Here is a 57,671-nt window from a genome sequence, read left to right as displayed (position 1 = left end):
CAAAGCCTCGCTCTATCCCGAACAGCTTTCCGGCGGACAACAACAGCGTGTCGGCATCGCCCGCGCCCTTGCCCTACAGCCCGAGCTGATGCTGTTTGACGAACCCACCTCCGCCCTCGACCCCGAATTGGTGCAAGACGTACTCAAAACCATGAAAGACTTGGCAAACGAAGGACGCACCATGCTGGTGGTTACCCACGAAATCCAATTTGCTTTGGACGTTGCCGATGTGGTGGTGGTGATGGACGAAGGCAAAATCGTGGAAAAAGGCTTTCCCGATGATTTGTTCCGCGAACCCAAACACGAGCGCACCCGTGCGTTTTTAAGCCGCATCGCCCTGTAGGACGCGTCATTATTATTTCAATTTCACACTGAAAAACCATCATGATGCAAAACACCGTCATTCCCGCGAATGACGGTGCAAAGACCTTTTGAAGCACTTGATGACACCCCCCAACCGCGTCCGTCCGTCTTGCCGTCAGGCGGAAACGGACGGCATGCAAACGGGCGTGCCGTTGTCTCTTGAAATCGCGTTTTCCGCCCCCATTTGCCCTTTCTGTTTTTTCCGCGAGACTGTTTTCATGTCCACACATTTTGACGAAAGCGCCGTATTGCCCACGCTGCCCCTGCGCGATATGGTGGTGTATCCGCACATGGTTTTGCCCCTGTTTGTCGGGCGTGCCAAATCCATCGCCGCGCTGCACGCTGCCGGCGAACGCGATGTGCCGGTGTTTTTGCTGGCACAACAGGACGGCGACACCGAAGACCCCGCGCCCGCCGATTTGCACCAAACCGGCACGGTTGCCAAAATCCTGCAAATCATGCCCCTGCCCGACAACACCGTCAAAGTGCTGATGGAAGGCATCGCCCGCGCCCAAGCCGTGCAGATTTGGGACAACGGCGAATTTTTTGAAAGCGAAGCGGTGGCGGTGGCGGAAGAAAACGGCAACCCTGTCGGGCGCGAAGCCCTACGCCGCGCCCTGTGCGAGCGTTTCGAGCAGTTTGCCAAGCTGAACAAAAAAATCTCCGACGACGTGCTGGCGTCCATTTTGGATTTGGACGACCACAGCCGTTTAGCCGACACCATCGCCGCGCATTTGCAGCTCAAATTGGCGCAACGCCAGCAGTTGCTGGAATTGCACCATGTTGCCGAACGCATGGAATACCTGCTGTTGCAGCTCGAGTCGGAGTTGGACATCATGCAGGTGGAAAAGCGCATTCGCGGCAAAGTCAAACGCCAAATGGAAAAAAACCAGCGCGATTACTATTTGAACGAGCAAATCAAAGTCATTCAGAAAGAATTGGGCGAGGAAGACGAGCGCGGCGAACTGGAAGCCTTGGAGAAAAAAATTCAGGCAGCCGGCATGAGTGCGGAAGCCAAAGAAAAAGCCCTGTCCGAATGGCGCAAACTGAAAATGATGCCCGCCATGTCGTCCGAAGCCACGGTGGTACGCAACTACATTGAAACGCTGCTGGAATTGCCGTGGAAAAAGAAAACCCGCGTCAGCAAAGACATTGCCAAAGCCGATTTGGTGCTGAACGCCGACCATTACGGTTTGGAAAAAGTCAAAGAGCGGATTTTGGAATATTTGGCGGTGCAAAAACGCACCGACAAGCTCAAAGGCCCGATTTTGTGCTTGGTCGGCCCGCCCGGCGTCGGCAAAACCTCGTTGGGCGAGTCCATCGCCAAAGCCACAGGGCGCAAATACGTGCGCATGGCATTGGGCGGCGTGAAGGACGAAAGCGAAATTCGCGGCCACCGCCGCACCTACATCGGCTCGATGCCCGGCAAAATCATGCAGAGCATGATTAAAGCGGGCGTAAAAAACCCCTTGTTTTTGCTGGACGAAATTGACAAACTCGGCAACGATTTCCGTGGCGACCCCGCCTCCGCGCTGCTGGAGGTGCTCGACCCCGAACAAAACGGCGCGTTTGCCGACCATTTTGTGGAAGTGGATTTTGATTTGAGCGATGTGATGTTTATCGCCACCTCCAACAGCTTCAACATTCCGCCCGCCCTGCTCGACCGCATGGAGATTATCCGTTTGTCGGGCTACACCGAAGACGAGAAAATCAACATCGCCATGCAATATCTCGTTCCGAAACAGATGCGGCGCAACGGCGTGAAAGACGGCGAACTGGCGGTGGACGAAAGCGCGGTGCGCGACATCGTGCGCTATTACACCCGCGAAGCGGGCGTGCGCTCGCTCGACCGCGAAATTGCCAAAATCTGCCGCAAAGCGGTGATGCAGAGCGAGCGTTCAGGTAGCCGCACCAAAACGCGCAAAGCGAAAAAAATCACCGTAAACAGCGAAAATTTAAACGATTTTCTCGGCGTGCGCCGCTACGATTACGGCGTGTCGGCGGGCGAAAACCGCATCGGGCAGGTAACGGGTTTGGCGTGGACGGAAGTCGGCGGCGAATTGCTGACCATTGAAGCCGTTGCTTTAAAAGGCAAAGGCAATATCGTCCGCACCGGCAAACTGGGCGACGTGATGCAGGAATCCATCGCCGCCGCGTGGAGCGTGGTGCGTTCCCGCGCCGACAGCTTGGGCATCGCCTCTGATTTTTATGAGAAAAACGATATGCACGTTCACGTTCCCGAAGGCGCAACGCCCAAAGACGGGCCCAGCGCGGGCATTGCCATGACTTTGGCGATGGTGTCGGCGCTGACGGGCATTCCCGTGCGCGCGGACGTGGCGATGACCGGCGAAATCACCTTGCGCGGCGAAGTGCTGCCGATTGGCGGTTTGAAAGAAAAACTGTTGGCGGCGTTGCGCGGCGGCATCAAGCATGTGTTGATTCCCAAAGACAATGTGAAGGATTTGGAAGAAATTCCGCAAAACGTGAAAGACGGTTTGCAGATTCACGCGGTGCAGTGGATTGACGAGGTGTTTGAGCGCGGTTTGGAACGGCTGCCCGTGCCGGCCGCTTTGGACGATGCGCCCGCCCCGCCCGCCGAAACCCCGCGCAAACGCAGCCCCAAAGCACAGGCGCACTGATTTGTGTTGTAAACGGGGCGGTGCGGTCAAAAAATGCCGCACCGCCCCGTGATAGTGCTTGACACGGCTTTTTCCCGCTTGATATAAAGCGAAACGGCCGCATCATGTGCCGTTGCGCTTGACGCACCCGTTTGACGGACGCGCCGCGTGCCGCAACACCCGCGCAAACCGCAAACATCCTCCACCCATTTTACCCAAACAGAAAGGGAAAACATTATGAACAAATCAGAACTGATTGACGCCATCGCCCAAGAATCGGGCTTGAGCAAAGCCGATGCGGGCAAAGCCTTGGACGCGTTTACCAACGTGGTCAAAGACACCTTGCAAAAAGGCGACATGATTACACTGGTGGGCTTTGGTTCGTTCAGCGTGGCAGAACGCGCCGAACGACAAGGTCTGAACCCCAAAACCAAAGAGCCGATTACCATTCCCGCCGCACGCGTGCCAAAATTCAAGCCCGGAAAAACCTTGAAAGACGCCCTTGTGCCGGCAGCCAAACCCGCCAAAAAATCATCAAAAAAATAATCATACCGACACGCCGTCCGGCGCAACTGCACCGCTTGGCGGGCGCTTGCGCCGAACGGTATCTTTTTCCTTTTGTACGGACAACAAACAATGTCGATTAAAGAAGAATTTAAATCGTTTATCCTGCGCGGCAACGTGATTGATTTGGCGGTGGGCATGGTGGTGGGCGCATCCTTTTCCAACATCGTCAAATCCTTGGTGGACGATGTGATTATGCCCCCCATCGGTCTGATTTTGGGCGGCGTGGACTTTTCCAACCTGTTCATCACCCTCAAAGACGGCGCCAATCCGCCCGCAGACGGCTACGCAACTTTGGCAGCCGCCAAAGCCGGCGGCGCGGTAACGCTGAACATCGGTTTGTTTATGAACACCGTGGTCAGCTTTTTGATTGTCGCCACCGCGATTTTCTTTGTGGTCAAGCTGATTAACAAGCTCAAAGACGCCGCCCTGAAAAACGCCGAAGAAGCCGCCGCCGAAGAAGCACCGCCGCCGACCAGCGAAGAAGTGCTGCTGCTGCGCGAAATCCGCGACGCACTGGCGAAAAAACAAGCCTAAGGCGTGTCATCATTTAAACTTTTACATTGAAAATCAGTTTGATATAAAAACACACCGTCATGCCCGCGAGTGCAGGAAGCCACCGCCCGATGAACTGCCAACCATGTTTCATCAAGGCTTGTTCAATTTATTTTGGATTCCCGCCCACGCGGGCATGACGGCACGGGGTTTTTCAGTCGATTGATGACACACCCAACGGCACGGCAAACACACCGTGCCGTTTTGCCTACCAAAACTCGGCAAACTGCGCCGTATCGGTGTTTTTCGCTTGGTCAATCACAACGGGCGAAGTGCCGACCATCATCAGCCCAATGATTTTTTCCTTGTCGGTGCAAGCAAACGCCTGCCGCAACAGGGGCGAATGCACCCACATTCCCGAAATCCACACGCTGTCAAAGCCCTGCGCTTTGGCGGCAAGCTGAAGCGCATACGCGGCGCAACCCGCGCTCAAATTCTGCTCCCATTCCGGCTTGCCCGCTTTCGGGCTGTAAATCACCGCCGCTACATTCGGGCCCATTTTGCCGACCCGCTCCGCTTTCGCCACCACTTCTTCGCCAAACGGCGACTGCACGGCGGTGTCGTGCAAAATCTGCTGAAAACGCGCCATGCCCGCCGCGCTGTGTATCACCACAAAACGCCAAGGCGTGAGATGCCCGTGGTCGGGAACCTGCGTGGCTGCCTGCAAAATCGTGTCCCACTGCAATTCATCGGGCGCGGGCGCGGTCAGCGTTTTGGTGGAACGGCGGGTGGTGAGAAGCTCCAAAGTATCCATTTGTGAAATCTGTGTGTGCAAAAACGGGCGCAAGTGTAGCCTTAATCCTGCCCGTTGGAAAGGGAAAAATCATGCCCGCAAAGGAAGCCGCCGCGACATTTCAGGCTGCCTGAAAACGGTTTTTCCCGTTTCAGTCAGCTTTTTGCTTGAATGCGGCTTTATGCCGCGTCAAAATATTGTTTTTCAAAAGGATAAACAATCATCTATGTTTCAAGACATGAAAAGCCTATGCCGTTATTTGCGCCGACCGGTAGCGCGCTATTCGGCAGGCATTCATCTTTTCGTTTGGCTTGTTTCCGTTCTGTGCCTGATACTGCTTGGAATTATGTCATTAGCCCACCAGCCGTTTTTATGCTGCGTTCCCGCCAAAACGGTTTCCCTTGCCGACAATACCGAATACCGCTTAACGCCCGGCCATCGGGGCGGCAAAATATTACAGTTTTCGCATCAAGGGATTATTCACAAAGCTGGTTTAAGAACAACGGACGATATCTACATACATGAAAGTATCCGTGCGAACCCGACATTTACCGCCACCGGTGCGCATTTTGTGCCGGTAGAGGCTTCTTACGGATTCATGGTTCACAACAAACGTTTTTCTTGGGGCATTTACGAAATCAGGGGCTTGATGGTTTCCGGACGTTTCGTCCAAAGCAAAAGCGGCAGCGAATACGCGCTTCACGCCACGCCGGAAGAGATAGCAAGCTGTCTGCGCCGTTCTTGGTGGTTTCCTGCTGCAATACTGGTTTTCACGCTGCTGGCAACGGTGTGTTTTGTCAAATCGGCGGCGGGATTTTGGCGGCAAAACCGTTATGAAAATAAAAAACTTGCCCGAAAATATCGAGCTTTGCGCGAAAAGCAGGCGGATAAACCGTAAACCGCCTTGCCCTTTTTTCAGGCTGCCTGAAAAATCCCGCCGTCATTCCCGCGCAGGCGGGAATCCAAGTCCGCACAAACGCAAATTCCGATAAAACAAAGATTTGTGAAAATCCAATTTGGATTCCCGCATTCGCGGGAATGACGGACACGGAGCGGCTTTCAGGCTGCCTGAACACTTTCACAAACACCCGAATTCCCGCAACAGCGTTTCCTGCAAACCCTGTGCCTGCTCCCCATCGGCGGGCGCGATGCGGCGGTAGTTGCCGTCCCCGTCCATCTGCCACGCTTTCACATTGTCCGCCAACGCCAAATGCAAACCCTCGCCCATCACGCGGGCTTTGAGCGCAGGGTCGCGCACGGGCGTGGCGGTTTCAATGCGGCTGAAAAAATTGCGTCCCATCCAGTCCGCGCTGGAAATCAACACGTCTTCCTTACCGCCGTTCAAAAAATAATACACGCGCGAATGTTCCAGCAAACGCCCGATAATCGAGCGCACGCGGATGTTTTCAGACAGTCCAGCCACTTGCGGACGCAAAGCGCAAGTACCGCGCACAATCAAATCAATGTCCACGCCCGCCGCGCTGGCGCGATACAAAGCCTGAATCACCTGCGGTTCAACCAGCGAATTCATTTTGGCGATGATTTTGGCGGGTTTGCCCGCTTGCGCGTGGGCGATTTCGCCGTCAATGCCGTCCAACACGCGCTTGTGCAGGGTAAACGGGCTTTGATACAGCGTTTTCAAGCGCGTGGCCTGACCCAAACCTGTGATTTCCATAAACAAAGCGTTCACATCGCGGGTGATGTCCGCATCGGCGGTCAGCAAACCGAAATCGGTATAAATTTTGGACGTGCCCTGATGATAATTGCCCGTACCCAAATGCGCGTATTGCTTGAGTTTGCCGTCTTCGCGGCGCACCACCAACGCCATTTTCGCGTGGACTTTGTAGCCGTAAACGCCGTAAACCACGTGTGCGCCCGCTTCTTCCAAACGTTCCGCCCAACCGACATTATTGGCTTCGTCAAAACGCGCCATCAGTTCCACCACCACGGTAACTTGTTTGCCCGCGCGCGCCGCCGCCATCAAGGCCTTTGCCAATTCCGAATGCGTGCCGGTGCGGTAAATCGTCATTTTGATGGCCACCACATCGGGGTCGTGTGCGGCATCGCGGATAAAACGGACAATCGGTTCAAACGATTGGTAGGGGTGGTGCAGCAACACGTCTTCGCGGGCAATGTGTTGGAACAAATCGGTATTTTTATGCCATTCGGGCGCAAGTTGCGGCACAAACGGCGGAAATTTCAGTTCGGGGCGTTCCACCATATCGGGAACGGCGTTCAGGCGCACCAGATTGACGGGGCCGTTCACGCGGTAAAGCGCGGCACGATTCAAACGGAATTGCTCCAGCAAAAAATTGCTGATGGTTTCGGGACAAGATTGCGCCACTTCCAAACGCACGCCGTCTCCATAGTCGCGGTCGTGCAATTCGTTTTGAATGGCGGTACGCAGATTGCTCAAATCGTCTTCGTCCACCATCAAGGCGCTGTCGCGGGTGAGACGGAATTGGTGGCAACCTTTGACTTTCATGCCCGGAAAAAGTTTATGCACAAATTCGTGCAACACGGACGACAAAAATACGAATACGTCTGCGCCGCCGCTTAAATGTTCAGGCAGCCTGACGATGCGCGGCAAAATGCGCGGGGCTTGCACGATGGCTTTGTCGGAAGCGCGTCCGAAAGCGTCTTTGCCTTCCAATTCCACCACGAAATTCAAGGATTTGTTGAGCGGACGCGGAAAAGGGTGCGCCACGTCCAAACCGATGGGCGTGAGCACCGGCAACAATTCGCGGTTGAAATAATGTTCCACCCAACGGCGTTGCGCCGCCGTCCAGTCGCTGCGGCGCAGGAAAACGATGTTTTCGCGTTCCAATTCGGGAATCAGCACTTCGTTGAACAGGCGGTATTGTTCGCGGATTAAATCGCGGGCTTGTTCGCACACGCGGGCAAGGGTTTCGGCGGGCGTTTGTCCGCAATCCAGCAGCACATCGGGACGTTGGCGCAGTTCGCGTTTCAGATACGCCACGCGCACTTCAAAAAATTCATCGAGATTGGACGAAACAATGCACAAAAAACGCAGCCGTTCCAAAAGCGGAACGTTCGGGTCTTCGGCTTGGGCGAGTACGCGGCGGTTGAAAGCCAACAAACCGGCTTCGCGGCAGAGTAAATCGGGGGTATCGGCGGCAGACATGGTGGGATTCCTTGTGTGTTGTCGTTTGTTGTGATTATAGCCGAAGCGGGGCTGTTAGGGTTTTTACACCCAATTTTCCGTCCGCAAACCGTCCACCCGCACAAATTCGCGCAAATTGTTGCTGACCAATACCAAACCTTCGCTGCGGGCATGGGCGGCGATGTGCATATCGTTTTCGCTGATGATGCAGCCGCGCCGCGACAAATCGGCGGCAATATTGCCAAAATGCGCTGCTGCTTTCATGCCGTAGGGCAACACTTGCAAACGCGACAAAAAATCTTCCGCCACGCGCAGATTTTGGTCTGGAAACGCGCTTTTTTCTGCGCCGTAAAACAGTTCCGCCGCCGTAATGCTGCTGACACACAAACGGTTTTCGTGGCGGTTGAATTTGTCCAACACCGATAAGGGACGGCGTTTCATCACATAAATCACGATGTTGGTATCCAAAAGATAATTCAACATTACCAAGTCTCACGTTCAGATGGCGGAAACGCATCGCGTTCTGCCATAAAATCTTCACTAACACTTTCGCCGGACAGAAAAAAACTGTCCCAAGAATGCCCTACCGGACTTAAAACGCGCTCACGTCCCACTGCCCGAATATTGACTTTTTTGACTTCGGCATCAAAACGTACTTCGGCAGGCAGGCGCACGGCTTGGCTTTGGTTGTTTTTAAACAAGGTGGCTTGCGGCATGATGGTTTTCCTTTAGTATATACACGGTGGTTATGCTAACCGTTCTGCCCTGTGTCGGCAAGGCAAAATGGCGATTAAATGCAATGTTCAAGCAGCTTGAAAACGTTTTTGGCGTATAATCGCGCCCACTTCCCACTTTCTAACGAGTAGTCAGATGTCTGTTTTGTTGTCTTTGCGCGGTGCGCCCGCGCTTTCTCTGTTCCGCATTGAAAAATTATGGCAAAAAGCCCGCGCCGCCGGGCTGCCTGAAAACGGCTTGCACAGCGAATTTTGGTATTTTGCGGAATGCGAAAACGAACTTTCCGCCGCCGATGCTGACAAACTCCGCGCCCTACTCGCCGCCGACAGCGTGTCCGCGCCCGCCACGCCTGCGGATAAAACTTTGTTTCTCATCACCCCGCGCATCGGCACGATTTCGCCGTGGGCGTCCAAAGCCACCGACATCGCCCGCAACTGCGGTTTGCACGGCATCACACGCATCGAGCGCGGCACGGCGGTTTACCTTTCAGGCAGCCTGAACGCCGGGCAAAAACAACAATGGGCAGCGCTGCTGCACGACCGCATGACCGAATCCGTGCTGCCCGATTTCGCCGCCGCCACGCAACTGTTCGCCCACCCCACCGCGCAAACCTTTGCCACCGTGGACATTTTAAACGGCGGCAGAAACGCGCTGGAAACCGCCAACCGCGAATTGGGCTTGGCATTGTCGCCCGATGAAATGGACTATCTGCTGGAAAATTATCAAGCCTTGCAGCGCAACCCCTCCGATGTGGAACTGATGATGTTCGCCCAAGCCAACAGCGAACATTGCCGCCACAAAATTTTCAACGCCGATTTTATTTTGGACGGCGAAGCCCAGCCCAAATCCCTGTTCCGCATGATACGCGACACCCACGAAGCCGCACCGCACGGCACGGTGGTCGCCTACAAAGACAACGCTTCCGTCATCGAGGGCGCGAACATCGGACGTTTCTACCCCGATGCCGACCGCAACTACCGTTTCCACCAAGAAGACACCCACATCATCATGAAAGTGGAAACCCACAACCACCCCACCGCCATCGCCCCGTTTGCGGGCGCGGCAACGGGCGCGGGCGGCGAAATCCGCGATGAAGGCGCAACGGGGCGCGGTTCGCGTCCGAAAGCGGGCTTGACCGGTTTTACCGTGTCCAATCTGAACCTGCCCGAGCTGCCCCAACCTTGGGAACAACCCTACGGCAAACCCGAACACATCGCCAGCCCGCTTGACATCATGATTGACGGGCCCATCGGCGGCGCGGCGTTCAACAACGAATTTGGTCGTCCGAATTTACTCGGCTACTTCCGCACCTTTGAAGCCGAACACGAAGGCGCGGTGCGCGGCTACCACAAACCGATTATGATTGCCGGCGGCTTGGGCAATATCCACGCCGCGCAAACCCACAAACACGAAATTCCCGCCGGTGCGCTGCTGGTGCAACTGGGCGGGCCCGGCATGCTGATTGGTTTGGGCGGCGGCGCGGCATCGTCTATGGACACCGGCAGCAACAGCGCCGATTTGGACTTCAACTCCGTGCAGCGCGGCAACCCCGAAATCGAACGCCGCGCCCAAGAAGTGATTGACCGTTGCTGGCAGCTCGGTGCGGAACGCAATCCCATTGTTTCCATTCACGATGTCGGCGCGGGCGGTTTGTCCAACGCCTTTCCCGAACTGGTCAATGACGCCGGTCGCGGCGCGGTGTTCCAACTGCGCGATGTGCCGCTTGAAGAACACGGTTTGAGTCCGATGCAAATCTGGTGCAACGAAGCGCAGGAACGCTATGTGTTGGCGGTGCTGCCTGAAAACTTGGACACCTTCCGCCAAATTTGCGAACGCGAACGTTGCCCGTTTGCCGTGGTCGGCACCGCCACCGATGACGGGCATTTGCAGGTGCGTGATGATTTGTTTGCCAACAATCCCGTTGATTTGCCATTAAATATCCTGCTCGGCAAACCGCCCAAAACCACCCGCCGCGACAGCCGCAGGCTGCCTGAAAAACGCGAATTCAACGCGGGCAAATACGACCTGCGCGAATCCGCCTACCGCGTGTTGTCGCTGCCCGCCGTGGCTGCCAAACACTTCCTGATTACCATCGGCGACCGCAGCGTGGGCGGCATGACGCACCGCGACCAAATGGTCGGTGCCTACCAAACCCCCGTAGCCGACTGCGCCGTTACCCTGATGGGCTTTGACACCCATCGCGGCGAAGCCATGAGCATGGGCGAAAAACCCGCGCTCGCCCTGCACAACGCCCCCGCTTCGGGGCGCATGGCAATCGGCGAAGCCATCACCAACCTTGCCGCCACCCCCATCGGCGACATCGGCAACATCAAACTTTCCGCCAACTGGATGGCAGCCTGCGGCGTGGCGGGCGAAGACGAAAAACTCTACCGCACCGTAGCAGCCGTTTCCCAAACTTGTCAGGAGCTTGGCATCAGCATTCCCGTTGGCAAAGACAGCCTGTCGATGAAAACCGTGTGGCAGGAAAACGGCGCACAAAAATCCGTAACCGCGCCTTTGAGCCTGATTGTTTCCGCCTTTGCGCCCGTGCAGGACGTGCGTAAAACCGTTACCCCCGAATTGAAAAACGTTGCCGACAGCGTATTGTTGGCGGTGGATTTGGGCTTCGGCAAAGCGCGTATGGGCGGTTCGGCATTAAGCCAAGTGTGGAACGATTTGAGCGGCGAAAGCCCCGATATTGACGCAGACTGCCTGAAAGCCTTTTATCAAGTGATTCAAAAACTGGTTTCCGAAGATAAATTATTGGCGTATCACGACCGTTCCGATGGCGGCTTATTTGCAACGTTGGCAGAAATGTCGTTTGCGGGGCAAAGTGGATTAAATGTTGATTTAGGCGAGGTATTAAAAAAATATTTACCTATCCATCACCCTGAATTTAAAAACTATGCTGATTTTATTGAACAATGCAACGAACGGGAATTAAGCGACGAATTTATTGAAGGGATTGCCGCTAATATTTTGTTTAATGAAGAATTGGGGGCGGTAATACAAGTCGAGCGTTCTAATTTGGCATATGTTAAACAGGTATTTTCCCAGTACGGTTTAGGCGATGTTACTTTTGAAATCGGCACACCCAATCCTACCGACCCCGAATTTAATCTGTATAGCGGACGATATGTATTCTGTGAGAACTATCCCAGTGTGCAACGTGTATGGCAACAAACTTCTTACCAAATCCAAAAACTGCGCGACAACCCCGCTTGCGCCGACAGCGAATTTGCCCTGATTGGCGATGAAAAAGCCCGTTTGTTCGCCAAACTGCCCTTTGATGTGAAAGAAGATATTGCCGCGCCGTTTATCAGCGCGGGCGCGAAACCCAATATCGCCGTTTTGCGCGAACAAGGCGTAAACGGACATTTGGAAATGGCGGCGGCGTTTACCCGCGCCGGCTTCAACGCGGTGGATGTGCATATGTCCGACCTGATGGCAGGGCGCATCAAACTTGCCGATATGCAGATGCTCGCCGCTTGCGGCGGTTTCAGCTACGGCGATGTGCTGGGCGCAGGCGAAGGTTGGGCGAAATCCATCTTGTTCCACGCCAAATTGCGCGATGAATTTGCCGAATTTTTCGCCCGTCCCGACACACTCACGCTGGGCGTGTGCAACGGCTGCCAAATGGTCAGCAATCTGGCGGAAATCATTCCGGGCGCGGCGGCGTTTCCGCGTTTCCGCCGCAACGAAAGCGAGCAGTTTGAAGCGCGTTTGAGCATGGTGCGCGTGCCGAAGTCGCACAGCCTGATTTTGGCGGAAATGACGGGGGCGATGCTGCCTGTGGTGGTCAGCCATGGCGAGGGTCGCGCCGATTTTGCCGCGCACGGCGATTTGGCAAAGGTGGACATTGCTTTGCAATATATTGACGGCACGGGAGAAATTACCCAAACCTATCCGCTCAATCCCAACGGTTCGCCGCAGGGCATTGCGGGCGTGTGCAGCGCGGACGGGCGCGTTACCATTATGATGCCGCATCCGGAGCGCGTGTTCCGCAGCGCACAAATGAGCTGGTGTCCCGATGAGTGGCAGGGCAGCGAGTTGGGCGGCTGGTACCGTTTGTTTGCGGGGGCGCGTAAGGCGTTGGCGTAAATTTCGGGCTGCCTGAAAGCGGGGAAAACCGTTTTTCAGGCAGCCTGAATCACACAACACAAGGAACAATCATGAAAACTTTTGATTTCCGACTTTGGTTTGCATTTTTGCTGATTAGCCTGATTCCCGCCACACTCAACCTTATCCGCTTGCATTTCATCGGCAATATGCCCAACGAATGGGGCTTTAATATTGCCAGCCAAATCCAATGGTTGAACATCGGCTACGAAGTCATTCAAGAAGCTTTTCTGATTCCCCTGTTCTTTATGCTTGCCAACGCGCAAAAACACGGCGAAACACATTTTCACCGCAACGCCGCACAAGGCTTCACCCTTATAAGCGGCGTTTATTTATTATTATCGGTATTGATATTTGTTTTTGCAGAGCATTTATTGGCGCATCTCAAACAAACGCCACATCTGATTGCCGACACCGGCGTTTATATCCGTTTGGAATCGGTTGCCATCATGTGTTCCATCGCAACGGAATATTTAATCGTCTATTTGGCAGTAAACCGCAATTATAAAGACATCATTTTATTTTCAATCATCAAAACCGCATTATTGCTTGTTTCGGACTGTCTGCTGGTTGCCGATAACCGTTTTTCCCTGCAAATGGGCGTCAATGGCATTGCCGTTTCCAATATTTTGATTAACGGCTTATTGACCCTGTTTTTAATCTTCAAAACCAATATGTTCCCATTTTTTCAACGGAATAATTGGATTTGGGACAAAGCGTGGTTCAAACAATGGTTTCACTTGGGCGCATTTTCGGGCTTGGAATCGTTTGTCCGCAATGCCGTATTTGCCCTGATGATTTTACGCATGGTAAACGAAGTAGGCGAACAAGGTGCCTATTGGATTGCCAACAGCATTATTTGGGGCTTTTTACTGGCACCCGCTTTAGCATTGTCGGAAGTGGTTAAGCGGGACGTTGCCGCCGATGTCAATCATATCCGCACACACACATCGTTCTATTTGAAATTGACCGCTTTATTTTGTGCCGTTTGGCTGTTATCCATGCCTTTTTGGGCGTGGTTCGTCCAATATGCCGTCCAAACAGACCAATCACAAACTGTTGTCAAAATTATGTTTTTACAAACGGTATTTTATTTGAGCTTTATGTTCAACTACAGCGTTTTTGACGCAACCTTAAAAGGCTTGGGCTTAACCCGTTATATGTTGTACCAATCCATTTGGATTAATATTGTGTATTATGGACTGGTGTTTGCTTTATATTATTTTGACACCATTAAAATCAACTTAATCAGCATTTCCTTGATTTTCGGCATCGGCATGCTGTTGGACATGATACCCACATGGTATTTGTATCAACGTGCTTTGCACTCACACGGTTTGAAATTCGCAGATTGTTTCCGCACAAAACCATGAACGACATACATGCCGCCACATTCGGTTTTCCAACTATCCTTGTAGAAGGTGCAAAACATGAAGTACATCACATCTTTCCTTTTCGCCAGCGCCGTTTTGCTGTGCCACGCCGCGCAAGCCGATACGGGCGTAACAGACTTTCAGGGCTTCCACACCCAGAACCACACGGTTAGTTGTGTGGGCTACCGCCAAAGTGCCGAAAATCCGTCTTTTGTCGGTTGCAGCGTAAACGGCGAATTTGTCAAACACAAATACAAACGGGACAAAGATTGCGAACTGGATTGGGGTTCCAATTTCAGTGTCCGCAAAAAGGGGAAAGCGGAAATTGATTGCGCGGGCGACACTTATGCCATAGGCGATGAGAGCCGTCTGTTAAAAACGGGGCAAACCGTCAGGGGAGACGGCTGGACGTGTACCGCCGTCAAAGATAACGGCATCAAATGCCTGAATACGCAAGGCAACGGCTTTGTTTTAAGCAAGAAAAAACAAATGCTGATTCATCGGAAACGCTAAAGGTACATCTGTATGAGATTGATTTATCTGCACGGCTTGAACAGTGATGCCAACAGCAAAAAAGGGCAATTGCTGCACGACTATTGCATCCGCAACCACCCCGAGGTGCGTGTGTTGCGCCCCGACTTGAATCTGCCGCCGCCGCAGGTGATGGATTTGTTGGACAGTTTGCTGGCAGAACCCGAGCCGACTGCCGTTGTCGGAATGTCTTTGGGCGGATTTTTCGCCCTGAAAATGCACGAACGCCACGCTTGCCCGATGGTGCTGCTCAACCCCAGCATCCGCCCCGACCAATCGCTCACGCGCTTTTTCCCGTGCAAAAATCCGCACGCGGACACGGTGGGACACACCACCGAAGGCGGTTGGCAGCTCAAATGGGCGGATATTGAATGGTTTGCCGCCAACCCCGCGCCGCCGCCGCAACGCCCCGAACGCTGTCTGCTGCTGGTGCAAACGGGAGACGAACTGCTGGATTACCGCAAGGCGGTGGCGCACTGCGCCGGTGCACGGCACATTATCGAGGCGGGCGGCGACCACCGCATCAGCGATTTTCACACCAAGCCGGCGCAGATTGTGCCGTTTCTGCTCTCCGGTGCGTGAAGCCGCGATGCCTGTTTATGTCTGTTGTGCGGCGGCGATGTTGTCGCGCATGGTTTGAATCACGGCGGCGTAGTCTTGCTGCCCGAAAATCGCCGAACCTGCCACAAAGGTGTCCGCACCCGCTTGGGCGGCGGCGGCGATGTTGGCGGGGGTGATGCCGCCGTCCACTTCCAATGCGATGCGCCGTCCGCTTTGGGCGTGGTGGCGGTCGAGCATTTGCCGCACTTGGCGGATTTTGTTCAGGCTGGAGGGCAGGAAACTCTGTCCGCCAAAGCCCGGATTCACCGACATCAGCAAGACCATGTCCAGTTGTTCCAACACGTTTTCCAACAGGCAAACGGGGCTAGCGGGGTTCAGCACCAAGCCTGCCTGCAAGCCTGCGCTTTTAATCAGCGACAGGCTGCGGTGGACGTGGCGGCTGGCTTCGGGGTGGAAGGTGATGATGTCCGCGCCCGCTTTGATAAAGGCTTGAATCATGTCATCAACCGGCTCAACCATCAAATGCACGTCCATCGGGACGGCAGCGTGGGGCTTGATGGCTTGGCACACCATCGGCCCGAAGCTCAAATTCGGCACATAATGGTTGTCCATCACGTCAAAATGAATCAAATCGGCACCTGCGGCAACCACGTTTGATACTTCTTCGCCCAAGCGGGCAAAATCCGCCGCCAAAATGCTGGGGGCGATGCGGTAGTCCATAAAACGGCTTTCTTTTTGAGTTTTACAAAGGTTTGACTTACAATCATTGTGCGGGGTGCATCTGCCGATTATAGCGTCTATGCCTTGGCACTGCCATACGCCGTGACGGCGGGTGTGCCTGATTTTTCAAGCAAGGCAGGACAAGCCCGCATGATGCGTGCCGCCGCACCAACCTTTGACGGAAACACAGCCATATGATTTTTCTCCGGACACGGCACGGGTGTGCCGCTTTGACGGCATTGTGCCTGTCGGCAATCATGCCCTCTGCCGCCGCTTTCGACATCCGCCCCAACTGCGATTTGCGTATGCTGGAGCTGAACGCCAAACAGCGCGAACGGCTGCAACTGCGCCGTCAGCAATACAAGGACCAAATGCGCCAAATCCAAGCCGACAACCGCCGCCGCAAAGACGTGGGCTTGCACGCCCTGCTCGCCAAACCGCCGTTCGACCGCCACCAAGCGGGCAAAATCGCCCAAGAACGCTACACGGACGACATCAAACTCACGGTGGCGGAGCTGAATTTTTACCACGATTTGTTTCAAATGCTCGACCAACGCCAACGGGAGCTGTGGCTGGACAAATGTGTCGGCGACACAGACGGACGGCGGTAAGCAAATGTTCTAAAATCGTGCAAAAAACACCGTTATCGCGTATCATGCCGCCTGAATGCCGATTGCGCCCGCACACAAATTCCGTTTTGCGTGCGGGCAAATGGATAAGGTTTCAACACACGGGGCGGCACATCAAACACCGCATGGCTTGCCCCGCTTCGGACGGGCTTGCGCCCCGCCCGGACAAAAGCTGATTTTACCGCCATCAACGGCGGGGTTTCAAACCGAAAGGAATTTTGATGAAGCCCGTATTTTTGGATTTTGAGCAACCGATTGCCGAGCTGACAAAAAAAATTGAAGAACTGCGCTTTGTGCAGGGCGATTCGGCGGTGGACATTTCGGACGAAATCGACCGTTTGCAGAAAAAAAGCCGCGATTTGGCGAAGTCCATTTTTGCCAAACTCACGCCCGCGCAGGTGTCGCAGGTGTCGCGCCACCCGCAACGCCCCTACACGCTGGACTACATCGCCGCCTTGTGCAGCGATTTTCAGGAATTGCACGGCGACCGCCATTTTGCCGATGACGATGCCATCGTGGGCGGGCTGGCGCGGTTTAACGGCGAAAGCGTGGTGGTCATCGGGCATCAGAAAGGGCGCGACACCAAAGAAAAAATCCGCCGTAATTTCGGTATGCCGCGCCCCGAAGGTTACCGCAAAGCCTTGCGCCTGATGCACACCGCCGAGAAATTCGGGCTGCCTGTTCTCACTTTTGTGGACACGCCGGGCGCGTATCCGGGCATCGGCGCGGAAGAGCGCAACCAGTCCGAAGCCATCGGCAAAAATCTCTACGAACTCACGCGCTTGCGCGTGCCGGTGTTGTGTACGATTATCGGCGAGGGCGGTTCGGGCGGCGCCTTGGCGGTGGCGGTGGGCGATTATGTGAACATGCTGCAATACGCCACTTATTCGGTGATTTCGCCGGAAGGCTGCGCGTCTATTTTGTGGAAAACCGCCGAAAAAGCCGCCGATGCCGCCGCCGCTTTGGGCATCACCGCCGACCGTTTGCACAAACTCGGTTTGGTGGACGAGGTGATTGAAGAGCCTTTGGGCGGGGCGCACCGCGACCATGCCGAAACCGCCGTGCGCGTGAAAGCAGTGTTGGAAAAACAGCTTGCCGAAGCGCGGGCGATGCCGCTTGATGCGCTGCTGGCGCGACGTTTTGAGCGGATTATGGCGTACGGGCAGTTTGCCGAGAAATAATTTCAGGCTGCCTGAAAACGGTTTTTTCCAATCTAATCTTCATCTTTCAAAAACAACGGGGCTTCATGAAAATCTTTTTTCCGTTTGAAACCCCGTCATTGATAGCGGATAATAAATAGGGAGAGGTCATGCCTCTCCCTATTTCAGGTGCAACATATAGGGTATGCTTTATGTGTCGCCCTGTGAGTTGAAACATAATGTTGCCCTGTTTTTTTGTTTTCAGGCAGCCTGAAAATCCAACCCTTTTTCCCGATACGCACACCATGACCGACCAAACCCGTTTCACCCCGCCGCCCTTTGCCAACCACAGCCCCTTAACGTGGTATCAGGCAGCCGCCCAACAACCCGCCTTTATCCGCGATGCCGCCCAACAACGCGCCATCGAGCATCTCGACCGCCTGTGGACGGAACTGATGATGTTCAAACGCAAACGCAACCGCTTTCTCGGACGCAGCCTGCGCTCCCCGCAAGTACCGACCGGACTGTATTTTTACGGCGGCGTGGGGCGCGGCAAAAGCTTCCTGATGGACGCGTTTTTCGGCTGCCTGCCCTACCGCCGCAAACGGCGCGTGCATTTTCACGCCTTTATGGCGGAAGTCCACAAACGCATGCGCGACAAACGCGGCGAAACCGACCCGCTTAAAGCCGTTGCCAAAAACATCGCTGAAGAAACCCGTGTCTTGTGTTTTGACGAATTCCACGTCAGCGACATCGCCGATGCCATGATTTTGGGGCGTTTGCTGGAACACCTGTTTGCCGAAGGCGTGGTGCTGGTGGCGACTTCCAACTACGCCCCCGCCGAACTCTACCCGCAAGGGCAAAACCGCAGCAGCTTCCTGCCCACCATCGCCCTGCTGGAAAAAAAACTCACCGTGCTGAACGTGGACAGTGGCGAAGACTACCGCATGCGCACGCTCACCCCCGCCGATGTGTTTTACATTCCCAACCACGATGCCAACGAAGCCAAACTCGCCGCCCTGTTCGCGCAACTCACCGGCTCGCCCGCCAAAGCCGAAACCGTCAGCATTCACGGGCGCGACATTCCCTGCAAAGGGCGGGCGGGCAAAGTGATGTGGTTTGACTTCCGCGCCCTGTGCTTCGGGCCGCGCTCGCAAGCCGACTACCTGTGGCTGGCGGAACATTGCACCCATATCCTGATTTCCGGCATCGAGAAAATGTCGCCCAACGAAAAAAACGAAGCCCGCCGCCTGACCCTGCTGGTGGACGTGTTTTATGACTACCGCGTGAAACTGTGCGCCACCGCGCAAGTGCCGATGGACGAACTTTATACCGAAGGCGATTTCGCCCATGAATTTGTGCGTACGGTAAGCCGTTTGGTGGAAATGCAGTCGGCGGATTATTTGGGACTGGCGCATTTGAGTTTGAAATAATTTTCAGGCTGCCTGAAAAATCGTAGCTTGGGATAACAACATCAACCTAACCATTTTTATGAATGGCTCATCTTGATTTATCCCAATCTACTGTTAAGACAAGGAAGATTTATTGATGGAATCTCAAGATAAAAAAACTGAAGACAGAAAAGCTGATTTGGGAGCTTTGACAATATGGATTCCCATTTTATGGGCAGCAGGTAGTATAGGTGTTTTTGTAACAACTGAATGTAGATGGTTGAATATAGAACAGTTTAAGTTTTGGATTTGGTTTTGTGGAGGAGGTTTTATAGGAAGTACCCTGCCTTGGTCAAAACAATTGTTAATAAAATTATTTCAGGGACATGCAAAATGGGGGGAATGTGGCATCTTGATTGTCTTTGTTTTGATTCAGGGGTTTGTATTTATTATGATAGCATACCCAAGCATTATATCGGATCGCATCAAAATTACACCAATATCATTTTTAATGTTGTTGGGGTCTTGGTTCTTGATAGAAACGTTAATGCAGGCGAAAGATGGTTTAGAATATGATGATTTAAAAAGGATAATTAAAAGTAGGCGGTAGTTTTCCTGATGATTTAATTTCATAATTTATTTGTTTTATGAGCTTATGCTGTTATTCACCCAATCCCCCGAAACCCTGCCCGAATATGCCCTCTCCCCCGCTTTGCACATCACGTCCACGCTGCCTGAAAACGGTGTGTACCTGCACCACGATGCGGACGGCATCGCCCTGTGCCAAGCCGGACAAAAAGGGCGGGTGCGCGTGGATTTTGTCGGTGGCGCGGCGAACCACCGGCGCACCCAAGGCGGCGGCGAACTGATTGCCAAAGCGGTCAAACACAGCGTCCACGCCACCGTTTGGGACGCTACGGGCGGTTTGGGGCGCGATGCTTTTGTGTTGGCGGGCTTGGGTTTGCGCGTGCGCGTGTTTGAACGCCACCCCGCCGTGTTCTGCCTGTTGGCGGACGGTTTGGCACGCGCCGCCGCGTGTGCGGACACGGCGGAAATTGTCAAAAATATTTCGCTGCATCAGGGTGATGCCGCCGAGTTGTTGCCCGAATACGCGGCACGCTACGACCGTCCCGATGTGGTGTACCTCGACCCGATGTATCCGCAACGGCAAAAGTCCGCCGCCGTGAAAAAAGAAATGGCGTATTTTCACGCGCTGGTGGGGCAAGACGGCAACGATGCCGCGCTGTTTGCCGCCGCCCGTGCCTGCGCCGTCAAGCGCGTGGTGGTGAAACGTCCGCGTTTGGGGGCATTTTTGTGCGGGGAAGTTCCGTCTTATCAATATGTTGGCAAATCCACGCGCTTTGATGCTTATTTGCCGTTTCAGGCAGCCTGAACAATGAAAATCATCAGCAAATACAAAGATTTTTATGATTATCTGGTCGGCATGTACGGGCAAGACCCCGTGCTGGTGTACGACCGCCGCGATGGCAGCGATGCCGCCGCGCTCACGCCGCCCGCGCCCGAACAAGAAGCGCGTTCGGGCGCGTGCGTGCGCCATGCGCTGCTGTGTGTCGGCGATGAATGCGTGCATTTGTTCGTTGGGCGCAATCAGGTGTTCAGCCATTGGAATTTGCTTGATGCGGAAGACTTTTTTGAACTCGGGAAACTGTATCATTATTGTGTCGGCATGGGCGAGCCGCTTGAGCCTTTGGCGTTTCAAAATGGCGAACGCTATGTTTTGCTGTCCGATTTACATGAAAGTTGGCAGAATTTGCGCGGAGAAAACGTGCGGGCTGCGCCCGAGTTCGCCCGTTTGTTCGGTGCGGAAAACGCCGATGTGCCGGTTTTGCTGTGGCAGGGCGAAGCGGTGCGGCGCGGACGCTACGCCAACGAAGTCGCGGCAACGGTGTGGTGCAATCCGTGTTTGCAGCGTTTGGGCGTGTATTTGGACGCGGATTGGGTGTGGCGGACGTTGTCGCAATTTTTGTCGGACGTGCGCGCCCGCAGCGAAATGCGCCACGAAGCCCCCGACCGCGACAAAATCGTCAATAAGGGTTTTGATGAACGGGTTTCGTTCCGCCCGAAAATGCGGAAATAGCTTTCAGGCAGCCTGAAAACGTTTTTTCGCATTATAATGCACCCCCGAACACCAGCCGTTTTCCAAACCAAAAATATGCCGCAAATCACCATTTCCCCCAGCCAAACTGTTTTTACCGCCGAATCCGGCGAAACCATACTCGCCGCCGCGCTGCGCAACGGACACAACCTCCCCCACGCCTGTCAAAGCGGCGTGTGCGGTTCGTGTCGGGCACGGCTGGTGTCGGGAAAAGTCCTGCCCAACGGCGAATATGACGACTATGTGCTGACGCCGGACGAACACGCCGCCGGCATGGTTTTGCTCTGCTGCAACCGCGCGGACGGCGACGTGGAAGTGGACATGCCCGCCTACGCGGGCGCGAAAGCCGTTACCGTGCGCACCGTTCCCGCCCGCGTGTTGTCGGTGGACGTGCGCGGCGCGGACATTGCCGTGTTGAAAGTCGCCCTGCCCAAAGCCCCGCCGTTCAAATTCTACGCGGGTCAATACATGGACGTGCTGCTCAAAGACGGCAGCCGCAGCTATTCCGTTGCCAACGCCCCCGCGCAAACCGATGTGTTGGAATTCCATATCCGCCGCCACGACAAAGGTTTGTTCTCGCCGATGCTGTTTGACGGGCGCGTGAAAACGGGGACGATTTTGCGCCTGCGCGGGCCTTTGGGCGGTTTTACCCTGAACGGGGAAAGCAGCCGTCCGATGATTTTTCTCGGCACGGGAACGGGCTTCGCCCCGCTCAAAAGCCTGCTCGCGCATCTGGCGGACACCGCGCCCTACCGTCCCGTGCATCTGTATCACGGCGTGCGCCATGCCGATGAACTGTATGACGAGTCCGAATTGAACAACCTGCTGTCGCGCCTGTACGGAGCGCGTTACACGCCCGTTTTGTCGCGCCCCGATGCCGCGTGGACGGGCGCAACGGGCTATGTGCAGCAGCAGCTTGAGCGCGATTATCCCGATTTGACCGGCTGCGAAGCCTATGCCTGCGGCTCGCCCGCGATGATTGCGGCGGCGCGGAGCGTGTGTCTGGCGCGCGGGCTGGACGATGCGGCGTTTTACAGCGATGCGTTTGTCAGCAATTAAGCAACAACCGTTCTTTCAATTCACGGATTTGGTCGCGCAACACCGCCGCCTCTTCAAACTGCAAATCCCGCGCCGCCTGCTGCATCGCCTTTTCCAAACGGGCGATTTCTTTCAAAGCATCGGCTTCGTTCAGCGCGGGCGTGTTCGGACTGCCTGAAGCTTTATCGTCCGCATGGTACACGCCGTCAATCAAATCCTTAATTTGTTTGCTGATTTGCTGCGGAACGATGCCGTGTTCTTGGTTAAACGCGATTTGTTTTTGGCGGCGGCGCTCGGTTTCGTCCATCGCCGCACGCATGCTGTCGGTGATTTTGTCGGCGTACAAAACCGCCACGCCGTTCACATTCCGCGCCGCCCGTCCGATGGTTTGAATCAGGCTGCGGTGCGAACGCAAAAAGCCTTCCTTATCCGCGTCCAACACCGCCACCAGCGACACTTCGGGAATGTCCAAACCTTCGCGCAGCAGATTGATGCCCACCAGCACGTCAAACACGCCCAACCGCAAATCCCGAATGATTTCAACCCGTTCCACCGTATCAATATCGCTGTGCAGATAGCGCACCTTGATGCCCAAATCGCCGTAATAAGCAGTAAGCTGTTCCGCCATGCGCTTGGTGAGCGTGGTTACCAGCACGCGCTCGCCCGCCGTGCTGCGTTTGCGGATTTCCGCCAGCAAATCATCAACCTGCGTGGCAACGGGACGGACGATGATTTGCGGGTCAATCAGCCCGGTGGGGCGGACGAGCTGTTCCACCGTTTGTCCCGAATGTTCGGCTTCGTACTGCGCGGGCGTGGCGGACACAAACACGGTTTGCGGCATCACGCGCTCAAATTCGGCAAAGGTCAAAGGGCGGTTGTCGCGGGCGGACGGCAGGCGGAAGCCGTAGTCCACCAGATTTTGTTTGCGGGCAGCATCGCCTTTGTACATCGCGCCGATTTGCGGCACGGTAACGTGGCTTTCGTCAATAAACAGCAAAGCGTCCGGCGGCAGATAATCCAACAGCGTGGGCGGCGGTTCGCCCGCCGCTTTGCCGGAAAAATGGCGCGAGTAGTTTTCAATGCCTTTGCAAAAGCCCATTTCATAAAGCATTTCCAAGTCAAAACGGGTGCGCTGCTCAATGCGCTGCTGCTCTACGGGACGGTTTTCTTTGGCAAAAAAATCAATTCGTTCGCGCAATTCCGCCTTGATGCCCTCACAGGCGCGCAGCACGGTTTCGCGCGGGGTAACGTAGTGGCTGGACGGAAACACGGTGTAACGTCCCACGCGCTGTTGCAGGCTGCCTGAAAGCGGGTCAAACACGTCCAAACGCTCGATTTCATCGTCAAACAGGCTGATTCGCAGAGCAATATCGGCACTCTCGGCGGGATAAACGTCAATCACGTCGCCGCGCACGCGGAAGCTGCCGCGTTTGAAATCCACATCGCCGCGCTCGTACTGCATCGCCGCCAGAATTTTCACAATTTCATCGCGCCCCAAAATCTCGCCTTCTTTCACCGACAAAATCATTTGCTGGTATTCGCGCGGGTCGCCGATGCCGTAAATGGCGGACACGGTGGCGACAATCACGGTGTCGCGGCGGGTCATCAGGTTTTTGGTGGCGGACAGGCGCATTTGCTCGATGTGTTCGTTGATGGCGGAATCTTTTTCAATAAACAGGTCGCGGCTGGGGACGTAGGCTTCGGGCTGGTAATAATCGTAATAGGAAACAAAGTATTCCACCGCATTTTCGGGGAAAAAGCCGCGCATTTCGGCGTAAAGCTGGGCGGCAAGGGTTTTGTTGTGCGCCATAATGATGGCGGGACGGCCGCTTCGGGCGATGACGTTGGCGATGGTGTAGGTTTTGCCCGAACCGGTTACGCCCAGCAGGGTTTGCGCGGACAAACCGTCATGCAGACCGTCCAACAGCGCGGCGATGGCGGCGGGCTGGTCGCCGGCGGGGGGAAAGGGTTGGTGCAGGACAAAGGGGGAATGGGGGAAGTTGATGATTTGCATGGCAGGGGAAAATGCGGGGAAAGCGCGGATTATAACGTCAGCAAAGCTGCCCGAATGATTTTTCAGGCAGCCTGAAAACTAACCACGCAGCATCTGCCGAATTTGTTTTGCCGCATCAGCCATTTCCTGCCGCAATGATGCGATTTCGGACGGTTTCAGATGTCGTGCGGGCATGGATGATGAATCTTGCTTCCCATTCGGTAAGTTTGTCAAAGCCGTAGCCGAAGTGTTGATGCCACCATTGTTCCAAGTCGCCATGTTGTTGCCTTAATTGATGAAGTGTATTGAAATCCAGTCGCAATTGTACCGAATATTGCTTGCCGGTCAAAGCGTATGCACCAATCACACAAGCACCCTGCCGTTCAAGATGACCTTTCAGCGCGGCAAACGTTCCGCCTTGCGTTTGGGTGTCGTCCACCAGAAAATAATGTTTGCCGCTTGCCGCGATGCCGTCAAATTTCGGCGGATTCGCCAAGCGGTGCCAGCCATCGCTGCCCGTGCGGGAAACGCGAGTGCTTTGCACCACATCGGTCGCCACCGGCAAATGCAAACGGCTGCCGATGATTTCGGCAACGGCAAGCGGAATTTTGTTGCGCCCTGCACTTTCTTCTGCCAAAACGGGCAACAAAACCGCTTGCCTGTTGCCGATAAGCGGTTTGAGTGCGGTAATGCCCTCGTCCGATACCAAGTCCTGTGCCAAACGCAGAGCGGCAAGGGCATCACCTGCTTTGGCGGCAGCGTAATCGGTGTGTGTGGTGGCATCGCTCAATTTGCGGTCAATCACCGTATCGGGAAAATCGTTTTGCCAAGCACTGCGCATCATCGTGTTGCCGTTTTGAAAAGAAAAGGGGTGATTATAGTCAAATTGCCGTACTGCTGCCGTTTGTAAAAATCTGATAGAATAATCCGTTTTTCTTTTCCGCCCCTCGCCCGATGGACGAACCGCCGTCTTGTCTTTACCCCTAAAACCCTGCCGTTCCGCCCCGCGCCACACGGCAGGCGGAGCCGACCATGTCCCAAGAACCCCGTTACCACGAAGCCGAACGCCTTGCCGCCGACCTTGAACGCATTCACGAGTTGGCGGAAGCCCTGTTGCCGCACCTGCCGGACGAACACGCCCCCGTTCCCCCCGCGCTGCCCGAAGCCGCCGACCGCCTGAACACGCTCACCGCCATCTTGCACGAGCTGCACCCTGCGGATGTCGCCACCGTTTTGGAACACCTGCCGCAAAAAGAACGCGCTTTGGTGTGGCGTTTGGCAAACCCCGAAGAAGACGGCGACGTGCTGCTGGAAGTGTCCGAAGCCGTGCGCGAAAGCCTGATTGAGGACATGGACGATGCCGAGCTGGTGGCGGCGGTGGAAGACATGGAAGCGGACGAGTTGGCGGAGCTTGCCGACAGCCTGCCGCAGCAAGTCGTTGCCGAAGTACTGAAAGACTGGGACGATGAAGAACGCGCCCAAGTTCAGGCAGCCATGTCCTACCGCGACGACCAAGTCGGCGCGATTATGGATTTTGAAACCGTCAGCGTGCGTGCCGATGTCAGTTGCGAAGTGGTGCTGCGCTACCTGCGCCGTTTTGACAGCCTGCCCGACCACACCGACAAAATTTTCGTGGTGGACGACCACGATATTTTGCAGGGCGTATTGCCCATTCGCAAACTGCTGGTATCCGACCCCGATGATTTGGTGGAAAACGTGATGGCGCGGGACGTGGTGCGTTTCCGTCCCGAAGACGATGCCGAAGAAGCCGCCGCCGCGTTTGAGCGTTACGACTTGGTAACCGCGCCCGTTACCGACCACAACCACAAACTGATTGGGCGTTTGACGGTGGACGAAATGGTGGACGTGATTCGCGAAGAGGGCGAAACCGATATGTTGAACATGGCGGGTTTGCAGGAAGAGGAAGACCTGTTCGCGCCCGTGTTGCGCTCGGTGCAGAACCGTTGGTTTTGGCTGGCAGTGAATTTGTTTACCGCCTTTGTCGCCAGCCGCGTCATCAACCATTTTGAACACACCATCGCGCAAATTGTCGCTTTGGCGGCGTTGATGCCGATTGTGGCGGGCATCGGCGGCAATTCCGGCAACCAAACCATCACCATGATTGTGCGGGCGATGGCGATGGGGCAGCTTTCCGGCATTCAGGCGATGCACCTGCTGAAAAAGGAAATCGGCGTGGCTTTGGTCAACGGCGTGTTGTGGGGCAGCGTGATGGGGGTGATTTCCTATCTGCTCTACCACAACACGGGCATCGCGCTGGTGATGGTGGCGGCGATGACGCTGAATTTGCTGTTGGCGGCGGTGTTGGGCGTGATGATTCCGGTTACGATGGAAAAATTCGGCAAAGACCCGGCGTTGGGCAGCTCGGTGCTGATTACGGCGGTAACGGATTCGGGCGGGTTTTTGATTTTCTTGGGGTTGGCAACGGTGTTTTTGATTTGATACGGCAACACGCGCACCTTGTCGGCACGGTGCGCGTGTTGCGTTTCAGGGCTTGGGCTTGTTGCCCAAAATATTGATGACTTTGCGTTTTTCCGAAAACACATCGGGCGGGGTTTCGCGGTCAAACGCGGTATCGCCGCCGTACGGCAGGGCTTGCCCGCGCTGCAATCCCGCAAAATCAAACAATTGCGTGTCCGCCAAATGCGAAGGCACCACGTTTTGCAGCGCGGCGAACATGCTTTCAATCCGACCCGGAAAACGCCTGTCCCAATCGGCGAGCAGGTCTTTGATGATTTGGCGTTGCAGATTCGGCTGCGAGCCGCACAAATTGCAGGGAATAATCGGAAATTGCTTCAGCTCGGCATAACGCGCCAAGTCTTTTTCTTTGCAATATGCCAAAGGACGAATCACGATGTGTTCGCCGTTGTCGGAAACCAGCTTGGGCGGCATGGCTTTCAGTTTTCCGCCGTAAAACATATTTAAAAACAAGGTTTCCAAAATGTCTTCGCGGTGATGCCCGAGCGCGATTTTGCTACAGCCGTTTTCCTTTGCCACGCGGTACAGTACGCCGCGCCGCAAGCGGCTGCACAGCGAACAGGTGGTTTTGCCCTCGGGTATCACGCGCTTGACCACCGAATAAGTGTCTTCTTCCACAATCAGATACGGCACGCCGATGCCGTGCAGGTAATCGGGCAGGACGTGTTCGGGAAAACCGGGTTGTTTTTGGTCGAGATTGACGGCAAGCAATTCAAATTCAACGGGCGCGGAAGCCTGCAAATGGCGCAGAATGTCCAGCAGCGCGTAGCTGTCTTTGCCGCCCGACAGGCACACCATGATTTTGTCGCCGTGTTCTATCATGTTGAAATCATTGATGGCATCGCCAACGGCATGGCGCAGGCGTTTGTGCAGCTTATTGTTTTCCAGTTCGGTTTTGCTTTTTTGGGACATGGCTTCGGGCGGGAAAAATTAAAAGGCTGCCAAAAACAGGGCGACAACCGCCAGCAGGTTCGCGCCGAAACACAGGCTGCGCCGTGCGGGTTGGTCTTTGATGTAGCTGTAAATAAAGGCGATGCGCCCCAGCACGAACACCAATGCCCAAAAGTTGATGGTCAATTGTGCGGCTGCGCCCGTAGCGTGGGCGATGATGACGGCGGCGGCAAAGGCGGGAAAAATTTCGTAGCAGTTTTGCTGGGCGGCGTTGGCACGGGCGGCCGCGCCTTCGGTTTTGGCAAGAAACTCACGCGGATTGCGGTTGTCGGCAACGGTAAATCCACCCGCTTTTTTGGCATACACGGCGCAAAAAAGCGGCATCAGCACGGCAAGCAAAACGCAAAAATAGGCAAAAGTCATTCATTATGCTCCTGAAAAGACAAACACGCCGGTGCGGCGGACGTTCGGCACACGGCGCATTATAACGGATATTGCGCCGATAAATCCGATAAAACGGGAAAGATTTGGTATAATTTGGCAGATGTGCGTTTCCGATGCGTTCGGAAACAAAAGAGGTTTGTTATGGAAAAATTCCGATATTGTTTATTTTTCGGGGCGTTGTCGCTGCTGTTGGCGGCGTGCGGCGGTCAGCCCGAGCGCAAGGAACACGGCAGCGCCGCCCCGCCCGCACCCACTGCGGTTGCCGACAAAGACAAATATTTGACTTCGGACAGCTTTCCGTTCGATTGGCAAGAGCAGATACAGGCGCAGATGCAAATGGCTTCGGAAGTCGGCGGGCAGCAGACGCGCCGCGTTCCCACCATTGCCCAAGCCGATTTGGTGTTCGTAACCAACGACGTACGCACCGCATCACGCGATATTGCCAATCTCACCCAACAATATCGCGGCCACCTTTCCAAAAACAATGTATTCCACATCCCCGACCCCGCCCAGCGTTACACGCAGGCAGACGGCAGCGTGGTGGTGCTCACCCGCTACAGCTACGGGGCGGAAATGGAAATGCAGATTCCGCACGAGCAGTTGCAAAACTTTTTGGCGGCATTGTCCCAATACACCACCGTGCTGAGCAGTCAGGTGCAAACCGAAAACCGCATCAGCGATTTGCGCCTGCAAGCCCTGTACGAGCAATACCAACAACACCGGCAAAACGCTTCCGCCCAGCCGGCAGGACACGTTGCGCCCGCACAAAGCGCACCCGACACCGCCGCTTCGTCCGAAGCCGCCGCATCGGCAGCCGCTTCCGCACCTGCGCCGTCCGCCCCCGTGCCGGTGAAAAAAAGCCATTGGGCGCATCAAAACGAGTTTGAGCTGCTCCAACGCCTGTATTGGCAAAAACAAACCGAATCGGCAACCATCCGCCTGAAATTCACCCAGCCCGTTCAAACCGACAGGAAAGGCGAAGACAGCATGCAGGTTCTGGTCGAACAAAGCCGTCCGGCTTTCGGCAGCATGCTGGCGCCGATGTTCCGCCAAGGCTGGAGCGGATTTTTGGGCGTGGTGCTGTTTTTCATCGGCATTTGGCCCGTTGCCTTGGGCGTGCCCCTGCTGTGGCTGGGCTGGAAACGCTGGCGTCAGTCTGCCAATGCGGAAAACCCCGTTTTGGACGAAGCCTTCCGCACGGACGACCCCGCTCCGCCGCCCTATCGCGAACCCCACCGCCGCCAACCGCGCCAACGCCCGCAGCAGCGCAATTATTTTGACGACGACGACGATGATTTTTAAGGACGCACGCCATGACGGAAACCGAATTTTTACAGCATTCCGACCACCTGTTTGCCCACATTGAAGACACGCTTGACGCGGGCGGGTGGGATTTCGATTGCCGCTTCAGTGGCAATGTTTTGACCATCGAAGCGGCGGACGGCACGCAAATCATCGTGAACCGCCACACGCCCAATCGGGAGTTGTGGATTGCCGCCAAAAGCGGCGGCTACCACTTTGCGTGGCGCAACGGCCAATGGCTGTCGGCGCGGGACGGCAGCGAATTTTTCGCCGTACTCGGCACGGCATTGGGCGATGCGTGCGGCGAAACGGTGGCGATTGCCGCGCCCTGAAGTTGCGCCGTCATGCCCGTGCATGACGGCATTTCCATCGTTGTTCCGATGACGGCACCCGATTGCGCATGCCGTCATTTTGTTGCTGCGCCGCTCTGCCGCGTTTGCATGGCAAAGCGGGGGCATTGGCGATATAATCCGCCGCTTTGCCAACGCGCCCGATATTGCCATGCTGCTCAGTCTTTCCCTACACAATTTTGTTCTGGTCGAACAGCTTCATCTCAATTTCCAACAAGGCTTTACCGTGCTGACGGGCGAGACGGGCGCGGGCAAGTCGCTGACTTTGGACGCGCTGGCACTGCTGTTGGGCGGCAAGGCGGATTTCGGACAAATCCGGCACGGCGCAAAGGAAGCACAGTTGGCGGCATTGTTCGACCTCGACGGCGCAGACACTTTAAAAGCGCAGTTGCGCGAACAGGGTTTGCTCGATGAAGACGGCACGCAGGTGTCGTTGCGGCGCATCATCGATGCCAAAGGCAAAAGCCGCAGCTTCATCAACAACCACGCCGCCACGCTTGCCCAGTTGAAGCAGGTGGGGCAGCATCTGATTGACGTGCACGGGCAAAATGCCCATCATTCGCTCAACCGCGAAGCGGCGCAACGCCAGTTGTTGGACGCATTTGCGGGCAACGGGGCGTTGGCGGACGAAACGCGCCGCCGTTATCAGGCGTGGCAGGATTGTTCCCGACAGTTGCAGCAGGCACACGACCGTGCCGAAAGCCTTGCCCTCGAGCGCGAGCGTTTGGAATGGCAGGCGGGCGAGCTGGAAAAGCTGGCAACGTATGCGGGCGAGTGGGAAAGCATCAATTTGAGTCATGACCGTTTGGCACACGCGGCGGCTTTGTTGCAGGCGGCGGCGGAAGCGGAAGCGCACATTGGCGGCGAGCAGGGTTTGCAGCACACGGTGGCGCGGTGCATGAAAATTTTGTCGCCGCTCGCGCACATCGAGCCGCGTTTTGCCGAATGTTTGGACATGCTGGCGGCGGTGGAGGCGGAAGCGGGCGAAATTGTCAGCAATTTGGGCGCGGTGGCGGCGCAGGTGGAGCTGAACCCCGCAGAATTGGCGGCGCAGGAAGAACGCATCGCGCAATTGATGTCTGCCGCCCGCAAATACCGCACCGGGCCGGAGCATTTGCCCGCCAAGCTGGACGAAATCCGCACGGCATTGGCAAATTTGGAAGCCGCCGCCGACGTGGACGCGCTGCAACGCCAATGCCGCGATGCCGAAGCCGCCTACCGCAAAACGGCAGGGCAGTTGTCGCAACGCCGCCGCGAAGCGGCAGAACGCCTGAGCGCGCAAACCCTTGCCGTCATGCGCGAACTGGCGATGGGCGGGGCGCGGTTTCAGATTGAGCTGCCCCCGTCCGAACCTGCCGCACACGGCTTGGAGCAGATACGGTTTCAAATTGCCGCCAATCAGGGTGCGCCCCTGCGCCCGCTCAACAAAGCCGCATCGGGCGGCGAATTGGCGCGCATCAGCTTGGCACTGCAAACGGCAGTGGGGCAATTCGCCCGCATTCCCACCCTGATTTTTGACGAAGTGGACACAGGCATCGGCGGCGGCACCGCCGAAACGGTCGGACGGCTGCTGCGCGACATCGGCACGCGCCACCAAGTGCTGGCGGTAACCCACCTGCCGCAGGTGGCGGCGTACGGCGAACACCACTGGCGCGTGTCCAAACACAGCCGCAACGGACAAACCTTCAGCCGCATCGACCTGCTGGACACAGACGGGCGCACCGCCGAACTCGCCCGCATGCTCGGCGGCGAAATCCTGACTGACACCACCCGCCGCCACGCCGCCGAAATGCTCGCCGCCGCACAAAACCACATGGTATAATTTGCCCATTTTTCCGCGAAAATGCCCGCCATGTCCCGCCCCGACGACTCCGCCGTTGCCGCGCACACCCGCCTTTGGTTGGAAAAAGCGGTTATCGGTTTGAACCTTTGCCCGTTTGCCAAAGCCCCCTACGCCAAAGGACGGGTACGCATCACCGTTTCCCGCGCCACACATCTGGACGGCGTGCTGACCGCTTTGGACGATGAGCTGCACACCCTGCTCGCCACCCCCGCCGAACAGGTGGAAACCACCCTGCTGGTGCTGCCCGATGCCTATGCCGACTTTTTGGCGTTCAACGACATGCTCGATGCCGCCGATGCCGCGCTTGCCGACCACGGCGCCGAAGGCGTGATTCAAATCGCCCCGTTCCACCCCGATTTTTATTTTGACGGCACCGCGCCCGACCACATCACCAACCACACCAACCGTTCGCCCTACCCCACTTTGCACCTGATTCGCGAAAGCAGCATCGACAAAGCCGTTGCCGCCTTTCCCGATGCCGAAGCGGTGTTCGGGCGCAACATCCGCCTGCTGGAGCAAATGGGACACGCGGGCTGGCAGGCACTGGGCTTGCCCGATACACGGGGCGGCAGCCATGGATAAGGCGTTTTTCGTGCAACACGCGTGGTGGCTGCTGGGCGGGCTGCTCGGGCTGCCCCTGATATTGGCACTGCTGCTGCCGCAAAGCCGTTTGCGCCGCGCCATTGTCAACGGCTTGCTGTGGGTGTGCGGCGGAGTGTCGCTGCTGCTGGGCATCATCGGGGCGTTTTTGCCGGTGCTGCCGACCGTGCCGTTCATTCTGCTGACGGCGGCATGTTGGGGACGGGCATCACCGCGCTTTCATGCTTGGCTGCACCGCCACCCGTATTTCGGCCCGATGGTGCGCAATTGGGAACAACGCCGCGCCATTCCCCGCCGTGCCAAATATTTGGCATGGTCGATGATGACGCTTTCGTGCGCGATGCTGTTTTACCGGCTGCCGCATTATTGGTGGGTGGGCGCGGGCGTGTCGGCAGTGTGTCTGACGGTGGGGCTGTGGATGGCGCGTTTGCCCGATGCCTGAAGCAAATTCCCCACACCCGCGCCGCCAATGCCGCACGGCGGCGGGGTTTTTTGTTGCCGCCCGTTCAGTTTCCCCCCGAAACACGGTAGAATAAGCGGCATTTTCCATCTTATCGTTCATGTGCTTCAGCAAAACATGAACCCCATCATTCGGGGCGCAAACCGCCAAGTGTTGCGCCCCCGATAATGTCCCCCATCGGAACGCGACCGCCCGGAGCTTGTTTGTTATTATGTGGATTTTTTTTCTGATGATTCTGATTTCGGCAGTGGTGTTTGCCGTGCTGTGGTGGTTGTACGTCCGGCAGGAATACGACTGGCAGCAGGAATTGGCCGCCTATCGCGGTCAAGACCGCCGCGCTGCGCCCGCAGCAGCACCCGCCCCGCCCGATGTGCCGGAAGCCGAAACCGCCGACCAAGCCGCCGCAGCCGACCCGTTGCAGTCGCCGCGCCGCCCCGTGCGCCTGCCCCTGCCCAAGCCGGTTTCCGAAGCACAGGCGCGTCAGGCGGCACAACAGCAAAAATCATCTCCCGCCCAAGCCGTTCCCGAGTGGGAAAAAAATCTGAACGCGCTGCAAAGCCATGCCGAGCGCCTGCCCCGCTACACCAACCGCAAACCCGCCCCCAAGCCTTTGGAGCATCTGCACCAGCAAAGCGTGTCCGCCCCCGCCGACACGCCCGAAGCCGCGTCCGACAACCCGATTCCCTTCCAACTGGTCGAGCCTGCCGAGCAGGAAAAGCCCGAAATCATCACACTGGAAGAAGCCACGCGCAATCTGCAGCCCTATTTGGGCGAAGACAAACCCGCCGAAACCGCCTTGCCCCCGCCCGCGCCCTTGACCAAGCCCGATTTGGAAGTGATTACGCTGGAAGAAGCCACGCGCACGCTCAAAGAGCCCGCCAACGTGCCGCCCCCGCCGCCGCCCGCCCCGCTTGAAGGCGAAGAAATCGGCATGGACGACATCATGGATTCCGTGCGCGAACGCACCCTGTCGGCAACGCCCGCCCCCGCCGTCCGCACGCAACCTGCCGCCGACATGGAAACCATCGGCATGGACGAAATCCGCGCCAGCCTCGAGCGGCAACGCCAAGCACGGGTGCGCCAGCAAATGGCGGCTGCGCCCGCCACCGACTCCTTGAGCGTGATTGGCGAAGACGAAGTGTTTGCCAACCTTGCCCACACCGATTCGCCCGTAAACCGCCGCCGCAAAAACCGTCCTGCCGGCGATGCCGCGCCCGCCCAAGCACCCGCCTTCCGCCGCAGCGATGCCAAACCCGCCGCCGCGAAAAAAAATCCCGCCGCCGCACGCAACGGCGGCAGCAGCCGCACCGCCGCGCCCGACACCCCGCCCGCCGCCGGCACGGGCAACGATGCCCCCCCCGCACCAGACGACCCCGCGCCTGCCGTCCCCGCCGTTTCCCCCGCGCCCGCACCGCCCGCCGAACCCGCCCACCGCCGGTTTGAAGGGCGCAGCGCCGCCGTTGCCGCCGGCATTGCCGCCCCGCCGATTGTCGAACAGCCGATGAACTTTCCCGAACCCCTGCTGCCCGACTTCGATTTTTCCAACAACACCGTATTGGATTGGTCGGCACTTTCCGGCCCCGTGCGCGACATCGTTCCCGTTGCCCCCGCCGCGCCCAACCCCGCCGACCACAGCGCAGACGACCCAATCATCTGTACCGACACAGACGAAGACGCCCTCCTGCCCCCGCTCGAACTGCTGCTGCCCGCGCAATACGACATTGACGCGGTGCAAACGGACGAACAGCTTTTGGAAAACGGCATTACCATTGAAGAGAAACTCGCCGAATTCCGCGTCAAAGTCAAAGTCATCGACGCGGTGGCCGGCCCTGTGATTACCCGCTACGAAATTGAGCCGGACGTGGGCGTGCGCGGCAGCTCGGTGATGAATTTGGAAAAAGACTTGGCGCGTTCGTTGGGCATGGCGTCCATTCGCGTGCTGGAAACCATTCCGGGCAAAAATTGCATGGGCATCGAGCTGCCGAACCCGAAACGGCAAATGATTCGCTTGAGCGAGATTTTCAATTCGTCCGAATTTTCAGGCAGCCGCTCAAAATTGACACTCGCGCTGGGACAAGACATTACCGGTGCGCCCGTGGTAACCGATTTGGCGTCCGCACCGCATCTTTTGGTTGCGGGAACAACGGGTTCGGGCAAATCGGTGGGCATCAACAGCATGATTTTGTCCATGCTGTTCAAAGCCCCGCCCGAAGACGTGCGCCTGATTATGATAGACCCGAAAATGCTGGAACTTTCTGTTTACGAAGGCATTCCGCATCTGCTCGCGCCGGTGGTTACCGATATGAAGCTCGCCGCCAACGCGCTGAATTGGTGCGTGGGCGAGATGGAAAAACGCTACCGCCTGATGTCGCATTTGGGCGTGCGCAATTTGTCGGGCTACAACGCCGCGCTTGCCGAAGCCGCCGCGCGTGGCGAGAAAATCGCCAATCCGTTCAGCCTCAATCCCGAAGACCCCGAACCGCTTGAAAAATTGCCGTTTATTGTCGTTGTCGTGGACGAGTTCGCCGACCTGATGATGACGGCGGGCAAGAAAATTGAAGAACTGATTGCGCGTTTGGCGCAAAAAGCGCGGGCGGCGGGCATTCACCTGATTTTGGCAACGCAACGCCCCAGCGTGGACGTGATTACCGGCTTGATTAAAGCCAATATTCCCACCCGCATCGCCTTCCAAGTGCCGAGCAAAACCGACAGCCGTACCATTCTCGACCAAATGGGCGCGGAAAACCTGCTCGGTCAGGGCGACATGCTGTTTTTACGTGCGGGCAACGCCCATCTCCAGCGCGTGCACGGCGCATTCGTTGCCGACAGCGAAGTGCATCATGTCGTTGAATATTTGAAACAAACGGGCGAACCCGATTATATTGATTTGATTCCCGAAAGCAGCGATGAATTGAACTTCGGCGGCGCGGGCGGCGGCGAGCGCGACCCTTTGTTTGACAAGGCGGTGGAAACCGTGTTGCGGACGCAAAAGCCCACGATTTCGTCCCTGCAACGCCATTTGCGCATCGGTTACAACAAAGCCGCCACGCTGGTGGACCAAATGGAAGCGGAGGGGATTTTGTCCGCCGCCGACCACACCGGCAAACGCACGATTTTGGCGCGGACGGGCGAATAAGTTTCAGGCAGCCTGAAAAATACTTAAGGAACAAACATGAGCAACAAAACTTGGTCGGGACGTTTTGACGAACCCGTGTCCGAGCTGGTGAAACAGTACACCGGCTCGATTGATTTTGACAAACGCTTGGCGCAGGCCGATATTCAAGGCTCGCTGGCGCACGCGCAGATGCTGCACGAAGCGGGCATTTTGTCGGCGCAGGATTGGGCGGACATTCGGCGCGGCATGGCGGAAATTCAGGACGACATCGCTTCAGGCAGCCTGCAATGGTCGCTGGATTTGGAAGACGTGCATATGAACATCGAGCGCCGTCTTACCGACAAAATCGGCGATGCGGGCAAACGCCTGCACACGGGGCGCAGCCGCAACGACCAAGTGGCTACGGATATCCGTTTGTGGTTGCGCGGCGAAATTGACTTAATCCGCAACTTAATCCGCGACTTGCAAACTGCCTTGGCGGAACTGGCGGCACAACACGCCGATGCGGTGATGCCGGGCTTTACCCATTTGCAGGTGGCGCAGCCCGTCAGCTTCGGGCATCACCTGCTGGCGTATGTGGAAATGCTGGGGCGTGATGACGAGCGCATGGCGGATTGCCGCAAACGCGTAAACCGTATGCCGCTCGGCGCGGCTGCCTTGGCGGGCACGACTTTCCCGATTCAACGCGAAACCACTGCCAAGCTCTTGGATTTTGAACAAATCTGCCAAAATTCTCTGGACGCGGTGTCCGACCGCGATTTCGCCATTGAGTTTACCGCCGCCGCTTCGCTGCTGATGATTCACTTGAGCCGCCTTTCCGAAGAACTGATTGTGTGGATGAGTCCGCGCTTCGGCTTTATCGACCTTGCCGACCGTTTCTGCACCGGCTCGTCCATCATGCCGCAGAAAAAAAATCCCGATGTGCCGGAGTTGGTGCGCGGCAAATCGGGGCGCGTCATCGGGCATCTCACCGGCTTGCTGGTGTTGATGAAATCGCAGCCGCTCGCTTACAACAAAGACAATCAGGAAGACAAAGAGCCTTTGTTTGACACGGTGGACACCGTGCGCGACACCCTGCGCATTTACGCCGACATGATGCGCGGTGTTACCGTGAAACGCGAAAACATGCGCGCTGCCGTGTTGCAGGGCTTTGCCACCGCCACCGATTTGGCAGATTATCTGGTGAAAAAGGGGCTGCCCTTCCGCGACAGTCATGAAGTCGTTGCCCGCGCCGTGCGCCATGCCGAGCAGCAGGGTTGCGATTTGGCGGATTTGGCTTTGGAAACTTTGCAAAGTTTTAGCGATTTGATTGCGGAAGACGTGTTTGCCGTACTCACGCCCGAAGGCAGCCTGAACGCGCGTAACCATTTGGGCGGCACCGCGCCCGAACAGGTGCGGGCGCAGGCGGCGCGGTGGTTGGCACAACTGGCATAACCCACCCTGCGGCAAACTTGCCCGCCACCCGCACCGCCGCTATAATCCGCGCCGTTGCCGTTTTGCCCGATGTTGCCATGTTTGCCGCACCCCATGCCCCTTTTACTGCTGCCGCCACCCGTGCGGCAGCCCTGCCGTTTTGCCACAAGCCCGTTTCACAACGGGCTTTTTTGCCGTTTTTCTCCCGATAAGGAACGTCCATGCCCAACCCGCTTTACCGACAACACCTGATTTCCGTTTCCGACCTGAGCAGCGAACAACTGCACACCCTGCTCGACACCGCCCTGCAACTCAAACGCCAACCGCGCCACGACCTTTTGGCGGGCAAACTGATTGCCTCCTGCTTTTACGAACCCTCCACCCGCACACGGCTGTCGTTTGAAACCGCCGTACAGCGTTTGGGCGGACAAATCATCGGCTTTTCGGACGGCGCCAACACCAGCGCCAAAAAAGGCGAAACCCTTGCCGATGCCTCCCGCATCATCTCCGGCTACGCCGATGCCATCATCCAGCGCCACCCCAAAGACGGCGCGGCACGCATTGCCGCCGAATTTTCCGCCGTTCCCGTCATCAACGCCGGCGACGGCACCAACCAACACCCCAGCCAAACCCTGCTCGACCTGCTCACCATCTACGAAACACAAGGCACATTGGACAAACTGAACATCGCCATGTGCGGCGACCTGAAATACGGGCGCACCGTCCATTCGCTCGCCCAAGCCCTGAAAAACTTCGGCTGCCGTTTCGCCTTCGTCTCCCCGCCCAGCCTTGCCATGCCCGACTACATCACCGCAGAGCTGGACGAAACCGGCTGCGACTGGCAGATTTTCGACAACTTGGAAAACGCAGTGGCATGGGCAGACATCTTATACATGACCCGCGTGCAGCGCGAACGCTTCGATGCCGAAGAATTTGCCAAAATCCAAGGCAAATTCAACCTGCACGCCGCCATGCTGGCGGGCGCGAAAAACAATTTGCGCGTGCTGCACCCCCTGCCCCGCGTGGACGAAATCCACCCCGACGTGGACACCACCCCCCACGCCCATTACTTTGAACAGGCACAAAACGGCGTGTATGCGCGAATGGCGATTTTATCCCTGATTTTAAACGAAAAAGTATAGGAAAATAGGAAAACGCGATGGAACAAAAAAAACTCAGCGTGGAAGCCATCGAGCACGGCACCGTCATCGACCACATTCCCGCCGGATTAGGCTTAAGCATCTTGCGCCAATTCAAGCTCCTGCACTACGGCAACGCGGTAACGGTGGGCTTCAACCTGCCCAGCCGCACACAAGGCAGCAAAGACATCATCAAAATCAAAAACGTCTTGTTTTCCGAACAAGATGCCAACCGTTTGGCACTGTTTGCGCCCGAAGCGGTGGTGAACCAAATCCGCGATTTCAACGTGGTCGGCAAAATGCGTTTGCGTCTGCCCGACACCATCAGCGAAGTGTTTCGCTGCCCGAACACCAATTGCGCCAGCCACGGCGAACCCGTATCGAGCCGTTTTTACGTGCGCGTGCAGGGCAGGCAAACCAAGCTCAAATGCCATTATTGCGAAAAAACCTTCGCCCGCGAAGCGGTGGCGGAAGCGTAAAACGCATTATGATTTAGGGCGCGTCATTATTTAGATTATTTCATTAAAAATTAATTAATTATAAAAAATGCCGTTATGCCCGCACGGGTGGAAATCCACTGCCCGATACTTGGCAAGCCATGTCTTTTTCAAGGTTTGTCGTGCTTCGATGTGGATTCCCGCACAGGTGCAGGTTGGGTTGGCGCGAAGCGCAAACCCAACAAAATCCATAAATTTTCGGAAAAATATTGGGTTTTCACTTCGTTTCAACCCAAGCTACGCTTGCTTCACAAACATCAGGCAGTGGATTCCCTCCTGCGCGGGAATGACGGCATTTTGGCATTATACTGATTTATATTAGAAAAATTTAAATGATGACACACCCTAGCGGCAAAACCACAGCATCGTCCGGGCGGATTGTGCGGGCATGACGGTGCTGTTTTTGCACGGGCGCGGGACAAAGATAAAATCCTGTTTCGTTGCCGAAACAGGATTTTATCTCAACCAGAAAGGAAATCATCATGAAAAGTGGTAGCGAGCCCGTCCTCCGGCACTGACTTTCCCAAGTGGGCTGCTGGCTTCCGCCCCTGACCCGTTGCCTGAAATCATCATGCGGAGAGACCCGCTACTGGATTCGCATTATACTGGCACGGCACAAAAGCGCAAGCGTTTTTTGACACAATTTTTCGCTTTTTTACCGCAGCCAACATTTTTCATTTCTTTACCTTTTTAAAACAAATGTTTTTTCAATCGGGATTATAATTATTTTTTTACAACATTGGATATGCCAAATCATGATGCAACCGGATTCGCGGCAACGCTACGGCAGCGTGAGCCGCTTTTTACATTGGACGATGGCGGTTTTGTTCGGCTTTATGCTGTTTACGGCAGCCGCGTGGAATTACGATGAAGATTATTTCAGCTTGGTGGGCTATCACAAAAGTGCGGGCTTTGTGTTGATGGTGCTGGCACTGCTGCGGGTGGCGTGGGCGTTGGGCAACCGCACGCGCCGTCCGCGCAGCCATGTGGGGGCGCACATCGGACACGGTGTGCTGTATGTGCTGATGTTGGCAGTGCCGGCGGTGGCGTTGATGCGCCAATACGGTTCGGCACGCGGCAGCTTGGAGGTGTTCGGCATCACGGTGCTGCCCGCCGCGCCGGAACGGATTGGCTGGCTGGTGAAGGCGGGCGGCTGGCACGGCAGTTTGGCATGGCTGTTGTTTGCTTTGGCGGCGGGACATATTTTGTTTGCCGTTGTTCATCAGATTCGCGGTGGGAAAATCATCAACCGCATGGCGGGACGGACGGAAACAGACGGTCAAAGCCGTTGATTTGCCGCACGCGCAGGGGCGGGACGGGGACGATGTGTTATCATCGCGCCTTGTCCTGCCCCGATGTGTTTTTATGTTGTACGAACGCCTGCAAGAACGGCTGCGCCGCGCCGAACCGTTGCCGCAAACGGGAAATACGGCAGACGCGCTGTTGTCGGCACAAGCCAACGGCGCGGGCGCCGATGTGCTGTGGCTGGACTTGGAAATGTGTCCGCAAAGCGGCGATTTGCTGGAAGGGGCGTTTTTGGCATACGGCTGTGCGTGGCGTTTTGATGCGGACGATTTGCACACGCAGGGCGACACGGTGCGGCAGCTTTTGGCATCGGCGCGTTGGCTGGGCGGACACAATATTTTTGAATTCGACCTGCCGCATCTGGCACGTTTGCTGCACTGCGGCGACGACGTGCTGGCACAATGGCGGCAGAAATGCGCCGACACGCTGTATCTTGCCACCCTGCTCATTCCCCACCAGCCCCGCTACGCGCTCGCCAAACTCTACCGTTGCCAAAGCGGGCGCAACGACCCGCTTGCCGATTGTGCGGAAAGCCGCGCCTTGTGGGATTTGTGCCGCGACATTTGGGCGCAATTGGATTTTGCAACGGCGCGGCTGTTTTGCGGCTTACTGCCCGTGTCGGATTTGTTTGGCGCACCGCAGCCGTCTGCCGCAAAATCGCGCAGCCTGTTGTCGCTGCTGCCCGAAGGCAACCGCACCGCGCTGATTAAGCACATCCGCACCGCCCTGTCGGCACCCCCGCACGAAGCGCATTCTTCGTGGCAATGGCTCGGCTTGGCGGTGTTTGTGCATTGGTTGTACCATTTCGACAAGCCGCAGGCACGGCGTCCGACTTGGCTGCTCAAACACGCCGCACACGGGCGCGTGTTCCAAGCGGCAGAACGCACGTTTTGGCAGGTCGAACCCACCGATGCCGACACACTCAATCGCGAATGCCGCAGCCTGTTGCGCATTCCCGATTTTCAAGGCTTGCGCGAAGGGCAACTTTCGGTTGCCCGTACCGTTTTGGCACGCGAAGGCATCGCGCTGGGTTTGCTGCCCACCGGCGGCGGCAAAAGCTTGGCATTCCAACTGCCCGCACTGATTTTAAGCAAATACCGCCGCAGCCTGACGGTGGTGGTGTCGCCGCTCAAAGCCCTGATGGAAGACCAAGTCATCAATTTGCAGGCACAAGCCCCCGCCTATGCCGAACGCATCGCCTGTCTGATTTCGGGACAGGGCGAAGCCGTGCAAAAGGACATTCTCAACGGCGTGTGGCAGGGCAATATCGACATACTGTATTTGAGTCCCGAGCGTTTGGGCAGCCATTCGGTGCGCCAACTGCTGAAAAACCGTCCGCCCGAATTGTGGGTATTGGACGAAGCGCACACCTTAAGCCAATGGGGAACGGATTTCCGCCCCGATTTTCTGCGCATTGCCGACCACATCAATGCCTGCTACGGCATCACGGACGGCGCAAGTGTCGGAACGGATTTGTTTGACGCGCCCGAACACAACTTTGTCCGTCCGCCCGCATTCGCCCTGCTCACCGCCACCGCTTCGCCGCGTGTGCGCGAAGACCTGCAACGCGAATTTGCCGACAAACTCGTCCGTTTGACCGGCGGCAAAAGCCTGATTCCCTGCGGCATCGCTGCCGAAGATTGGCAGGTTTCCCGTGCCGAAATCACCACGTTCGTCCACCGGCTGCCCGCCGCACACCGCTTCGCCCCCGTCAGCAAACTGCTGCACGACAATCACCGCACCTACGTCCAAGCCCACCCCGAACACCCCGAATGCGCCACCGCGCTGGTGTATGTACGCAGCCGCAAACGTTGCGAAAGCTACGCCCGCGATTTGCAAGCATCGGGTCTGGCGTGTGCCGCCTACCATGCCAAGCTGCCCGAAAGCCAAAAAAAAGACATTTTGCGCCGCTTTAAAAATCACGAATGGGACGTGGTGGTCTGCACCAATGCTTTCGGCATGGGCATCGACAAAAAAGGCATTCACACCGTTGTCCACTACGAACCGCCCGCCCATTTGGAATCGTATGTGCAGGAAATCGGACGCGCCGCCCGCAAACACGGCGAACGGGCGCAAGCCCATCTGTTCTGGTCGGCAGAAGACACCGAAGCCCTGTTCCGCCAAGAACGCCGCAGCCGCATTCCCAACAGCAAAACCTTAAACGACTGTTGGTCGCAAATGCGCTCCGTGTTGGCACGTCCGCCAAGCGGGCAATGGTTCGGCAGCCACACCCTTGCCGCGATTTTGCCGCACGAAGACGGCGGCGAAGATTTGGACACGCAAATCCGCGTTGCCCTGCTGGCATTGGAACGCTACGGGCTGCTGGTCGAACACGCCCGTCTGCCCGCTTGGATACGCATCGGGCTGGCAGACCCGCCCGACACCGCCGTCAATGAACACACGCTTGCTTTTTACCGGCGTTTGCACGCATTGTTGCCGCACACACGCACCTGCCAAGCGTTTTACCTGCCCGAATTGGCACTGCTGCTCGACTGTTCCGTCAAAGCCCTGCTCAACAAGCTGCAAGAACTGGTGCGGGCGCAACTGGCACACTGGCAGGCAGAAGTGCACATCCGCCGCGTGCGGCGCAACCATGAAGCGTGGTTCCGCCGCCAAAGCAAAATCTTGGCAACCGTTTGCCAATACGGCGGCGATGCGCCCGCAGACGAAAGCGGTGCGCTGCGCGTGTACCTGCCCGCCTTGTCCAACCTGCTCGCCCAACGGCAATGCCCCTGCCGCGACCTGCGTCAAGAGCTGCTCGCGCCGCTTCGGGCAATGGGCATCATCGGCTACCGCAGCCGCAATGCGGCGGAAGTGCTGGTTTCCCCCGCACCGGAGATTGACGGCACTTGGCAAAACTGGCTGGCACGCGCACAACAATGCCTGTCCGAACTCTACGGGCTGTGCCGGTATCTGTATGCCCGTTTGCCCGACCACGCCGACAACGGCACCGGCTTCGCACTCGAACAGTTGGCACACGAACGCCGGCAAGCCCCCGACACACTGTTGGCACAATTGGAAACCCTGCAAAAACTCGGGCTGATTGACATGAGCCGCATGGACGAACAGTGCGGCAGCCTGTTTTTCATCGGCAACCCCACCGGCAAGCACGCCCGCAACCGCTATCACGCCAATGCCTACGCCTATCTCGACCGCCACTACCGCGAACGCTGCCAACGCCTGCACATACTCTGCCGTTGGCTGGACAGCGACACGCCCGAACAACGCCGTGAAATTTTGGAAGACTATTTCCGCTACGGTTTGGCGGAAGTCGTACAACGGTATTTCGTACAAACCGAGCCGACCCTGCACCCCTACCCGCTCCGCCCCGACACGGCTGCGGAAACGCCCGCATTCAGTGCCGTGCAAAACGCCGTCATCAACGAAGCCGGACGCGCCGCTTTGGTTCTGGCGGGGCCCGGTTCGGGCAAAACCACCGTCATCGTCCACCGCATCGTCCGGCTCATCACCCGCGAACACATCATGCCGGAAAAGATTTTGGTGCTGGCATACGGCAGTACGGCGGCTGCCGAGTTGCGCCAACGTTTGCGGCGTTTGCTCGGGCGCGATGCCGACGCCGTTACCGTCAGCACCTTTCACGGCTTGGCACGGCAAATCGGCGCATGCAGCGAAAAAGACGCGCCCGCCGCCGCCCTTGCCGACATTCAACGCCGCTTCCCCCGCCTGCGCGGCAACGACAAAGAATCCCGCTACCACTGGCTGATGGAAAACGCCGTCGCCATCTTGGAAAGCCAAGAAGAAAAACCGTATTACCAATACATTATGGTAGACGAGTTTCAAGACATCGATGCCGTCCAATTCCGCATGATTGAGCTGCTGGCGGCGATGGACACCGATGCGGGCGACCCCGAACAGCAAGGCTATCTGATGGCAGTGGGCGACGATGACCAAAACCTGTACGCCTTTCGCGGCGCCAGCATCGAATTTATCCGCCGTTTTGCCGGACACTACCGCATTGACGAATCCAAACAATACGTTTTAAACGAAAACTACCGCAGCCGCGCCAATCTGGTTGCCCTGTCCAACCGCTACATCGCCGCCGCCCTGCCGCCCGAACACCGGCTCAAATCGGCACAACACGCCATCCGCGCCCACCGCCAAGATACCGCCCAAGCCATACGTTACACCCTGTTCCGCCACGAACGCCGCGCCGACATGGGCGCGTGGCTGGCACAAGACATCGCCCGCACCATGCGCGAACAACCGAACGCCCGCATCGCCGTACTCTGCCGCGAATGGCAGGGCTTTGACGTGGTGCAGCACTATCTCGAACAAAACGGCATTTGCGCCCGCCGCCACCACCAAACCGACCTGCAACCCGCAGAAAGCGTGGTCGGACAAGCCCTGCTCGACCACCTGCTCGAACAACCGCTTGCCCCGATAAACGGCGAGGCGGGCGAATATCTGGAAAACTGGCGCCGACAAAACGGCTTCAACACGCTCGACCACGCTTGGGCGGCGATTCGCGCTGCCTTTGCCGGCGAACACGACATCAGCCGCAGCCGCGCCGCCGAAATCTTGTCACAAGCCGTCCACCAAGCCGAACCGAAATTGTCGCTGTTGAGTTTCCACCGTGCCAAAGGCATGGAGTTTGACCATGTTTATCTGATTGACCAATTCGGATACCGGCAATGCCCGAATGCAGACACCGTCCGCGCCCTGTATGTTGCGCTCACCCGCGCCAAAACAGGCTTGACCGTGTTGCAGTGCGAACACGCTTGCGACACGGTTTTGCAGCAGGTTTTACGGCAGCAGCACGATGCCCGCGCCTTTGAATTGCCCGCCGTTGCCGCGCCCGAACAATTGGTTTTCCACCGTTTTTTGCAGTTGGACGAAATTTGGCTGACCCCGCCCGAGCTGGTTACGGAAGCGGGACGCGCTTTGCTGGAACACACCATTTGTCGGGAAGGCGCATGGTGTGCGGAGCGCACTTCGCTGGCGGGCATGACCGAATGCGGCGACAAAACCGTGCCGCACCGTTGCACGGGATTTGTCGGGCGCAAAAACCAAACCATGTTGGCGTGTTTTTCCAAAAACTTTCAGCAGGAGCGGTGCAAACAACATTTTGATGTAACCATGCTCGGTTTTACCACCGTGCGGGTTTGGCAGCACGATTTGAGCTGGTATGCCAAATACGGCTATCAGGGCAAGCGTGGGGAACATTTTCTGCTGGTGCCGTATGTGCGTTTTTGCAAGCCGTATGTTTCAACGCACAGCACGGCACCGGCCTGATGCCACTGCACTGATTTTCATGGTTTGATACCCAAAAGGAATATTGATGAATATTGAAGAAGTATGCGCCGATGTGCCGGTGATTGACGCCATCACACCGGAAGGTTTGCACATCGGCGGGCAATGCTACCGCGCCGTGATTTTGGGCGGCGGCGCAGTGTCCGCGCCCGCCGAAGCCGCGTGGACGGATTTGACCGCCGACAGCTTCCGCGCCGCCCGCGAAGCGGGAGCGGAAGTGGTGCTGCTCGGCACAGGCGCAAAACAGCATTTTCTGCCCGCGCAAATCATCGCCGCACTCGCCGCGCAGGGCATCGGCATCGAGTGCATGAACACCGCCGCCGCCGCCCGCACCTTTACTTTACTGCAAAGCGAAGGGCGCAAGGTGTGGGCGTGGCTGTGGTTGTAATTTTTGTTTTGCAAAATCCGAAACTTTCAGGCAGCCTGAAAAAAAATCGCCGCCTTGCGCTTGAATTCGTCCGCCGCAGCCCTATTTAGCGGGCTGTATGGATTTCGGCGCAACCGCGCCGCCCAATAAACCCAACTTTGGAGAAAACACACATGACAATCCGTCCCCTGCACGACCGCGTGGTTGTGAAACGCCTTGAAGCCGAAGAAAAAACCGCCTCCGGCATCATTCTGCCCGGTTCCGCCGCCGAGAAACCCGACATGGGCGAAATCATCGCCGTGGGCGCGGGCAAAGTGAACAAAGACGGCTCGCGCCGCACTTTGGACGTTAAAGTCGGCGACAAAATCCTGTTCGGCAAATACAGTGGTCAAACCGTCAAAGTGGACGGCGAAGAACTGCTGGTGATGCGCGAAGAAGACATTTTCGGCATCGTAGAATAAGTTTCAGGCAGCCTGAAAATACAACATTATTTATTGAAATCAACAATTATCGGAGCTAATCCCAGATGGCAGCTAAAGACGTACAATTCGGCGCGGACGTGCGCCAAAAAATGGTAAACGGCGTAAACGTATTGGCGAATGCCGTGCGCGTTACTTTGGGCCCGAAAGGCCGCAACGTGGTGCTTGACCGTTCATTCGGCGGCCCGCACATCACCAAAGACGGCGTGTCCGTAGCCAAAGAAATCGAGCTGAAAGACAAATTTGAAAACATGGGCGCACAAATGGTAAAAGAAGTCGCGTCCAAAACCAACGACGTGGCGGGCGATGGCACCACCACCGCCACCGTTCTGGCGCAAGCCATTGTTGCCGAAGGCATGAAATACGTTACCGCCGGCATGAACCCCACCGACCTGAAACGCGGCATCGACAAAGCCGTTGCCGCCTTGGTGGACGAACTGGCCAACATCGCCAAGCCCTGCGAAACCTACGAGCAAATCGCCCAAGTGGGTTCCATTTCCGCCAACTCCGATGAATCGGTCGGCAAAATCATCGCCGATGCCATGCAGGAAGTGGGCAAGGAAGGTGTGATTACCGTAGAAGACGGCAAATCGCTGGAAAACGAATTGGAAGTCGTGAAAGGCATGCAGTTTGACCGTGGCTACCTGTCGCCCTACTTCGTGAACGATGTGGACAAGCAAATCGCCGGTTTGGACAGCCCGTTTGTGTTGCTGTTTGATAAAAAAATCAGCAATATCCGCGACCTGCTGCCCGTGTTGGAGCAAGTTGCCAAAACCAGTCGCCCCCTGCTGATTATCGCCGAAGACGTGGAAGGCGAAGCGCTGGCGACTTTGGTGGTGAACAATATTCGCGGCATTCTGAAAACCGTTGCCGTGAAAGCGCCCGGCTTCGGCGACCGCCGCAAAGCCATGTTGCAAGACATCGCCATTCTCACCGGCGGCACCGTGATTGCCGAAGAAGTGGGCTTGTCTTTGGAACAGGCCACGCTCGACCACTTGGGTCAGGCCAAACGCATTGAAATCGGTAAGGAAAACACCACCATTATTGACGGTGCGGGCGACAAGGCCGCCGTTGAAGCGCGTGTGGGCGAAATCCGCAAGCAGATTGAAACCGCCACCAGCGACTACGACAAAGAGAAGCTGCAAGAGCGCGTTGCCAAACTGGCGGGTGGCGTGGCCGTGATTAAAGTGGGCGCGGCCACCGAAGTGGAAATGAAAGAGAAAAAAGACCGTGTGGACGATGCCCTGCACGCCACCCGCGCTGCGGTGGAAGAAGGCGTGGTGGCAGGCGGCGGCGTGGCTCTGCTGCGCGCGCGTGCGGCTTTGAGCAAAGTCAATGCCGACAATGCCGACCAAGAAGCGGGCGTGAAAATCGTGCTGCGTGCGGTGGAATCGCCCCTGCGCCAAATCGTTGCCAATGCGGGCGGCGAAGCATCCGTAGTCGTGAACAAAGTGTTGGAAGGCGAAGGCAATTTCGGTTACAACGCGGGCAACGACACCTACGGCGACATGATTGGCATGGGCGTACTCGACCCCGCCAAAGTAACCCGTTACGCGCTGCAACACGCCGCGTCCATCGCCGGTTTGATGCTCACCACCGAGTGCATGATTGCCGAGCTGCCTGAAGACAAAGCCGCCGCACCGGATATGTCCGGCATGGGTGGAATGGGCGGTATGGGCGGCATGGGCATGATGTAATCCCCCACCCCGCACAACAAACAACGGGCTGTCTGCCGGCTGCTTTTGCGGTCGGACGGGCAGCCCGTTTTTCATGCCCGCCAAGCACAACCCGCACAAGCAATTGAATAATCAAAAATTATCCCGCCAGCCCGCCCAAAGCACACCGCAGCACACACGCCTTTCGCTTGCCAAATACCGACATCGCGTTTAAAATCAACACAGGGCTACCCCCAAACACTGGCAAGGCTGAACGCACCCCCGCCGCCCCACCGGAAAAGCAGTAGCCGTGCAGGACGGCGCCTTGGCGTCTTCTCCTATATCCCAAACTTCAACAAGAGCATTAAGTTCATGAAAAACAAAATCTTATCAGTCATATCGGCGCTCTTTCTGGCACTGGGCGCCACCGGCGCGCAAGCCGAAATGATTACCGATGCACACGGCAACGTCGGCTACGACACCGCCGCCGAATGCGATGCCGCCGTCAGCAACGGCACCGCCCGCTTTTACACCCCCTTCACCCACAAACCGCCCCTGCTGCGGCGTGGCGAAAAAGGGGTGCAGCAAGCCAAACTGAGCGATTTGGGTGAAGACTACAAAATGGGCGCGTGCGACTTGGGTGTCGGACACAAAGACGGACGGGACGGCGTTTCCGTTGCCCTGCAAGGCAAATACGTCCCCTACAGCCCCGACATGCCCATCAATGCCTACACCGACAAAGAAGGCACAGTGGTGCGCGTGAGCATGGGTCAGTGCGACAACTGGTTCAGCGACAACGCCCCGCGCCCCGTCCGCTTCGTCAAAGAGCCCGAGCCGGTTGCGGTTGAAGAACCCGCTCCCGCACCCGTTGAAGAGCCCGCCCCCGTTGCCGAACCCGCACCGAAAATGAGCGCGGCACGCGTTGCCCCCTATGTGTTTGCCACCATGGGCGCACTGCACAACGGCGTAACCATCAGCGACAACGTTACCATTAAAAACCCCTACGGCAGTGGCGACATCTTTGTCGGTCAAAACAGCGACGACACCCGTTTTGGCGGACAAGTCGGCGCGGGCATTCTGTTCAACGACCTGCTCGGCACCGAAGTGTTCTACCAAGGCGCGCGCAGACACCACTACAAACAATTTGTTTGCGCCCTGCAACGCGCCTTCGGTGCGCGTGCCACAGTCGGTACGAATGTCGGCGAAAACACCCGCGTATTCGGCAAAGTCGGTGCGGCAGGCGTGCAGTACGACAGCAAAGAACTGGGCAAAGGCAAATTTGTCGCCCGTCCGACCGCAGGCGTGGGCATCACCCACAATGTCAATGAAAACTGGGCGGTTCGTGCAGACTACGACCACATTTTCCGCCTGAACGATGCCAAGCGCACCAACACGCAAGGCGCACAATGGAAAGGCTCGAACTACTTGGGCGCAGGTGTGCAGTACAAGTTCTAAACGTTTGATTTGATTTCCGCCGCAACAGGACAGACCCCGTTCCTGCTTGCGGCTTTTTTTGAAACTTTTTTGGAAACAAGATGATGACACACACACCCCGCGACATTACCCGCATCCGCCACAACACCAAAATCATCGCCACTTTGGGCCCCGCCAGCAACGACGCCGCGCTGTTGCGCGACATGATTGAAGCGGGCTGCCTGAATGTGGTGCGCTTCAATTTCAGCCACGGCACGGCAGACGAACACGCCGCCAACGCCCGCACCGTGCGCCACGCGGCAGAACAGGCAGGGCGCGAAGTGGCGATTATGGCGGATTTGCAAGGCCCGAAAATCCGCATCGGCAAAATCGCCGACCCGGACGGCATCGTGTTTGAAGCGGGCGACACCCTGCTGCTGGACGCGGCGTTTGCCGGCACCGGCACACGCGAACGCATCGGTTTGGATTACCGCCAATTGCCCGCAGATGTGCGCGCGGGCGACACCCTGCTGCTTGATGACGGTTTGCTGACCCTGAAAGTGGACGAAGTGCGCGGCAGCGAAATCCGCACCACCGTGCAAAACACCCACCTGCTGCGCAGCAACAAAGGCATCAACAAGCCGGGCGGCGGCTTGAGCGCGGGCGCATTGACCGAAAAAGACATCAGCGATTTGCAAACAGCCGTGCAAATCGGCTGCGACTACATCGCGGTGAGTTTCGTGAAAAATGCAGACGACATCGCCCAAGTACGCACCTTGCTGCAACAACTGTGCGGCAACGGCACACAGCCCGGCATCGTGGCGAAAATCGAGCGCGTGGAAGCAATTGAAAATTTAGACAAAATCATCAAAGCTGCGGATGGAATTATGGTGGCGCGGGGCGATTTGGCGGTGGAAGTGGGCAACGCCGCCGTTCCCGCCCTGCAAAAACGCATGATTCGCCGCGCCCGCGAGCTGCGCCGCTTCAGCATCACCGCCACGCAGATGATGGAAAGCATGATTCAAAATCCCATACCGACCCGCGCCGAAGTCAGCGACGTTGCCAACGCGGTATTGGACGGCACCGATGCGGTAATGTGTTCCGCCGAAACCGCCATCGGTGCGTATCCCTATGAAACGGTGCGGCAAATGGCACTGATTTGCGCGGCAGTGGAAAAAGAACAGGACTCGCTGGCGGGCGCGGGCGACAGCCACATTCAGGAAACGGGGCGCATCGACCACGCCATTGCCGGCGCGGCGGTTCACATCGCCCACCACACCCGCGCCAAAGCAATTGTGGCACTCACCGAAGGCGGCACCACCGCATTCCACATCAGCCGCTACGGTATTTTGATTCCCGTGTACGCGCTCACGCCCAGCCGTTTGGTGCAACGGCGCATGGCAATGTATCGCGGCGTGCGCCCCTTGCGCATGAGCGTGAGCCACAATCACGATGTGGCACTGGAGCAGGTTGAAGCCCTGCTGAAAGCGCGGAATCTGCTACAAAGCGGCGAGCAGTACATCATCACCAGTGGTGCAAAAATGGGCAAAAGCGGCTCGACCGATACCCTGCAGGTGCGGACGGTCGGTTAGGGCGCGTCATCAATTAGCCGAAAAACCCCTGTGCCGTCATTCCCGTACAGGCAGGAATCCAAATCAAAGCACGACAAACCTTGATAAAAAACATGGCTTGCCAAGCATCGTGCCGTGGATTCCCGTCTGCGCGGGAATGACGGCACATTTTTTATATTGAACGGATTTTCAGTAGAAAAATTTAAATGATGACACGCCCTAAAGCGCGTCATCAGGTGATGCGGCGGAACGGCGGCAGCGATGCCAGCATTTGTCTGCCGTAGCCGTGCGTGATGACGCGCTTGTCCAAAATGGTGATGCGCCCGTAGTCGTTTTCGGTGCGAATCAGGCGCCCCACCGCCTGCACCAGCTTGATGGCGGCTTCGGGTACGGTGATTTCCATAAAGGGCTTGCCGCCGCGTTGTTCTATCCAACGGTTTTTGGTCTGTTCAATCGGGTTGTCGGGCATGGCGAACGGCAGCTTGGCGATGATGACCTGCACACAGGCTTCACCGGGCAAGTCCAAGCCTTCGGCAAAGCTGTCCAAGCCGAAAATAATGCTCGGTTTGCCCTGTTCAAGGTTGTGGTGATGCTGTGCCAGCAAGGCTGCTTTGGACTGTTCGCCCTGCACCAGCAGGAAAGGCAGCAGTGTGTCGGTCAAACGCAGGGCAACGTCCTGCATCTGTCGCCGCGATGCGAACAACACCAGTGTACCCACCGCCGCCGTGTCGCTGATGAGTTTGGGCAGCCATTCGACAATTTCGGCGGTGTGCGCCGCCGCGTCTTTGGGGCTGGCAAGCAGGGGCGGAACGTATAATTCGCCCTGTTTGGCAAAATCAAACGGGCTTTCCAGTGCCAAGGTGTGCGTTTGCGGCAGCCACACCAAGCCGGTTTGTTGCAGCAGCAAATCAAAATTGCCCAAGCTGCGCAAGGTGGCGGATGTCAGTACCGCGCCCGCTGCCCGCCGCCACAAGCCGTTTGCCAGATAGCCCGCGCTGCTGATGGGCGCGGCGTAGAAAGTCCAATCGGTTTTGCCGTTTTCGCGGCGGCAGCCGACCCATTTGGCAAGGGGCGGTTCGGTTTGGTCGGCACGCTCTGCCGCCATGTGCGCCCACACCGCCGCCATCTGCTCCACCCGTGCGGCAAACACGCCAAATTCGGCACTCAGGCGGTCAATCTGTCCGGCGTCATTGTCTTTGTCGCGCCGCGCCGCCGACAGGGCTTCGCGCAGGGCTTGGCTGTGTTTGAACAGGGTTTGCGATGCGGTAAAGCAGTTGGACACCAGCAGCGCACAGTTTTCGGGAATGTTGCCGTCCTGCCACAGCCACACGCTTTCGCGCCCGTCCGCATGGTCGGCAAGTTGCGGAATGTCGCGCAAACGGATTTCCCATTCGTTCATGCATTCGGCAAGGGCGATGGCGGCATCGTCTGCGGCGGTTGCCAATTCGTCTTTGCCGCACATGGCAACGATTTTGGCGGTTTGCTGCGGCCATTTTTCCAGCAGCCACACCGCATTCGTCCACGAATGCTCCGCCGCAAAACGGCTCAAGGCTTTTTTGGGCAGATGGTGGGCTTCGTCCAAGCAGTAAAAGCTGTGTTCGGGTGCGGGCAAAATCACCCCGCCGCCCATGGCGATGTCCACCATCAGCAAATCGTGATTGGCAACAATCACGTCCACGCCGTCCAAAGTGTCCCGCGCCAGATAAAACGGGCATTCGGCACGGTTGGGGCAGGCGGATTTCAAACAGCCGTGGTTGTCGTTGCTCACCTGCTGCCACACATGTTCGGCAATCGGACGCGCCCAAGTGTCGCGGTCGCCGTCAAAACGCCGTTCCGCAAACGCCGATGCCAATTCTTCCAGCAGCAGCAAATCGCTTTTGGCGGGTTTGTGTTCCCACAGCGCTTCAAAGCCGAACATATCTGCCTGCCCCTGATTTTGGGTCAAACGGTAGAGCTTGTACGGACACAGATAACGCCCGCGCCCTTTTGCCAAGGCAAAACGGAAATCCAAGCCGCTTTTTTCCGCCAGCAGGGGCAAATCGCGCCCGACAAGCTGCTCTTGCAGGGCAACGGTGGCACTGGACACAATCAGCCGTTTGCCCCGCGTTTGCGCCATAATCGTGCCTGCCAGCAAATACGCCAAGCTCTTGCCCACACCGGTCGGGCCTTCAATCACGGCAATGCTTTCGCCTTCGCGCACGGGCGCATCGCCTTCTTCGGGCTGCGGCAAACTGCGTGCAAAGGTTTGGGCAACCGCAGCAATCATCTCGCGCTGCGCGGCACGGGGGCGGAAACCGGACAAATTGTCGCCCAGTTGGCGGTAGTGGTCGCGAATCGCATTTTTTTCCAAATCGGTGAGCATGAGGCACGTTCGGGGCATCGTCAATCGTACCGCCATTGTAGCGCAAAACGCATTGCCGTATGCCGCAAAGCCCGCTATGATGCCGCGTTTGCCTGATTTTGAAAGCCCTTGCCATGCTCCGCATTCACCACATCACCCTTGCCAACCACCTGCCCTTTGTTTTGTTCGGCGGCATCAACGTATTGGAAGACTTGGATTCCACCCTGCACGCGGCGGAACATTACGTCCGCGTAACTGCCAAACTGGGCATTCCCTATGTTTTCAAAGCATCTTTTGACAAAGCCAACCGCTCGTCCGTGCATTCCTATCGCGGCGTGGGCTTGGACGCGGGCTTGGAAATTTTGGCGGCGGTGAAACGCGAATTTGCCGTTCCCGTCATCACCGATGTGCACGAGCCGCACCAGTGCGCCGCCGTTGCCGAAGTGGCAGACGTATTGCAACTGCCCGCGTTTTTGGCGCGGCAAACCGATTTGGTGAAAGCAATGGCGGCAACGGGTCGCGTGATAAACGTCAAAAAACCACAATTTGTCAGCCCCGCGCAAACCGCGAACATTGTGGAAAAATTCAAAGAATCGGGCAACGACCAAGTGATTTTGTGCGAACGCGGTACACAATTCGGCTACGACAATTTGGTGGTGGATATGCTCGGCTTCGGCGTGATGAAGCGCGTTTGCCCCGACACGCCCCTGATTTTTGACGCCACCCACGCCCTGCAACAGCGCGAAGCGGGCGCGGCGGCTTCGGGCGGACGGCGGGCGCAGGTGTTGGAGTTGGCGATGGCGGGTATGGCAACCGGTTTGGCAGGCTTGTTTTTGGAAAGCCACGCCGACCCCGACCGCGCCAAATGCGATGGTGCGAGCGCGTTACCGCTTGATTTATTGGAAGAGTTTTTGTTGCGCGTGCAGGCGGTGGACGAAACGGTAAAATCGTTTGCGCCTTTGGAGATTGCGTAAGGGTTTTCAGGCTGCCTGAAAAAAACGGGGTGGATTATTGTCCAACCCGTTTTTTGTTAAACGGCGTTTTTTTATTTGCGTTCTACTGATGTCACTCTCCAAGTCCAATCGCGTTTGGTTGGGCTGAATTTATAGGCTTTTTCCTTTGCCAATTCGATGGCGGTTCTTTCAGAATCGGCTTCCACAGTGGTATCGGTTACCGAATGGGTTGCGCCTTTTTCAAATCTGCCGCGAACATAAATATCTAGGGCGTGTCATCAATTGACCGAAAAATCTCTTCCCGCACAGGCGGGAATCCAAATCGAAGCAGGTGTAGGGTGGGTTGGCGCGAAGCGCAAACCCAACAAAATCCATAAATTTTCGGAAAAATGTTGGGTTTTCACTTCGTTTCAACCCAAGCTACGCTTGCTTCACAAGCATCAGGCAATGGATTCCCGTCTTCGCGGGAATGACGACCTTTTGTATTATTCTGAATTTAAAGTATAAAATTTTAAATGATGACGCGCCGCCGTCATCACGCCGCCACTTTCCAAAACAACCATACGTCCAGCCCGCTAATCCGGGAAAACTGCCAAAACAGTGCCAACAAAAACCCGCCCTGCAATTGCGGCAGCGAAAAATACGCGCAACTTTGCCCGCACAACACGCGGCGGTGCAGCCAAAACACCAGCATCAGCAAGCCCTGCCCCACCCACCATGCGGCGGGGTTCATCAAATAAAGCTGCACCAGCCGGAACGACAAAACCCCTGTGCCGCCCTGCGGATATTGCCACCACAGCAGCAGCGCCAGTGTCAGCCACGCGGCAAGCTGCACCGCGCCGCCCAGTGCCAACAGCGACAAAAAATCACTTTCCGCCTTGTCGATGCGCCAAGCCGTTGCGCTCTGCGGATTGCGCCTGACCCTGCCCGCCAAAAAGCACAGCCCGCCCAAGCCCAAATAGATGTGCAAACCGTATTGCAGCAAAGTCAAGTTGGCAATCTGCAAGCCGTATGCCGGCAAAGCCCAATCCGCCGTGATGCCCAGCCGCGCCAGCACCCACAGCGACACCGCGCCCGCCGTCAGCCACGCCGCCGCCGCCGCCGCCAAAAACCCCCACGCCCGCGCCCGCCACGCAAAGCCCGCAAACGCGGCGCACAAACCCACTGTCAGCAGCACCGCCATCAATACGCCACTTCGCCGTCAAACACCCGTACTGCAGGCCCGCTCATCATCACTTCGCCGCCTTCCTGCCACGACACCGTCAATTCCCCGCCCGGTAAATCCACACGCACGTCCGCCCCCGCTTCCAGCAGGTTCAAACGCACCCCCGCCACCACCGCCGCACACGCGCCCGTGCCGCAGGCTTGGGTTTCGCCCGCGCCGCGCTCGTACACGCGCAATTTGATGTGGGTTTTGTCCACCACCTGCATAAAGCCCACATTCACCCGTTCGGGAAAACGCGGGTGGCGCTGCAAAGCTTCGCCCCAGCCTTCCACAGGCGCATCGTCCACATCGCCCACCCACATCACCGCATGCGGATTGCCCATGCCCACCATGCTCATTTCCGCGCTGTCCAAGCCGTTTACCACAATGTGGCTGCTCGCCCCCGCCGTTTCGCCGCCGCGCAGCACAAACGGGATTTCTTCCGGCACAAACGTGGGCGCACCCATGTTTACCGTTACCGAGCCGTCATCGTTCATGCGCGGCTTGATGATGCCTTTGGCGGTTTCCACCACGATTTCGCGCTTGTCGCTCAAGCCCTGTTCGATGATGAATTTGACAAAACAACGCGCACCGTTGCCGCACTGTTCCACTTCGCCGCCGTCCGCATTGAAAATGCGGTAGCGGAAATCCGCACCGGCGCGGGCAGGACGCTCCACCAGCAGCAATTGGTCGAAACCGATGCCGGTACGGCGGTCGGCCCACGCCGCAATCGGCGCGGCGGCGGGGTCAAACGGCTGGCTGATGCCGTCCACCATCATAAAATCATTGCCCAAACCGTGCATTTTGGTAAATTTTAACATCGTCATGGCGGGAATCCCGTAAAAACACAAAGGTAAAACAAAACGCTATTGTAACCTTAACCGCACGATTTGCAAGCGGTGCAGATGCCTTGCCCCACAAACCGCTATAATCACCGTTTTCACCTTTTCCGCAATCCGAAAATGACACCTTCCAAACCCGTCCGCCTGTCCAAACGCATGGCGCAACTGGGCCTGTGTTCGCGCCGCGAAGCCGATGCCTACATCGCAAACGGCTGGGTGCGCGTTAATGGCACAGTAGCGGTGCTGGGGCAAAAAGTCAGCCCCGCCGACCGCATCGACTTGGACAAACGCGCCCACCAACAACAAGCACAGCGTGTAACCATCTTGCTGAACAAACCCGTAGGCTTCGTAAGCGGACAGCCCGAAAAAGGCTACCGCGCCGCCGCCGAACTCATCAGCCCAAACAACCGTTGGGCGGGCGACACCAGCCGCATCGATTTTGACCCGCAACACCTGCGCCACCTAGCCCCTGCCGGACGTTTGGACATCGATTCCGTAGGCTTATTGGTGCTCACCCAAGACGGGCGCATCGCCAAACAACTGATTGGCGGACACGGCAGCAGCGAAAAAGAATACTTGGTGCGCGTGCGCGGCACACTTTCCGAACAGGGCTTGGCACTGCTCAACCACGGCTTGAGCTTGGACGGCGAAGCCCTGCGCCCCGCCAAAGTAACATGGCAAAACGCCGACCAACTACGCTTTATCCTGACACAGGGCAAAAAACGGCAAATCCGCCGCATGTGCGAACTGGTGGGCTTGCGCGTGGTCGGGCTCAAACGGATACGCATCGGGCGCGTAAAACTGGGCAAACTGCCCGCAGGACAATGGCGCTACCTTGCGCCCGATGAGCGGTTTTGACCCATAATAAACAGCCTGAACAAACATTTCAGGCTGTTCAAAAAATCATTTCCAACCCGCACCGCTTGGGTTGAAGCAAAGCATAAACCAAATAATTTCTTTCCAATCAAAAATTAATGTTGGGTTTTCAACCCAACCTACTTGATTTTTGATTCAGAAACAATGTATTCCACCTGCGTAGATACCATCTTTCCAGTCAAGCCCCCCGTAGCAGAAATTTCCAACTGACGGGACTGATAAACCGTTTGATGCTTCAATACGCCAAAGCAAATATGTACCAATTTACGCATCGCCGCGCCCAATGCCTGCATCGGCGTTTTTTGCCTTTGCAGCAGACGGGCGTATTGGGCGGCAATATCAGGGTTGTATTTCTTTGACACGACCGCAGGCAGATACAAGGCTGCACGCAATACTGCCGAACCTTTTTTGGATAACATCACCCGCCCCCTTTGCTGTCCCGATTCGTGCATTTTCGGCACCAATCCGACAAATGCTGCCATCTGTGCTGCCGAAGTGAAGTTTCTGCTGCGGTATAAGGCGCATATGCGTACTGCCGTCTG

Annotated in this window: 49 protein-coding genes and 1 other RNA gene (1 of these 50 running past the window's edge); 36 read left to right on the top strand and 14 right to left on the bottom strand. The window is 56.8% G+C overall.

What is annotated here, in order from left to right; translation table 11 throughout:
- The 4 genes from G392_RS0105445 to mscL form a co-directional block, all read left to right on the top strand.
- Positions 1-343, top strand: the 3' portion of a protein-coding gene (locus tag G392_RS0105445) for an amino acid ABC transporter ATP-binding protein (protein ID WP_027009423.1). It extends 404 nt beyond the left edge of the window; only the last 343 of its 747 coding nucleotides appear in the window; its start codon lies off the left edge, out of view; it ends in the stop codon at positions 341-343.
- A 238-nt stretch (positions 344-581) separates the two neighbouring features.
- Positions 582-3,002 (top strand): endopeptidase La, encoded by a 2,421-nt coding sequence (gene lon, locus G392_RS0105440; RefSeq protein ID WP_027009422.1) that lies wholly within the window; start codon positions 582-584, stop codon positions 3,000-3,002.
- A gap of 147 nt (positions 3,003-3,149) precedes the next feature.
- Positions 3,150-3,527 carry an HU family DNA-binding protein gene (locus G392_RS0105435; RefSeq protein ID WP_281168319.1) on the top strand — a complete coding sequence of 126 codons (378 nt, stop codon included), beginning with the start codon at positions 3,150-3,152 and terminating at the stop codon, positions 3,525-3,527.
- 90 nt (positions 3,528-3,617) lie between these two features.
- Positions 3,618-4,082 (top strand): large conductance mechanosensitive channel protein MscL, encoded by a 465-nt coding sequence (mscL, locus tag G392_RS0105430; RefSeq protein ID WP_027009420.1) that lies wholly within the window; start codon positions 3,618-3,620, stop codon positions 4,080-4,082.
- 226 nt (positions 4,083-4,308) lie between these two features.
- Here mscL and G392_RS0105425 read toward each other — a convergent pair whose 3' ends face one another.
- Entirely contained in the window at positions 4,309-4,854 is a 546-nt protein-coding gene (locus tag G392_RS0105425) for a nitroreductase family protein (protein WP_027009419.1), read from the bottom strand.
- Here G392_RS0105425 and G392_RS13565 point away from each other — a divergent pair.
- A complete protein-coding gene (locus G392_RS13565; RefSeq protein WP_156900815.1) occupies positions 4,832-5,731 on the top strand; it encodes a hypothetical protein in 900 nt (299 codons plus the stop codon). The two genes, G392_RS0105425 and G392_RS13565, sit on opposite strands and share 23 nt — an antisense overlap.
- A gap of 180 nt (positions 5,732-5,911) precedes the next feature.
- Here G392_RS13565 and ppk1 read toward each other — a convergent pair whose 3' ends face one another.
- The 3 genes from ppk1 to vapB form a co-directional block, all read right to left on the bottom strand.
- On the bottom strand, positions 5,912-7,978 hold the full coding sequence (gene ppk1 / locus G392_RS0105415; protein ID WP_027009417.1) for a polyphosphate kinase 1: 2,067 nt from the start codon (positions 7,976-7,978) through the stop codon (positions 5,912-5,914).
- Positions 7,979-8,041: 63 nt separating this feature from the next.
- Positions 8,042-8,440: a type II toxin-antitoxin system tRNA(fMet)-specific endonuclease VapC gene (gene vapC / locus G392_RS0105410; RefSeq protein ID WP_027009416.1), complete on the bottom strand. Its 399-nt coding sequence runs from the start codon at positions 8,438-8,440 to the stop codon at positions 8,042-8,044.
- A complete protein-coding gene (gene vapB, locus G392_RS0105405; RefSeq protein ID WP_027009415.1) occupies positions 8,440-8,673 on the bottom strand; it encodes a type II toxin-antitoxin system VapB family antitoxin in 234 nt (77 codons plus the stop codon). The genes vapC and vapB overlap by 1 nt, the downstream gene beginning before the upstream one ends.
- A 154-nt stretch (positions 8,674-8,827) precedes the next feature.
- On the opposite strand from vapB, the gene purL reads away from it, so the two are divergent.
- The 4 genes from purL (at position 8,828) to G392_RS0105385 (ending at position 15,297) form a co-directional block, all read left to right on the top strand.
- Positions 8,828-12,793: a phosphoribosylformylglycinamidine synthase gene (purL, locus tag G392_RS0105400; RefSeq protein WP_027009414.1), complete on the top strand. Its 3,966-nt coding sequence runs from the start codon at positions 8,828-8,830 to the stop codon at positions 12,791-12,793.
- A gap of 71 nt (positions 12,794-12,864) precedes the next feature.
- Complete coding sequence (locus G392_RS0105395) at positions 12,865-14,184, top strand: MATE family Na+-driven efflux transporter (protein WP_027009413.1); 1,320 nt, start codon at positions 12,865-12,867, stop codon at positions 14,182-14,184.
- Between the two features lie 57 nt (positions 14,185-14,241).
- Positions 14,242-14,697: a DUF6636 domain-containing protein gene (locus tag G392_RS13010; RefSeq protein WP_156900814.1), complete on the top strand. Its 456-nt coding sequence runs from the start codon at positions 14,242-14,244 to the stop codon at positions 14,695-14,697.
- A 12-nt stretch (positions 14,698-14,709) separates the two neighbouring features.
- Positions 14,710-15,297, top strand: a complete 588-nt coding sequence (locus tag G392_RS0105385; protein WP_027009412.1) for a YqiA/YcfP family alpha/beta fold hydrolase — start codon at positions 14,710-14,712, stop codon at positions 15,295-15,297.
- Between the two features lie 15 nt (positions 15,298-15,312).
- Here G392_RS0105385 and rpe read toward each other — a convergent pair whose 3' ends face one another.
- Positions 15,313-15,996 carry a ribulose-phosphate 3-epimerase gene (gene rpe / locus G392_RS0105380; protein ID WP_027009411.1) on the bottom strand — a complete coding sequence of 228 codons (684 nt, stop codon included), beginning with the start codon at positions 15,994-15,996 and terminating at the stop codon, positions 15,313-15,315.
- Between the two features lie 194 nt (positions 15,997-16,190).
- Between rpe and G392_RS0105375 the strand changes: the two genes are divergently transcribed.
- The 7 genes from G392_RS0105375 to G392_RS0105345 all read left to right on the top strand — a co-directional run bounded on the left by G392_RS0105375 (position 16,191) and on the right by G392_RS0105345 (position 22,330).
- Positions 16,191-16,607: a Spy/CpxP family protein refolding chaperone gene (locus tag G392_RS0105375; RefSeq protein WP_156900813.1), complete on the top strand. Its 417-nt coding sequence runs from the start codon at positions 16,191-16,193 to the stop codon at positions 16,605-16,607.
- A 239-nt stretch (positions 16,608-16,846) separates the two neighbouring features.
- Positions 16,847-17,806 (top strand): acetyl-CoA carboxylase carboxyltransferase subunit alpha, encoded by a 960-nt coding sequence (locus G392_RS0105370; protein ID WP_027009409.1) that lies wholly within the window; start codon positions 16,847-16,849, stop codon positions 17,804-17,806.
- A gap of 263 nt (positions 17,807-18,069) precedes the next feature.
- Positions 18,070-19,197: a cell division protein ZapE gene (zapE, locus tag G392_RS0105365; RefSeq protein WP_027009408.1), complete on the top strand. Its 1,128-nt coding sequence runs from the start codon at positions 18,070-18,072 to the stop codon at positions 19,195-19,197.
- 115 nt (positions 19,198-19,312) lie between these two features.
- On the top strand, positions 19,313-19,765 hold the full coding sequence (locus tag G392_RS0105360) for a hypothetical protein (RefSeq protein ID WP_156900812.1): 453 nt from the start codon (positions 19,313-19,315) through the stop codon (positions 19,763-19,765).
- Between the two features lie 45 nt (positions 19,766-19,810).
- Positions 19,811-20,548 (top strand): class I SAM-dependent methyltransferase, encoded by a 738-nt coding sequence (locus G392_RS0105355; RefSeq protein WP_027009406.1) that lies wholly within the window; start codon positions 19,811-19,813, stop codon positions 20,546-20,548.
- A 3-nt stretch (positions 20,549-20,551) separates the two neighbouring features.
- On the top strand, positions 20,552-21,253 hold the full coding sequence (locus G392_RS0105350; protein ID WP_027009405.1) for a hypothetical protein: 702 nt from the start codon (positions 20,552-20,554) through the stop codon (positions 21,251-21,253).
- A 75-nt stretch (positions 21,254-21,328) separates the two neighbouring features.
- On the top strand, positions 21,329-22,330 hold the full coding sequence (locus tag G392_RS0105345) for a 2Fe-2S iron-sulfur cluster-binding protein (protein WP_027009404.1): 1,002 nt from the start codon (positions 21,329-21,331) through the stop codon (positions 22,328-22,330).
- On the opposite strand, the gene uvrB is transcribed toward G392_RS0105345, so the two are convergent.
- Positions 22,320-24,323, bottom strand: a complete 2,004-nt coding sequence (gene uvrB / locus G392_RS0105340) for an excinuclease ABC subunit UvrB (RefSeq protein WP_027009403.1) — start codon at positions 24,321-24,323, stop codon at positions 22,320-22,322. The genes G392_RS0105345 and uvrB overlap by 11 nt on opposite strands.
- A gap of 115 nt (positions 24,324-24,438) precedes the next feature.
- Positions 24,439-25,146: a phosphoribosyltransferase gene (locus tag G392_RS0105335; protein WP_027009402.1), complete on the bottom strand. Its 708-nt coding sequence runs from the start codon at positions 25,144-25,146 to the stop codon at positions 24,439-24,441.
- A 188-nt stretch (positions 25,147-25,334) separates the two neighbouring features.
- Here G392_RS0105335 and mgtE point away from each other — a divergent pair, with 188 nt between their 5' ends.
- Positions 25,335-26,762, top strand: coding sequence for a magnesium transporter (gene mgtE / locus G392_RS0105330; RefSeq protein ID WP_027009401.1), 1,428 nt, complete (start codon positions 25,335-25,337; stop codon positions 26,760-26,762).
- Between the two features lie 45 nt (positions 26,763-26,807).
- On the opposite strand, the gene ttcA is transcribed toward mgtE, so the two are convergent.
- Positions 26,808-27,710 (bottom strand): tRNA 2-thiocytidine(32) synthetase TtcA, encoded by a 903-nt coding sequence (gene ttcA / locus G392_RS12220; protein WP_034334508.1) that lies wholly within the window; start codon positions 27,708-27,710, stop codon positions 26,808-26,810.
- An 18-nt stretch (positions 27,711-27,728) separates the two neighbouring features.
- Entirely contained in the window at positions 27,729-28,112 is a 384-nt protein-coding gene (locus G392_RS0105320) for an MAPEG family protein (RefSeq protein WP_027009400.1), read from the bottom strand.
- A gap of 162 nt (positions 28,113-28,274) precedes the next feature.
- Here G392_RS0105320 and G392_RS0105315 point away from each other — a divergent pair, with 162 nt between their 5' ends.
- The 10 genes from G392_RS0105315 (at position 28,275) to pyrI (ending at position 38,834) form a co-directional block, all read left to right on the top strand.
- Positions 28,275-29,435, top strand: coding sequence for a DUF4349 domain-containing protein (locus tag G392_RS0105315; protein ID WP_027009399.1), 1,161 nt, complete (start codon positions 28,275-28,277; stop codon positions 29,433-29,435).
- Positions 29,436-29,446: 11 nt separating this feature from the next.
- Positions 29,447-29,767: an iron donor protein CyaY gene (cyaY, locus tag G392_RS0105310; protein WP_027009398.1), complete on the top strand. Its 321-nt coding sequence runs from the start codon at positions 29,447-29,449 to the stop codon at positions 29,765-29,767.
- A gap of 169 nt (positions 29,768-29,936) precedes the next feature.
- Positions 29,937-31,607 carry a DNA repair protein RecN gene (gene recN / locus G392_RS0105305; protein ID WP_027009397.1) on the top strand — a complete coding sequence of 557 codons (1,671 nt, stop codon included), beginning with the start codon at positions 29,937-29,939 and terminating at the stop codon, positions 31,605-31,607.
- Between the two features lie 30 nt (positions 31,608-31,637).
- Complete coding sequence (locus tag G392_RS0105300; RefSeq protein ID WP_034334514.1) at positions 31,638-32,210, top strand: DUF1415 domain-containing protein; 573 nt, start codon at positions 31,638-31,640, stop codon at positions 32,208-32,210.
- Between the two features lie 100 nt (positions 32,211-32,310).
- Positions 32,311-32,670, top strand: a complete 360-nt coding sequence (locus G392_RS0105295; RefSeq protein ID WP_027009395.1) for a YbaN family protein — start codon at positions 32,311-32,313, stop codon at positions 32,668-32,670.
- 247 nt (positions 32,671-32,917) lie between these two features.
- Positions 32,918-35,824, top strand: a complete 2,907-nt coding sequence (locus G392_RS0105290) for a DNA translocase FtsK (protein WP_245571934.1) — start codon at positions 32,918-32,920, stop codon at positions 35,822-35,824.
- Positions 35,825-35,860: 36 nt separating this feature from the next.
- On the top strand, positions 35,861-37,237 hold the full coding sequence (argH, locus tag G392_RS0105285; RefSeq protein ID WP_027009393.1) for an argininosuccinate lyase: 1,377 nt from the start codon (positions 35,861-35,863) through the stop codon (positions 37,235-37,237).
- The gene (locus G392_RS13560) at positions 37,216-37,428 is read left to right on the top strand and encodes a hypothetical protein (protein WP_156900811.1); all 213 of its coding nucleotides are present in this window, start codon (positions 37,216-37,218) and stop codon (positions 37,426-37,428) included. Before argH ends, G392_RS13560 begins: the two co-directional genes overlap by 22 nt.
- Before the next feature lie 9 nt (positions 37,429-37,437).
- Positions 37,438-38,358 carry an aspartate carbamoyltransferase gene (gene pyrB / locus G392_RS0105275; protein WP_027009392.1) on the top strand — a complete coding sequence of 307 codons (921 nt, stop codon included), beginning with the start codon at positions 37,438-37,440 and terminating at the stop codon, positions 38,356-38,358.
- Positions 38,359-38,375: 17 nt separating this feature from the next.
- Positions 38,376-38,834 (top strand): aspartate carbamoyltransferase regulatory subunit, encoded by a 459-nt coding sequence (pyrI, locus tag G392_RS0105270; protein ID WP_027009391.1) that lies wholly within the window; start codon positions 38,376-38,378, stop codon positions 38,832-38,834.
- Positions 38,835-39,343: 509 nt separating this feature from the next.
- Here pyrI and ffs read toward each other — a convergent pair.
- An RNA gene (ffs, locus tag G392_RS13250) (signal recognition particle sRNA small type) lies at positions 39,344-39,440 on the bottom strand.
- Between the two features lie 167 nt (positions 39,441-39,607).
- Here ffs and G392_RS12215 point away from each other — a divergent pair.
- From G392_RS12215 to pyk, 7 genes are all read left to right on the top strand, one after another.
- Complete coding sequence (locus G392_RS12215; RefSeq protein WP_034334505.1) at positions 39,608-40,144, top strand: cytochrome b/b6 domain-containing protein; 537 nt, start codon at positions 39,608-39,610, stop codon at positions 40,142-40,144.
- A gap of 73 nt (positions 40,145-40,217) precedes the next feature.
- The gene (locus tag G392_RS0105255) at positions 40,218-45,410 is read left to right on the top strand and encodes a UvrD-helicase domain-containing protein (RefSeq protein ID WP_027009388.1); all 5,193 of its coding nucleotides are present in this window, start codon (positions 40,218-40,220) and stop codon (positions 45,408-45,410) included.
- 46 nt (positions 45,411-45,456) lie between these two features.
- Positions 45,457-45,816: an Mth938-like domain-containing protein gene (locus G392_RS0105250; RefSeq protein WP_027009387.1), complete on the top strand. Its 360-nt coding sequence runs from the start codon at positions 45,457-45,459 to the stop codon at positions 45,814-45,816.
- A gap of 152 nt (positions 45,817-45,968) precedes the next feature.
- Entirely contained in the window at positions 45,969-46,256 is a 288-nt protein-coding gene (gene groES, locus G392_RS0105245) for a co-chaperone GroES (RefSeq protein ID WP_027009386.1), read from the top strand.
- Between the two features lie 65 nt (positions 46,257-46,321).
- Positions 46,322-47,971, top strand: a complete 1,650-nt coding sequence (groL, locus tag G392_RS0105240) for a chaperonin GroEL (protein WP_027009385.1) — start codon at positions 46,322-46,324, stop codon at positions 47,969-47,971.
- A 330-nt stretch (positions 47,972-48,301) separates the two neighbouring features.
- A complete protein-coding gene (locus tag G392_RS0105230) occupies positions 48,302-49,384 on the top strand; it encodes an outer membrane beta-barrel protein (RefSeq protein ID WP_034334503.1) in 1,083 nt (360 codons plus the stop codon).
- 83 nt (positions 49,385-49,467) lie between these two features.
- Complete coding sequence (gene pyk / locus G392_RS0105225) at positions 49,468-50,934, top strand: pyruvate kinase (protein WP_027009383.1); 1,467 nt, start codon at positions 49,468-49,470, stop codon at positions 50,932-50,934.
- 211 nt (positions 50,935-51,145) lie between these two features.
- Here pyk and dinG read toward each other — a convergent pair whose 3' ends face one another.
- Positions 51,146-53,275: an ATP-dependent DNA helicase DinG gene (dinG, locus tag G392_RS0105220; protein ID WP_027009382.1), complete on the bottom strand. Its 2,130-nt coding sequence runs from the start codon at positions 53,273-53,275 to the stop codon at positions 51,146-51,148.
- Between the two features lie 113 nt (positions 53,276-53,388).
- Between dinG and kdsA the strand changes: the two genes are divergently transcribed.
- Complete coding sequence (gene kdsA / locus G392_RS0105215) at positions 53,389-54,228, top strand: 3-deoxy-8-phosphooctulonate synthase (RefSeq protein WP_027009381.1); 840 nt, start codon at positions 53,389-53,391, stop codon at positions 54,226-54,228.
- Positions 54,229-54,742: 514 nt separating this feature from the next.
- Here kdsA and G392_RS13005 read toward each other — a convergent pair.
- Both G392_RS13005 and dapF read right to left on the bottom strand, forming a co-directional pair.
- Positions 54,743-55,390 (bottom strand): hypothetical protein, encoded by a 648-nt coding sequence (locus G392_RS13005; protein ID WP_051255594.1) that lies wholly within the window; start codon positions 55,388-55,390, stop codon positions 54,743-54,745.
- Positions 55,390-56,238: a diaminopimelate epimerase gene (dapF, locus tag G392_RS0105205; RefSeq protein WP_027009380.1), complete on the bottom strand. Its 849-nt coding sequence runs from the start codon at positions 56,236-56,238 to the stop codon at positions 55,390-55,392. The genes G392_RS13005 and dapF overlap by 1 nt, the downstream gene beginning before the upstream one ends.
- 135 nt (positions 56,239-56,373) lie before the next feature.
- Here dapF and G392_RS0105200 point away from each other — a divergent pair, with 135 nt between their 5' ends.
- On the top strand, positions 56,374-57,111 hold the full coding sequence (locus G392_RS0105200; RefSeq protein WP_027009379.1) for a pseudouridine synthase: 738 nt from the start codon (positions 56,374-56,376) through the stop codon (positions 57,109-57,111).
- Positions 57,112-57,248: 137 nt separating this feature from the next.
- Here the strand turns inward: G392_RS0105200 and G392_RS12205 are convergent.
- The coding region (locus G392_RS12205; protein ID WP_156900810.1) for a transposase at positions 57,249-57,671 on the bottom strand (423 nt) is incomplete at its 5' end.

It is taken from the genome of Conchiformibius kuhniae DSM 17694, from assembly GCF_000428785.1.
GTDB classification, from domain to species: Bacteria; Pseudomonadota; Gammaproteobacteria; order Burkholderiales; family Neisseriaceae; genus Conchiformibius; species Conchiformibius kuhniae.
This window is presented reverse-complemented; position numbering and strand designations above follow the sequence as displayed.

Bases quoted from the DNA above. Each gene is read 5' to 3' on its own strand.
- lon (WP_027009422.1), top strand. From the start codon at position 582: ATGTCCACACATTTTGACGAAAGCGCCGTATTGCCCACGCTGCCCCTG.
- mscL (WP_027009420.1), top strand. From the start codon at position 3,618: ATGTCGATTAAAGAAGAATTTAAATCGTTTATCCTGCGCGGCAACGTG.
- G392_RS0105425 (WP_027009419.1), bottom strand. From the start codon at position 4,854: ATGGATACTTTGGAGCTTCTCACCACCCGCCGTTCCACCAAAACGCTG.
- ppk1 (WP_027009417.1), bottom strand. From the start codon at position 7,978: ATGTCTGCCGCCGATACCCCCGATTTACTCTGCCGCGAAGCCGGTTTG.
- vapC (WP_027009416.1), bottom strand. From the start codon at position 8,440: ATGTTGAATTATCTTTTGGATACCAACATCGTGATTTATGTGATGAAA.
- vapB (WP_027009415.1), bottom strand. From the start codon at position 8,673: ATGCCGCAAGCCACCTTGTTTAAAAACAACCAAAGCCAAGCCGTGCGC.
- purL (WP_027009414.1), top strand. From the start codon at position 8,828: ATGTCTGTTTTGTTGTCTTTGCGCGGTGCGCCCGCGCTTTCTCTGTTC.
- G392_RS0105395 (WP_027009413.1), top strand. From the start codon at position 12,865: ATGAAAACTTTTGATTTCCGACTTTGGTTTGCATTTTTGCTGATTAGC.
- G392_RS13010 (WP_156900814.1), top strand. From the start codon at position 14,242: ATGAAGTACATCACATCTTTCCTTTTCGCCAGCGCCGTTTTGCTGTGC.
- G392_RS0105385 (WP_027009412.1), top strand. From the start codon at position 14,710: ATGAGATTGATTTATCTGCACGGCTTGAACAGTGATGCCAACAGCAAA.
- rpe (WP_027009411.1), bottom strand. From the start codon at position 15,996: ATGGACTACCGCATCGCCCCCAGCATTTTGGCGGCGGATTTTGCCCGC.
- G392_RS0105375 (WP_156900813.1), top strand. From the start codon at position 16,191: ATGATTTTTCTCCGGACACGGCACGGGTGTGCCGCTTTGACGGCATTG.
- G392_RS0105370 (WP_027009409.1), top strand. From the start codon at position 16,847: ATGAAGCCCGTATTTTTGGATTTTGAGCAACCGATTGCCGAGCTGACA.
- zapE (WP_027009408.1), top strand. From the start codon at position 18,070: ATGACCGACCAAACCCGTTTCACCCCGCCGCCCTTTGCCAACCACAGC.
- G392_RS0105360 (WP_156900812.1), top strand. From the start codon at position 19,313: ATGGAATCTCAAGATAAAAAAACTGAAGACAGAAAAGCTGATTTGGGA.
- G392_RS0105355 (WP_027009406.1), top strand. From the start codon at position 19,811: ATGCTGTTATTCACCCAATCCCCCGAAACCCTGCCCGAATATGCCCTC.
- G392_RS0105350 (WP_027009405.1), top strand. From the start codon at position 20,552: ATGAAAATCATCAGCAAATACAAAGATTTTTATGATTATCTGGTCGGC.
- G392_RS0105345 (WP_027009404.1), top strand. From the start codon at position 21,329: ATGCCGCAAATCACCATTTCCCCCAGCCAAACTGTTTTTACCGCCGAA.
- uvrB (WP_027009403.1), bottom strand. From the start codon at position 24,323: ATGCAAATCATCAACTTCCCCCATTCCCCCTTTGTCCTGCACCAACCC.
- G392_RS0105335 (WP_027009402.1), bottom strand. From the start codon at position 25,146: ATGATGCGCAGTGCTTGGCAAAACGATTTTCCCGATACGGTGATTGAC.
- mgtE (WP_027009401.1), top strand. From the start codon at position 25,335: ATGTCCCAAGAACCCCGTTACCACGAAGCCGAACGCCTTGCCGCCGAC.
- ttcA (WP_034334508.1), bottom strand. From the start codon at position 27,710: ATGTCCCAAAAAAGCAAAACCGAACTGGAAAACAATAAGCTGCACAAA.
- G392_RS0105320 (WP_027009400.1), bottom strand. From the start codon at position 28,112: ATGACTTTTGCCTATTTTTGCGTTTTGCTTGCCGTGCTGATGCCGCTT.
- G392_RS0105315 (WP_027009399.1), top strand. From the start codon at position 28,275: ATGGAAAAATTCCGATATTGTTTATTTTTCGGGGCGTTGTCGCTGCTG.
- cyaY (WP_027009398.1), top strand. From the start codon at position 29,447: ATGACGGAAACCGAATTTTTACAGCATTCCGACCACCTGTTTGCCCAC.
- recN (WP_027009397.1), top strand. From the start codon at position 29,937: ATGCTGCTCAGTCTTTCCCTACACAATTTTGTTCTGGTCGAACAGCTT.
- G392_RS0105300 (WP_034334514.1), top strand. From the start codon at position 31,638: ATGTCCCGCCCCGACGACTCCGCCGTTGCCGCGCACACCCGCCTTTGG.
- G392_RS0105290 (WP_245571934.1), top strand. From the start codon at position 32,918: ATGATTCTGATTTCGGCAGTGGTGTTTGCCGTGCTGTGGTGGTTGTAC.
- argH (WP_027009393.1), top strand. From the start codon at position 35,861: ATGAGCAACAAAACTTGGTCGGGACGTTTTGACGAACCCGTGTCCGAG.
- pyrB (WP_027009392.1), top strand. From the start codon at position 37,438: ATGCCCAACCCGCTTTACCGACAACACCTGATTTCCGTTTCCGACCTG.
- pyrI (WP_027009391.1), top strand. From the start codon at position 38,376: ATGGAACAAAAAAAACTCAGCGTGGAAGCCATCGAGCACGGCACCGTC.
- G392_RS12215 (WP_034334505.1), top strand. From the start codon at position 39,608: ATGATGCAACCGGATTCGCGGCAACGCTACGGCAGCGTGAGCCGCTTT.
- G392_RS0105255 (WP_027009388.1), top strand. From the start codon at position 40,218: ATGTTGTACGAACGCCTGCAAGAACGGCTGCGCCGCGCCGAACCGTTG.
- G392_RS0105250 (WP_027009387.1), top strand. From the start codon at position 45,457: ATGAATATTGAAGAAGTATGCGCCGATGTGCCGGTGATTGACGCCATC.
- groES (WP_027009386.1), top strand. From the start codon at position 45,969: ATGACAATCCGTCCCCTGCACGACCGCGTGGTTGTGAAACGCCTTGAA.
- groL (WP_027009385.1), top strand. From the start codon at position 46,322: ATGGCAGCTAAAGACGTACAATTCGGCGCGGACGTGCGCCAAAAAATG.
- G392_RS0105230 (WP_034334503.1), top strand. From the start codon at position 48,302: ATGAAAAACAAAATCTTATCAGTCATATCGGCGCTCTTTCTGGCACTG.
- pyk (WP_027009383.1), top strand. From the start codon at position 49,468: ATGACACACACACCCCGCGACATTACCCGCATCCGCCACAACACCAAA.
- dinG (WP_027009382.1), bottom strand. From the start codon at position 53,275: ATGCTCACCGATTTGGAAAAAAATGCGATTCGCGACCACTACCGCCAA.
- kdsA (WP_027009381.1), top strand. From the start codon at position 53,389: ATGCTCCGCATTCACCACATCACCCTTGCCAACCACCTGCCCTTTGTT.
- G392_RS13005 (WP_051255594.1), bottom strand. From the start codon at position 55,390: ATGGCGGTGCTGCTGACAGTGGGTTTGTGCGCCGCGTTTGCGGGCTTT.
- dapF (WP_027009380.1), bottom strand. From the start codon at position 56,238: ATGACGATGTTAAAATTTACCAAAATGCACGGTTTGGGCAATGATTTT.
- G392_RS0105200 (WP_027009379.1), top strand. From the start codon at position 56,374: ATGACACCTTCCAAACCCGTCCGCCTGTCCAAACGCATGGCGCAACTG.